This is a genomic window from Paractinoplanes maris (assembly GCF_023544465.1).
Lineage (GTDB): Bacteria > Actinomycetota > Actinomycetes > Mycobacteriales > Micromonosporaceae > Actinoplanes > Actinoplanes maris.
This window is the reverse complement of the sequence record NZ_JALPVL010000003.1, coordinates 277,788-329,519: the sequence shown is the minus strand read 5'-3', so window position 1 is coordinate 329,519 and position 51,732 is coordinate 277,788. Positions and strand designations below refer to the sequence as shown.

The window sequence follows — 51,732 nt, the reverse complement described above, 5'->3', positions numbered from 1 at the left end:
ACCAAGTTCGACGCACTGTGGAACGAGTCTGTTGCTGGCGACGACGCCCGGGAGATCATTGCTCGTGCGCTCGCAGCACTTCCTACGGCTTAGCCAACCGTCACTGGGGGCCATGATGCGTAAAGAGATCGACCTGCAGGGGTACCGGCGCCTGCTGGCCAACTATCGACGGTCGGCCTGGCGGTTCGAGCAGCAAACCTCCTACTGGCTTGGCTACGAACGCGCTCAGTTCGAAAGGTTCTTGGCTGGCGAGCCTGAATCCCCAGCGGACAACCCTGACCTCGAGAGCTGGTTCGACAGGGTCCGCAGTTGGGTTGCCCAAGGCCGGACGATCGGCAGGGTACGCGTCGTTGATGAACCTCCCACCGACTACCAGCGGTGGATGCTGTGGATGGACCGTTGGAACCGCGACGCGGGTGAGACGATCCAGTATCTGAGCCGGTCGGCCGCCGTGGAGGCAGGGATCATCCCTCAGGCGGGCGCGGAAGACTGGTGGCTGTTCGACGACCAGCAACTGGTGCTGACCCACTTCGACGAGCAGGGACGGCCGGCCCGGTACGAGCTCGTAGAGGACGAACCTGCCGCGATTGAGCAAGCTATCCGGTGGCGTGCTTGGGCTGTCGCTGCAGCAAACCGAGAGTCGGCGGCGGTGGGATAGCAAGACCCAAAGCAAAGCGGCCCAAGACCTCAACGCAGAGGTCTTGGGCCGCTTTGCGTTCCGGTCAGACTTTGACGGTCCAGTAACCGTACGCGTCGTTGCCGAACAGGTTCATGATTTTCAGCTGCACCTTCGACCCGGCGATCGCCGACTTGGGCACGTCGAACACGACCCAGCCGTCCGAGTGCTGACCCGCAGCTACTTGCGTGGCGTTGAAGTCCGGCCGGCCCTGCAAGCCTCCAGTGCCCCACTCGTTGACCTTGCCGTCCTTCTGGACCAGCGAGATATCGCAGGGGCAGGTGAACGCCTCACCCTCGGACACATCCACCCGAAGGAAGACCAGCAGCCAAGCCCCGTTCTGTGGGGCGTACCCGTACTTGTCCTTGGTGCGGATCTCAGCCTTCGACACTGTCCAGGTGCCCTTCAGCCCTGCAGCGTTGACGGCAAGCTTCTGGCCCATCTGCACAGTCTTCGGGCCTGACGGCTTCTTGGCCGGTGCGGCATCCGCGGCACCGCCGGCGTCAGTGACCTCAGGGGCCGAGCCGCAGGCCAAGGCGATGGCGGCTGACACGGCAAGGGTGGCGATCAACAGCTTGTTGCGCATGGAGGGGTCTCCCGCGGACTGTTCACGGACTGTGCGACGGGGCCCAGTCCGTTAAGCCCCGCCGCAGTCCGCCCAACGAGTCCGTCAGCAGTGGGGGAGTGGTCCAATCGGAGTGACCAGCGTGGATGATCGGCTATTCGCCCGCGTCCCGTAGCGCCTGCTCCGCTTCGGCAACCAGCCGGTCCGCGAGCTCACTGATTCGCTGCTCGTACTCCTGCTGCTCGGCAATCAAAGTGGGAGTCAGGAGTCTGACTTGGTGAGATCAGCTTTCACCTTAAAGAGGGACCAGTTGGCGGGCTTCACCGATCAGTCCTCGATCGCGATGACTAGGTTGCCGGGGTCAACGCTGGCATACAAGTCCGGCTGGCGGGTCAACAGCCCGGCGCCGGCATCCAGCGCCAGTAGCGCCGCTACTGCAGCGTCCTGCCGCCCGACCAAGCCATAGGCCGCCGCGATGGCCCGCCATTGCTTCGGCTCCGGGGGCGCCACGAACACCGACTCAAGAGCGATTAGAACGTCCAGCCGGGCACGGTCGGCCGCCCACTGGTAGGCCTCGACCAGGCACGGCAGCGGCAGCAGAGCGATCGCGTTGTCGTCGGCGACCAACGACAGGACCTCGCCGACGTGGATGGACTCGCGGGTGAACTCGACGACCGCGGACGTATCCAGGACCAGCTGGATGTCGACGGGAGTGGTCACGCCGGATTCGGGCCGAGCCGTAGCCGCTCGCGCAGCGCCTCATAGTCGGCCGCGTGCTCGGCGCGTGCAGCCCGGGCGGCGGTCAGCTTCTCCCGCCAGCGCGCCATGCCGGAGCGGGACAGCATCATCTGCGTGCCCTCGTCCCAGAACAGGTCGTCCTGCGGTTCGGTATGGGTCTGCGGCTCCATGACTTCAGGGTAACGCCGATGGCGGGTAACGACGCCATACGAACGGCAGGTCAGCGCTCGTCGCTGAATCGCAGGCATTCGACGGTGTGCGCTTCTTCGTCGATCAGGAAGGTGCAGGTCACCGGCTGGCCGTGACAGATGACCGGGCGGCGGTAGATGTCCAGAACGACGGCGCGGTATTCGGCTCCCTCGTCGTCAGTCATGGTCGGCCAAGCGTCGCCCTTTGGGTTGTCCTGACGCGAGTCGATCCATCCCTTCACCTTGACGTATACGTCTTCGGGCGGGTCCACTCCCCGGCTCCACGCCTCGAGTTGGTCGTAGAACCGAGGGGTGTCCCACTTGTCATAGGCCATGCGCTACCTCTTCGGGATTCAGGCCCGGCCTGTCGCCATAATCTCGCCGATACCGGCGACGGCGATTCGGCCTTCGTGACTGAGCTCGTCGGGCCGGCTGAACCATTCGGTCAGCCATGCCTGTTCGATGCGGTTGTCCGATCCGCTGCAGGCTCGCTGCCAGGCCGTGGACACCGTCACCAGGGAGCGAAGGTCGACCGGGAAGACTTCGCCGTAGCGGTGCATCATCCAGCCGACTAGGGCGAGCGCCTTCTTGGATAGCTTGCTGTCGTCGTCGGGGTGGAGCGCGATGAGGGTGGCGCCGGCGGGGGTGGCGTGCAGCGGTTCGGTGAACATTGGGACGCCGTAGGTGGCGAGGTGGTGGCCTTGGCAGAAGAACAGCAGGTTGTGCTTGTACGTGTCGGGCAGGTTGGGCTTGCGCTCGTCGATGGCGTCGAGCACGGCGGTCACGGTGGTCATTGCCGCAACGTAGGGGCGGCGCTGGGGTCGAGGCGCTGGGGTATTCGGCCCACCTCGGGTCAAGCCATTCAGGGGATGGACGGGGATGGACGTCTTCGGTGGCGTCATTCGCGTTTGGGGCGGCTCGGCTGACCTGTCGCCATCACGCAAGGTATCGATGTGCAGACTCTGAGTGTGTCGGATCGAGGACTGATCGGTCATGGTCGTCATCCCTTCATCTGAAGACGAGCGGGGTTGCGATCTCGGGGATGCCTGACAGTTGCGGGACGGTCATCGTGGTAACCCTTTCGTTCAGGCGGGACGGATCTAGGGGCGGGGTCAGAGGGGCAGAGCGTTTTCCAGATTTGGCTGTACCTGTACGCACACCTCTTGATCTACTTCTGTTGTTCCTCTTGTTTGCATGCAGCCAAATCTGGAAAACGCCAGCAGCTTGAGCGCCTGAGGCTCAATCACGTCGGCGAGCGAGTACGTCCAACCCGTGCCAGGAGCCTCGGCCTGGACAAGAAGACCGAGCACGTGCAGGGCCTGAAGTTCCCGGTCAACCGTGTTGTGCGGACGCTGGAGCCGCTTACGGACGTCCGTTGTGCGCGACCCGGGGAACTCGGCGATGTCTTGCAGGATCAAAAGGCGCAGCGGGGGCATGGAGTCGCCGGCCACCCGGACAGCTACCGCAAGCGCGTGGTTGCGCTCCATGCCGATCGCCAGGCCGCCGCGGATGATCTGACCGAGCATCTTCGCGAACCGGGTCGGCATTTCCGGGGCGTGCGCTTCGATCACGTCGCCGCGGTAGTCCCGCTCAACAGCCGTGCGGGCCAGCGTCACCAGATCGGCGACCTGGAGCAACGTGTCCATGTCTTCGTCGGTGAGGTTTGCCCGCTCCGGATCCATCTGCTCCATCAGCACGATCACGGCGCCGGAGAGCTCAAGCCGCATGTTCTGCTCGAGGTTGACGTTGGCCAGGGCCTGACGTCCCGCGGCGAGACGGCTGGACCCGGCGCCAGAGTCGACCCGGACGAGCGCGAACCGGTCACCCATCGATGCGATTACGGCGTGGGCCGAGTCGTAGGCGGTGGTGACCGCGCCGACCATGACGATGCGGCCCTCCCAGGTGAGGGTGCGCCCGCCGTCGGTGCCGACGTTGCGTTCCCACTTGCCGTCGTAGACCTCCCGCAGGGCCGCCAACACTGAGGCTCTGGCGTCTCGGCTCATCGAGATGATGGACGTGAAGTCCTTGACCACGAGTAGCCCGCGGTCGCCGATGCGGCGCAGGAGCCCGCCGGTGGCGTCCTTGGCCTGTTCCTTCTTCGACGAGGCCGACAGCAGAGCACCTTCGCTCGCGATCGTGCTGGTGATGTAGGCGCCGATCCCGCCGAGTGAGGCAACTGTCTCGGTCTTCGCATTACCCGACCCAGACACGACGAGAAGCCACGGTGGGTCGCCGCCGAGCCGCTCTGTCGCGGCGACTGCTAAAACCGCATCGAGGGCGTCGAGGTCGTAGGCCTGGCCGAGCCAGTGACGGAAGACGTCGTGGCAGGCGCTGAGGGCATCGTTCACCGATTGCCGCCGGCCAGAGCGTAGGTGCGCTGCTTTCGTAGCCAGGCGCATCCGGAGCGCTGGGGGAGTCCGGTGTGCCAGTCGACCGCCCCGCCGCGGTAGTCGTAGCCGTCGGGATAGTTGTAGGCGGCGTAGCGGGCAGCGGACCGTTCTTTCATGGCGCGGGCGTCGGTGATCTGGCGTGCGGCGCGGAAGCGGTCTGCCGCATCTGACTGCCAGAAGTCGCGGCCGGCCTGCGTGGCCGCATCGGTCAGTCCGCGTTCGTAGGCGGCGAGCACCATCTCGAGAAGCTCGGCTGCGGTGAACAGCTTCTCCCCGGGTGGGTCGTCAGTTACCGTCAAGGGGTCAGCTCCCGTAGGTCTGTACGTGGGCAAGACGAACGAGCCGTGGCGATTCCAGCGCCGCGGCTTTCGTCATTTCTGGCTCTGCTCCGACTCGGCGACAAGCGCGCGCAGTTCGTCGAGCAACTGGCGATAGGTGATGGCCCTGGCTGGGCGGGGGTCGAATCCGCCGTCGGCCTTCTCCTTCTCCCACCACTGCACTGCTGTGCCGGAGACCCGGTGGCCCTTCAGCCTGAGCTCGCGGGCGATGTCCTCGCGGGAGAGTTTCGCTGCCTCTCGGATCGCTCGCCGTTCCGCAGGTGGCGGCAGGCGGCTGGCCCGTAGCCGCTGAATGAGAGGCATTTTCGCGGCTTGGTCGACGGTCATGGTCATGCCACGACTGTAGAGCAACAAAGCGCTTGTTGCTAGCAACCTATGAGGTTGCGTGTTACGGTTGCGACATGCCCACAGCGACCTACACCCTGTCCGACACCCCCGATCCGACCGGAACCAACACCCCGGCCGTGTCGTGGATGGATGGCGCGTGGGCGCAGATCTACAACAAGGGTTCGTGGGCAGACATCCCAAAGCAGCCCGCCAACGAGCAGGCCGAGCGCCGCAACCGATCCGCGTGGATGACCTATGGCATTCGGCCCAGCAACATCGTTATGCCGCACGCCGACCCGCTCGACATCCGGCTGCGCCTCAACAGCTTCGACAACAAGGTGGCCTACCGTCGGGCCAACGTTCGCCTACTCGTCCGCGACATTGCTGCCGCCGACCCGCGCCGTGCCGGCATCCGCGCCTCGCGCGCCCGAGAGCGGATCAGCGAGAACGCCAAGGCGCGGCCGGCGGATCTCGCCGAGGCGCACCAGGTGGTTGCACACTTCGACGCGCTGCATTACCAGCTCGGCAAGCGCATCGCCGCTCACAGGCTGACCACCAACGGGCCCGCCGTTCTGGCGATCGGCTACATGATCTCCCTTTATGCGATGGCGCTCGCGCCGGAAGGTCCGCACTTCCGGCTCTGGCAGGTGGCTCTGGCCGCACTGGTCGGAATGGCCTGCACATTCCAGATCGGCCGGGAGCGCGGCTGGATATACGGCTACAACCAAGCCGTTTGGCACTGCGCCGAGGTGCGGGTCGATCAATCTGACGCTGTTGCTGAAGCTCAGCGAGCAGAGGCAGACCTGGCGCAGGCGAAGCGTGCAGAACAAGCCGAACATGAGCGGCATCTTGCAACGCGACGAGTGGCGTTCAAGCTCGCTCGTCAGCCCCGCAACGAGGGCTACCTGTACGTCCTCGAGTTTTCCACCGGCAGCATCAAGGTCGGCCTGACCGAGGACCCGAAACGGCGGCTCGGCCAGCACCTCGGCGAAGCACGCGCATTCGGTGTCTACATCACCAACTACTGGATCTCGCCGTCCTGCCACAACTTCGTGAGCAACGAGACCCGCCTGATCAACGCCTGTGGACGGGTCAGCAAGCAGCGCAGCCGTAAGGAGTACTTCCACGACGTGCCGTACGCAACGGCGGTCGGGTTCGCCAACGAGCTCACCTACTTCTCCAAGAACACCGAGCAGGCCAGCGTCGAGGGGGTGTGGGCATGAACAGCCGCGAGCACCTCTCCACGGACATCGACCGCATCGACCGCGTCACCAAGCGCGTCGGGGCAGGCGTCTGGGGCGTCGCCGCCTTCGTCATGATCTACGGCGTCTTCGTTTCCATCGACGCCCTCACCGACCACGGCGTCCCCGGCGCCGTCGCCTGGATGCCTTCACTCGCCGCCGACGTCGCCATGAGCGTCGCAATCGGAGCCGGGCCCATCCTGGCCCGGTACGACATCTCCGCCGGCTGGATCGGCTTCCTGCGCTGGTTCGCGGCCTTCGCCACCTGGGCGCTACAGACCGCCAGCTCCTGGCTGCACCCCGGCGGTATCGACTGGGCCGGCGTCGGACTGCACTCCATCCCACCCGCACTGCTCTTCGCCGTCGGTGAAGGCGCCGCCTACTTCGTGCGGAAGATGAGCGGAGTGCTCGAGGACAAGCGTCGCGCACTCGCCGCCGCGGAGCAGAAGGACGCCGACGTCCGGGCTCACCGCGCGGAGACCGACGCGAAGCTGCGGGCAGTCACTGCGGAGCTCTCCGCGGCGCGGGCCAAGAACGAAACCCTCACCGAGCGGATCACCGCACACGACGCCGCGATCGACGCGGAGAGGTCCACGGCGACCCTCACCGTTGAGCGCCTCGAAGCGGAGATCGGCTCGCTCCGCACCGCCCTCACCGCCCAAGCGGAGAAGTTCACCGCCGACCGCGATGAGGAGATCCGCAACCTCAAGGCCAAGCATGCGGAGAGCCTCGCGAAGACCCGCGCGGAGAAGAAGACGGTGAGCCTCACCGACTACCGCAACAAGCACGCGGAGAAGCCCTCACCGCAGCCCTCACCGCAGCGCTCCAACAAGCCTGCAATGAGCGACGAAGACGCAGTTCAAGCCATGTTCACCGCGCACTCCAACCCGGACTACGACTGGCCGCAGAACGAGGTGCGCACGCTCACCGGTGTGGGCTTCAACGCCCGCATGGACCGCCTCATCGCAACCTGGCGGGAGCGCGCTCACCGCGAGGCCGGCGGAGACGCCGCGGTGAACCAGTGACCACCAAGATCGGAGACCCCGCCATGACCACCCTCGACCACCGTCCCGCACCCTCCCGCACGATCAACGGTGAGGTCGTCGACTCCACCGTCCACCCCATCCCGGCTAACCCGCACCGGTTCGGCACGAACGCGTCCGGCCTGATCGTCATGGTCGTCGCGGTCGGGCTCGCCAGCCACATCGACGGCAGCGTCCTCGAGGCCGGCGTGGCCGGTGGGGCGCTGGCCACCGCGATCGCCCTGTTCCTGACCAAGCTGACCCGGTTCAACGCGTTCGCCGAGGCCAACGACCCGTTCCACAACCGCTGATGGCCCGCCGGAACCCGCGGCGCCTGCGAAGGTTCCGAACCCTGCTGATCGTGATGGGCGCAGCCGCCGGACTGTTCCTGCTCGGTGCCGCCGCCGCATATCTGTGACCTGCACAAACAAGGAGTCCGATCTTGTCCCGCCTGCCCGTGCGCCGCGCCGAACGCAGACTGGCCCTCTACCGGGGCCGGCTGGCCGCAGCGAACACCGAGAAGTCGATGTTAAACGCGGCCGTCGGGTGGGTCATGGGCGAGTACCACGCCGCGAAACCCGAGACCCGAACCCGATGGAAGCAGCGCCTGATCGACCTGGCGCGAGAGATGAACGAGGAGGCCCGAAAGTGACTGTCCGTGCCATGGCAGTGGGCGATGGCAGTGCCGGAACGGTCACTGCACAGCCCGTCGGTGTTAACACGCACGCGCGCACGCGCGAGACGCAACGAAGTGTAACCGCCCGTGATCGTGTGCGCGAGCCCAAGACCCACCCGATCCGCCGTGTCGCCCGGGTGATGTACCTCGACGCCGCCGATTCCTGGCCCGTCCAGGAGCGGTCGCCGTCAGCGAGGACGGTGTTCCGCACCGACTACACCGCCCACCTGGGCACGGTGTGGAAGCCCTACCGGATGTGGACGGTCGCGTACCGGCCCGCCGCAGCCACCCTCGCGTTGCTGTTCGACGCACTCAAGTGGCTGTTCATCCACCCACTGCGCGGACCGCTCACCACGAGCGCCGCGTTCCTGCTCTACCTCATCGCCACTCACTGACGGCAGCCGCCGCCACCCGGAAGGAGAACCACCATGCTCGACATGCTGTCCAGCCTGCTCGCTGCCGTCGGAGGCCTCATCGTCTTCGCCGCCGCCTGGTACGTCCACCAGAAAGTCCGTATGACCCGCACCGCCTGCATCGCCGCGATGGTCGGCGGGTTCATCACCTACGCCGGCATCATCGGCTCCTGGGCCAACGAGTACGCGAAGCAGGTCGGCATCGTCTGCGCCGCCGGCGTCTTCGTGCTGGTCTGCATCATCATCGCCGACATCAAGGGCAAGAAGAAGGGCGCGGACAAGCCCGCCCTGATCGCGTTCTTCCTCGTCCCGATCTTCTTCGTGTCCGGCCTGGTCGCCCTGTCGACCGTCATCGCGCCGAGTCTGCGTAACGGGGTCGACAAGACCACGTCCAACATGCAGCGGATCGGTTAGGCGATGGAGTTCCTGGTCTGCATGTTGCTGGCGTCGATCCTGACCGGTGGTCGGATCGGGGCGGACATCATCCACGCGGTGAAGGGCACGACCCCGCCGCACGTCGAGAAGGCGAAGCTGAAGGCGCAGCAGCAGCCGAAGGCGGGCAAGCCGCGCTCGCCTTATGCAGACGGCAAGCCCCGACTGAAGGACGTGGCCGCCGTGTACTGCGGCGACGCCATGGCCGATGCGATCGACCTGCACAACAAGCGCCGCGAGGACAAGAAGGCGAAGAAGGCGGCCAAGGCGGCAGGGCAGGAGCCGGTCAAGACCGGCAAGTCGGGGTTCTGGCAGCAGTTCAAGGAAGCCCTGGTGGCCCCGGTCGGCGAGAAGCCGGCCAACCCGCCGACCGAAGCCCCCGCACCGGTTGCCGAACCCGCGCAGGCACCGGAAGGCCCGGTGATCGCCTGCGACGAGTGCGGTGTGACCTTGGCCGACAACAGCGGCGCCTGGGACCACCCGGCCGGTTCCACCTGCCCGAAGGCGGCCAAGCGCCGACCCCAGCCCCGCCCCCGGCCGGCCCGTGTCACGCAACCCGCTGGCGTCACCGCTCCGGTCGCCGCGACTCGCCCCGACCGGTCCGCGAACCCGCCCGCCAAGTACGGCTGGAACTGCCCGCGGTGCGGGATGCGCCGCCCACCGTTCGGCACCAAAGAGGACGCGCAGGCCGGACTCAACATGCACAACGAAGGCGAATGCCAGCGAAGGCAAGCCGACAACACCACCCAAGGGTTGAGCCCGACCGGCCACAACAAGCAGGAAGAGGGCGACGTGACCTCACCGGCGATCAGCGCCGCGGAGACAGAGGCCTACCGGCACGAAATGTTCGGCGCCTGCAGCCAGGACCCCAAACGGTGCCCACACTGCGCCGACGAGGAACGGCAACGAGAACGAGACAAGACCGCCCGTGTCACCGACAACAAGGAGAACGACATGACTGACACTGCCACCGCGACCAGTTCCGCCACCGGTGACGCCCACGACGTCGAGTCCGCCATCAACGAGTGCGGCCTGCTCGACGATGACCTGACCCGTATCGACAGCGCCCTGGACGTCATCGACGAGGCCATCACGAACTCCGGCAGTGCCGCCGAGAAGATCGAAGCGTTCCTGGCCTCCAAGAACGTCGCCGACAGTGCCGTGGGCGGGATGGCCGCTGCCCGGGATCACCTGTCCCCGGAACGCATGAAGGTGCTGATCGACGCGGTTGCCGCCGCGAAGCAGGGCGTGCAGGCCGCAGCGGAGGAACTCCGCCGGCTGCAGGACCTCGAGCAGCAGCTGCAAGGCGCCGACGGTTCCGTGCTGAACGGCCGCTGATCCGGACTCCACCCGTGATCGCCAAACCTCGCGTTTGGCGGTTGCGGCACCAGCCCGGCCAAGCAATCCCGACCCGGAAGGAACCATCCTGATGTTCAAGACCGAGCACCGTCCGGTGCCCCTGCCCAATCAGGGCGCCGAGGGGTCGCCGGTCCGCGGTAAGCCCCGCGTGCCCTCACGTGACGAGAACGGCGAGATGATCCCGCCGAACGGGGCGACGATGATGGCGTGGCGTTACATCGACAAGGAAGGCCGCACGTTCAAGGCGAAGTCCCCGGTCCCGGTCAACGACGCCGGCCTGCTCACCCACCGAGAGTGGCACTGCCCGGCCTGCCCCGGCTCGGAGCAGTGGTTCTCAGCCAGCATCAAAGTCACCCCGTCGTGCCCGACGCACCGCAAGGACCTGAAGCTGGTCAAGCAGCGCCGCCGGAACACCGCCACGGCCAGCACGACCGGGTTCGCCTGGGGCGACCTGCTCGGCTCGCAGAAGGAACGCCTGCACATCGCCGCCGCCACCGCGGGCGTTGGCGTGGCCGGTCTGGTCGCGGACACCGCCGACCTGCCCGGGTGGGGTGAGACTGCGCAGTTCGCTGCGATCCCCGCGTGCGTGGCCGGGTCGTGGTGGCTGACCCGGGCCTGGCTGACCCGCCGCGAGCAGCTCGACCCCGATGACGAGGTGGCCGGCCGGCGAGCCCGGAACCGGATCGGCCGCCGGGCCCGCGCCGCCGCCTACGTCACCGCGGCGTCCGGGGTGTGGCTGGAACTCGCCGACGCCATCAACGTCACCGACGGCGGACGGGATGGGGCGCTGGCCCTGGCCACCCTGCTCGGCATCGGCATCGTCGGTTCCCGCTCCTACCGGGCCTGGGTGGACGACCGGCGCCGTCGGCCCGCCCCCGCCCCGAAACCGGCCGACGACGGTGAGCTGGCCGATGACACCCCGCAGCCCACCGATGAGGAACTGCTGCGCCAGTACGTCCTCGAGCGCTGGCTGAAGGTGTCCGCCCGCGGCCGGGTACTGCACGGCACCCGGCTGGAGGCGATCCACCCGTCGGTGGGCGGCTGGTCGGCGACGATCGTGGCGGACGACGACTCCGACCTGGACCCGGAGAAGTTCGACATGCCCGAACCGGTCCGGAAGATCGCCCGCGCCTACTCGGTCGGCACCTCCATGGTGTCGATCATCGCGGACCCGTTGGACGCGAACCGGGCCATGATCCTGGTGCAGCGCACCAGCCCCCTGTCCGCCGGGCGCAACTGGGACGGCGCAGGGATCAACCTTGACGACGGCACCGCCGAGACGATGACGCTCGAGGACGGCACCCGCGGCCGGCACCAGTTCTGGCGGGCCGGATGGGGGGCCGTCATGGAACTCATCGCCGGGTGCACCGGATCTGGTAAGAGCGAGTACGTCAACCTGCTCCTCGCCCTCGAGCGTAAGTCGGGCCGGGTGGTGTCGTGGGTGGGTGACCCGCAGATGGGCCAGTCCCTCGGTGACGTCCGTGACGGGGTGGACTGGTTCGCGCCCACCAACGAGGAAATCCTGGTCATGCTGCGCTGCGCCGTCGCGGTGATGCTGGCCCGTAACCTGCTCACCACCCGGATGCGGGTCAAGGAGACCCGGCCCAACGGGCAGGTGGTGGAACGCCGGGTCAAGTACGTGGAGGTGACGCCGGACTTCCCCCTGCTGTCGATCACCATCGACGAGGCTCACCTGCCGATGAACGACCCTGCGATCGGTAAGGAGATCGTCAAGCTGCTGGCGCTGCTGTCGAAGTCCGGGCGTAAGGCCAACGTGAAGGTGCGCCTGCTCGTCCAGTCGCCGCTGCTGAGCGAGCTGAAGGACTCGGTGCTGCGCGCCCAGCTGGCCTCGGGCATCGTCACCGTGTTCCGCACCGCTGACCGGCTCACCGGACCTGCGGCGTGGCCGGGCGGGAAAATGCCCGGCGACCCGTCGTCGCTTCCCGCGAAGTGGGAGGACGACACCACCGCGGCCGGGGTCGGTTACTCGTCGAACACCGCCCGGATGCGGATGCGGTCGGACTACGCCGGTGACCTGTGGGATGTCATGACCGAAGGCGACACCCTGTCGCTCGAGGCCGCCGTCCTGGGTACCGCCGGGCCGCTGTACGCCGACCGGTGGAAGCGACTCGATGCGTTCGACTCGATGGACCCGGCCGAGATCCTCGGCGCCGGCATCCCGTCGAACCTGCTCGACTCGGCGCCGGGGGAGACCACCCCGCCGGCCGGTGGCCGCGAAGCGGTGCTGCGTTACTTCGCCGACCGGTGGCTGGACGGAGACCGGGACCCGGTGCCGTTCGGTGAGCTCGCCAACGCGGTCCGCACCACGATCAAGACGCGGGCGTGTACAAACGCGTGCAACAAGCTGGTCACCGAGCAGATCCTGGCCACCGCCGAAGGCAGCTACTGGCTGACCGAGGCGGGCGCTGAGATGGTCGGCGTGCTCGAGGAAGTGACGGTGTGATGCGGTTAGCGGGCGCTGCGGCCGAGATCCTGCAGCGTCTGGGAGATGACCGTGACCCCGTTGTTAATCACTTCGGTCAAGTCGCGGATGGCCCGGACGGTTTCCCGGTGCTGGTCGTCCGCGATCCGGTCCCGCTTCTCGCGGTAGCTGACGAAGTTGCGGAACTCCCGGAGCATCTGGTCATCCATTCGCTCATGGTGACGGAACGATCGCGGATGGTCCAGTCATGACCGCCGTCTACCCGCGACGTACCGACACCCGCTACCGGGGAGTGATCTACGGCTTCAACCTGATCGATCACGAGACGGGCATGAAGGTCTACGACGACTACGTCGGCAAGACTCGGCAGCGGGGACGTAAGCGCGAACTGCAGCACCGCAGCGACAAGCCGTGGGAAGACTTGATCGTCGGCCAGTCGCATGTGCTGTGGGAAGGCATCTGTGACGAAGACGAGCTCGACGACCGGGAACGGCAGTTTATCCGCGAGCGCCGACCGCGAATGAACGACAGGGACAACCGCTGGAACCCGGACCGGATCGACTACGACGAGCAGGTCCGGCAGCGGCACGAGCGTGACGACCGTGAGGGGCGCCCGCTCTGGGTTCCACTCGAGCAGCGCCAACGTGACAGCCTGCTCGAGTGGGATGAGACCCCTCCGGTCCCGCGAGCGGCTGTCCCGGTCCGCCGCGAGTGGAAGCCGTGGCAGAAGCATCTGCTGGGCTGGCCGATCGGGTGGTTGGTGTCGACGGTGGCCGGCTGGATCGGGCTGGTGGTCAAGCTGGACTTCGCCGTGTGGTGGTATCCGCTCGCGACAGCGGCAGCAGCCCTGCCCACCTTGATCGTCATCGCGCTGCTGGCCTGGCTGATGTTGCGGTCTCTCCGGTCGAAGCCGAAACGCCGTAAACCGAAACGGAAACGCCGATGACCGCTCAGCGGGGGCTCGACGAACCGTCCTGGTGCGTCGGGGAGCACAACGGTTCCCACCCGCCGCTGCACAAATCCCGGATCATCACCGTCGGCCCGCAACCGCGGCACCTCGGCCGCGGGCAGGTGTCAGCGTGGCTGGAATCCTGCGGCAACGGCCCCACCTGGCTGGCGGTGCAGGCCGCACACATGGCCTCGGTGACCGTGGAGCTCAACGTCGCCGACGCGGGCCTGCTGCTGTCCCTGGCGGCGATGCTCCTCGAGGAAACCGGGCCGGGCTGACCGGCTGAAACTGAAAACGGCGCCGCCCCCAGTGAAGGGGGCGGCGCTTCTGTGCTTGTTGGGGCAGGACGGTCAGGCCGTGAACCGGGTCCGGCGGCGACGCACCGCGACCAGCAGGATGACCCCACCGGCGAGCAGGGCCACCGCACCACCGGCAATGACCATCCCATCCGGCCCGGTCACCGGCAGACCACCACCGGCGGATCCGCTGCCACCGCCCGCACCGGGCGCTGTGGTGACGACCGGCGCCGAGCTCGACGTGACGGTGGCACTCGGGCTGACACTGGTGCTCGAGGACGCCGACGGGGACACCGAAGTAGAAGTGCTGGCACTGGCGGACGGGCTGGCCGAGGTGCTGGTCGACACCGACGGCGACGGGGTGGGGCTGGACGAGCTCGTGGTCGGCTCCGGTTTCGGCTGGCACGTCAGGTCGTACGTGAACCCGCGGAAGCTCACCGACGACACCACCGTGGTCACCGTCCCGGGCGGGCTGTTCGTGTAGCCCACCCCGAATGACACCACCTGGTGCGACTTCTTGACCGGCGGCAGGTCGACCAGCTTGTCCGGGTCGGCGTCGGTGTAGAACTGCCCGCCGGTGGTCATCTCCCACTTGGCCGTGGTCGCATTCCAGCGCAGGGTGGCGTACGTGCCCGGCCCCGAGTTGACCTCCACGGAGAAGAACGACTCCTGGTCCGGCATGGGGGAGGCCACGAACGTGCCCGGCTTCAAATCCTTTGTGCTCAGCCCGGTGGTCTCCCGGTGGATCAGCTGGTTGCCCTTGAACTCCAGCCCATCCTTGGTCGGGGTGGGCTTACGGTGCGCCTCGTCCGGCTCGTTCACATACCAGCCGCGGGGGCAGTCACCGAGGACCGGCACGGTGGGTGTGGTGGCGTAAGCGGCCGGCGCGGTCAGTGCAGCGCAGGCCAGAACGCCGACCACGATCAGTGTCTTTCGCACGTTCCAGAACTCCCTAATGGTTTGCATCGCGCCGAACTGTGCCGCATTCATCGGTGGCAGTCAGTCGCGGAGAAGAGTGGTAAACGCAGGAACCCGCCCCACCCCGGAGGCCTGGCGGGGCCGCACGGGATGAGGCGGGGGCGCCGGTCGGCGACACGTTCGGGGCACCACCGACCGGCGGGATCAGGACGTTGCTTCGCTATGCTGGGCAGCGTCTCGGCAAGCCAGGGCTAGCCGTGGCGGGGCAGGGCGAGCCGGTGCAAGGCACGGCATGGTGAGGTTCGGTATGGCAGGGGAAGGCCCGTTGACCAATCAGGTCCGGGCCTTCTTTGCTGCCCAGGTCAGACGCTGCCGTCGATCGGCCGCGGGCTCGCCGCCGGAGTGACCTGGGCGCGGGTGAGCAGCATCAGCATGCTCAACACCAAACCGTTGATGGAACCCACCATTTCCTGCCCCACGTCGAGGCCGTACGCGGCGGCGAGAGCGGCCACGGCACCGACGAGGTAGGTGAACGCGGCCGGCGCGATCGGGCGCACCGCGATCGCGTTGACGACACCCAGGACAGCGTTGAGTACGACCACGAACAGGGCGGCCTGTTCCGCGGTCAGCCAGTTGAAGCCGAACCCGACGAGCAGGGACAGCGCCGACGCGACCACGCTGATCACCAGGGACGGTTCTCGCCCGAACAGTTTCATTGATCTCTCCTTGCAGGGTGGGGGACCGCCGCAAGGGCGGAAGGATCTATAGGAAACGGCGGCTTGCTATAGATCGGCCGCCGGGAAGTAAGGGAAATTGTCAGACCCGGCCCGCACAATGCGGGCATGTATCGCATTGGCTTGGCGGAGCTCGACCACACCGTGGACCGGCGGTGGGAGAACGGGCACGGCGCCACCATCGAGATCGGCACGGCTGGGGAGAAGTGGTTCGCCTGGCATTCACGCAAAGGTGACGCGTGGGTGTTCATCCACGAACGCGCCCAAGCGGATCTGGCTGATCAGTGGCTGGCCCGGGGTGTGTGGCGTGAAACCACCGATGCGCTCGTGGGACAATCAGCGAGGCGGGATGCCGAACCCCAGGGTGAGGAGTCGACCTTCCCGCCGACGTCATACCGGTAGCTCAGTTGGAAGAGCGCCGCCGCAGGATCTGGCCGGAAGGTTGCGACCCGGTCACCCTGCCCAGCGCGGAGGTCGCCGGACACCACGCCGGCCCGGCAGACACAGCAACGGCCGCTCAAGCAAAGGGCGGCCGTTGCCCTGCTGTTCTCGCCTGGCTGAGCTATCCCGCCACGACCCGGCGTGGACCTTCAAGCGATCAGGAATCGAATTTCACCGGCGGGGGATCAGGGAAGTCGTGCTGCGTCTGCCGTAGCGCGGCAGTCGCCCGATCATCCCATTCGCTGTGACGGCGGAAGGCCCCCTCGATCCCCGCCATGCGTTCGGTCATCGCCCTCATGTCGGACTGATGCTGTATCCGAACCGATTCGATCTGAGCCGACGACTTCTCCTGCATTGCCTGGATCTGACCCTCGTACGTCTCTCGCTGGTCCACCATCATCGCCCGGATTTCAGCCACCAACCCGCGCGCCGTGGTCACCTGCGTGGACTCCGTCTCCGCCCGCGCCTTGTCGGACTCCGAATGAGTCTTCACGGTTGTCGCGTCGTCGAGACGGCGGTTCATGCGTTTGACAATGATGGTTCCCACGACACCCAGTACGGCTGTCAGGACCCCAACGATGAACGTCGGCAGCCACGTCTGCCAAAACGGGGGAGTGGGCGGGGCATCCCCGGCCCACCACATCACCGGCTGGCCTTGCGGCGAGCTCGCCGGATCCGCAGGAGGGTGTTCTGGTGCACCAGAAGGATCACTAGTACGTGCGAATACACCGCGGCCGGATAAAAACTGGGTCGCGCACCGGCCGGGCTGCCCGCGGCGAGCCACACGAACACCGCCCCGGCGAACGACGCGGCGATGATCGAGTACCAAGCCATCAGGATCCACAGACCCACGATTTCCCACTTCACGATCCGATACCACGTAGCAACGGCCAGGATCACACCGCCGAGGAAGAGAATGGCAGCGAGCGTGTAGGGCGCCCCGGGGATGAGCCGGGCCACCGTCCACGTGGGGCCGGCCATTCCCTTGTGTCCGAGGGCTGCGAACAGGGGGGCGATCAGGCAGCCGAACAGGGCGTGGACGTGGAGAAGACTGAGCCGGTTTTTCTCGCTGCGCCGGATTGTTGCGTCCGACGTGCGGATTTTGTCGTCGAGTTGGTCGAGCAGATGCGCCAGGTCGGTGACAGCCTCGTGGTCGCCGTTCATTCCCGGCCTCCACGGCGACGACCTTGTGCCTCCTTCAGCATGCGACGGAAGCCGAGGATGAATCCCCACGTGCAGACCGCCTGGGCGAGATGCCACCCCGTCCAGAACCAGTTGCCGTCACCCATGAAGGCCATCCATAGATGACTGCCACTGCATCCGAGGAAAAAGCCGCTGGCCAGGAGCTTCACTGATCGGGTCAGCGGCAGGTAGGGCAGGACGAGGAACGGGACGGCGATGTACCCGCACACGATGACAATGTTGGCGGCGGAGAACAGGGCTACGAGGGCCCCGCTGTCGTGGTGCATGGCAGGCCCCCGTGGCGCTGGAAGGTGCAGGGCGAAGCTAGGAGACCAGGTCGTGGACCGCGGCCAGGATCGCCGTCTTGAGTTCGTCGGCGGTGACGTCGTCCCGGTCCTCCGGCAGCCGGGCCAGGAGCGCGTCGGTCAGGGCTGGGACGAGCGCACCAACCAGTGCCCCTTGGTCGAGCCGCTGGCCGGCCAGCTGCCCGAGAGCGACAGCGAGTTTCGGCAGCTGGTCATTCGCAGCCGACCCGGCCCGCAGATTGGCCGTCACCAGTGCGCTCTGCGCGGTCAGGCTTGGCGTGCCGGTGGCCTTGCCGATGTTGTGCTCCCAGACCTTCTGCGGCGTCGCACCGATCAGGGTCTCGAGCTTCTTCCAGTCGTCGGCGCTGATCGCCACGTCTTCCTCCTCAGGACTTGATGCTCGAGCGATCCAGGCAGCCTTCGACTCGCCCTTGAAAATCGAAACGACGGCTTGGGCGGCTTGCGGGTCCCGCACGTATCGGCGGTGCACCTCGAGATGCACATGCCATCTGTGGTCGGGGGAGGCGTACTTCGAGGTGCCGACGTCGAAGTCGTAGCGGACAGCGTCCCCTGTGCCGTCCCAGCCGTTGATCGCGTTGACGTACTTACGCCGCGGGTCCGAGCGGTCAGCCCACACAGCGCGGATCCGGCCATGCGAACGGATCATGTCGGCCGCGCTCATGCTGATGTCGGCCGCGGCGCCGAACTCGACGTGGAAGTTCCGGTCGTTGCTGCGGCTGTTCGAGTAGTCGTTGCCGTTACCGTGCGCGCGTAGGTCGAGTACCGAGCAGTGGAAACCACCGCTGCCCAGGTGCCGGCTGTCAGGCTTGAGCCCGGACAGCACCGCAGACGGGTAACCGCACTCGTTGACGATCTGCTTGGCAACCCACTTCAGCTCATCGGAGATCACGGTGGCCATCAGCGGCCCACCGCGATGACGTCGAGCTCGGAACCCTCCGCCGCCTGCCACGCCCGGTCCTCGTCGAAGCGCCGCTCACCGGTCCGGGCGCCCTGCGGGTACAGCAGCGAGTCGTCATGATCGGTGCATACCGCGTAGGTGCCGTCCTGCTGTCGCTGATACATCCAGGCCTTGCTCTCGGCCTTGTCGACGGCGAGGAACCCGGCCGGCGTGCGCACCGTGATCCGCTGCCCGTCGAGCGGTCCGCCGACGCACAAGCCTGTGGTCTCAGCCATGCCGTGCCTCCGTCTCGAGGTACGGGCGAGGCGTGCTCGGGTCGTAAGCACCCTGCAGCGTGTTCAGCCGTTCGATCTCGGCGGCCTGGTCCTCAATGAGGGTTTGCTGCATGTCCACGATGAGCGACAGGTTCGCCAGCTGATATTCGGTGGGGTAGTCCCTCTTGATCCTCGCGAGGAGGTCGTCCGCATCAAGGTTCACTCTGTCCTCCTCGAAGGTTGGAGGGTGTTCCGGGCTGCTCGAGGATCGTGACAACGCACGAGCCAGCCGGCGCGGGCCGCCGCTCACCGGCACTGCCCGGAACACCCCGTTCATGGGCCGGTCACGGCCGGATGTACTCGATCCGCACACTCGAGCCGAACGAGCCGGTACCACCGGTGGTCGCCGACGCTGACGCCCCGTTGGTCTGGGTGACGAGGATTCTCACGTAGTCGCTGGTGCCGTTGAAGTAGGCGTCAACGTCGTTCATCGCCGACGCGGAACCGCTGGTCTGCGCAGCCGCCTCCCGGGTACGTGACGACAACGGTGACGACCCGTTCTGCTCGGCCACCACGTCGAGGCGCAGATAGTCGGCCCGCGACGCCATCACCACCGTCGACCGCACCGAATACCAGCCCGCCTTGTTCGGGGTGAACCGGTCCGTGTTGCTGGACGTGGAGTGGATGCCGTGGGTGTCCACATCCTCGGTGTCCCAGAGGATCGCCGTCGCCGAGTTGTGGTTGACGGTCTGCCCGCCGGTGGCCTGCCTCGCCACGCACAACGGTTTCCCGGTGGTGCCGGCGACGATGTCGTTGATGTCGGAGGCGTAGATCCTGCCGCCTGCTGCGACCACGTGAGCCTCCTAAAGCGCGTAGAAGCCCGGGTTGGCGATGTGGATTTCCGCGCCCAGGCTGTGAGTTTTGACGATGCCGTTGACGGCCCGGGTGCAGGTGAACGTCTGGTTCCAGTAGCCGCCCGAGAACGACGCGGCCGTGCAGGCGGTGACCGTGCAGACTTCGCCGTCCACCACCACGTCGTACGGTGTCTCGGTGGTCGACCACACATCACCGGCGTTGACGGTGCGGACATCCCACAACGTCTCGGCGGTGGTCAGATCCTCGGCCAGGGTGGTGGTGGCGGAGTCGTAGCGGGCGTCCGGGTCGTCGTAGACCGGCACATCCCACACGTCCGCCGGTGACGTGTCCACGGTGACTGTCCAGCCGGCACCGGCCGACGACTGCCGGGCGGTGAACGTCTCGGTGATCCCATCAATGACTTGGTCGATGACTTGGGTGCCGGCGATGGTGGGCTGGTTGGTGCGTTGCACCCGCGACCCGAGGTTGCAGGCCAGCCACCCGTCGATCAGGTCCGGGTTGGCGTGCAACTCGATGCTCATGCCCGGGTAGTTGGGGCCGGTCCCGTCCACGTTGGTGTGGACCCGCCACTGCGCGTGTGACGGCAGGTCGGTGTCGTACAGCAAATCCAGGGTGGCTTTGTCGGACACGGTGCCCCGGCGGTCCCGCAATGCTTTCGGGGCGGCAGCGACCGCTTGGGAGCCGTTGCGGCGTTCCACCGTCCACAGGTTCGGGCCCCGGTTACCGAACTTCGGGACCAGCACATCCGCCGGGTCCGTGCTGCCGGACCGGCGGTAGGTGGCCATGTCCACGGTCAGCTTCACCGGCTGGTTGTAGCGGGCACTCCTGGGCAGGAATTCGTAGCCGAACGCCGACTCGTACAAGATTGCGCCGCTGTCCGCCTCGGCCGTGTCGGTGCACAGCTCGACGAACCCTCCCTCTTGCTGGGCGTTCATCAACGTGCGGGCTGATGTGTCCACGTCGGCGGCCAGCCGGAACGGAATGCCTTCCTCGACCCGGGCCAGCCGGTCCAGGCGCAAGTGCACGGGTTCCCGCGCCCACGCCAGGGTGCCGATCAACGCCTGAGGGCCGTCGAAGTAATACGGCAATGTCACGGTGGCGGTGTTCCGGACGGTGACATGCCCGACGGTGAACCGCAGACCGGCGACCGTGGTTGCCAGGGTGGTGTTCGCCATCCCCGGGTTCACGATCACCCGGGTTGGCTGGGTGCACGTCCCCGCGATACTGCCGGTGCCCTCAACGTTGCCGTTGATCACCAGTTGCACGAAGATGTTGCCGCCGGACTGCGACGCCCACACCTCGAGCGGCAGCAGGGCCACGTAGTTGTTGGAGAAGTTGACGACGTCGGTGACCGTGCCGTCCGCCGCATAGGCGCGCACGGCGTGCCCGGTGGTGGTGCACACCAAAGCCCACCGGGTGATGAACGAGCTCGGGGTCTGCCACTCCATGATGCGGATCTCAGTGACGCCGGGCACCTGCCGGGCGAACACGTCGCATTGGATGCCCACACCCCACGGCCCTGCCGCACCCGCCAACGACGTCGACGCGGTCAGTTTCGCCCCCGCCGCCACACTGCACAGGGCGGTGGAACCGAACCGGGACAGGAACTGGTCCTCCGGCACTCCCACCTCAGCGGCGAACACCACCGGGCCGGACGCCACCATCGGCGGCCCACCCGGGTACGCGTGCGCGGCTGAGGTCGCGGCCCGCTGGTCCTCCAACGGCCAGTAATCGGCCGGCGGGGTCCGGAACTTCTCAATCGACCGGCGCAACGGGGACACCGGGTCCGCGGTGCGCCGTTCGAGGCGGGAGTTCACCCCACCGATGTCGATCTCCACCACGCCGTGGGTGGTGCCGTCGCCGAGGGGCCGGAACTTTGGCCGCACATCCGCGATGAAGCCTTCAAGCCTCGGGTATTTCGGCTGGGACAGGTTCAGGTCGTCGACGGTGACAATGTTCGGCAACGTGTTGGTGTTGCTGCCCAGCACCCACGCGGCGATCCCGAAATGGGTGTTCGCGGCGAACCCGGTGAACAGGGCGTCCACCGTCCACGTGGCCGGTTCGGTGTTCGCGGCCAGCCACGCCCGGCACTGCAACCGGTCCCCGACCCACCGGATCCGCACCCGAATGAGGGTGCCCGCCCCGTACGTCAGGCCAGCAATGCTGACCACCGTGCTGGGCTGGTACACCCCACCGACCAACGGGAAGATCGCAAACCGCATGGTGCCGCCCGGGTCGAACGACAACATCGGCCACAACAAGTTCTGCGCCGACGAATCAGCGCGCAACGTCGGGCCGATCCGGATCGGGTCGCCGAGGGCCACCGCGGTCAGACTGGTCGTGAACGTCAGGTCGACGTCGCGGTGGGCCAAGGGGTGCCGGGCGGTGCGGATCGTGTTCGCCGCCGAATGGGAGAACCGGCCGACACCGCTGGCCACCGACATCCCGGCCGTGTTACCCCACGCCGGCCCGATGTCGGGGGTGCCCCAACCTGAGGCGACCGTCCGGGTGAACGAGTCCGACAGGTACGGGACAGTCTGGGTGCGGATCGACAAGTCGATCGGGGTGCCCAGGTCGACATACGGCCAGAACGGGCTGGTCACCAACTCCGGAGTGAGTGCCCCGTCGTCGTTGAGCAGGGTGATCGTGCACCCGCTCGTCCGGCGCGGCCCCGACCCGACGATGACACCCCGGCTGATCGTGATCGGCTGCTCGGTGACCAGCCGCGACGACAAGTCCGTCATCGCCCACGAGGAAGGGGCCGCGGTCAGGTCCGCACCGAAACCCGCGCGCACCGTCACCTCGAGGTCGTCGCTGTCAGGAAACGGCAAGACGGCTCACCTCCGACGGCTCGTCGTGGCAGCAGCAGGCGCACAGTTCGTCGTCGCAGCCGTCCAGGCCGTCGAAGCAGGCCGCCGAAACCCGGCCGGGCTGGGCGTCACCGTCGTGCATGACTCACCCCGCCCGGCCTACGTCCTGCTGAGCGCCGCCTGCACGTCACCGCGGTATCGGGCGTCGATATGCTCGGCAATCGCATCCAGGATCCGGTCACCGGTACTGCCCGACCGCCAGCCCAGCTGCAACTGCTTCGAGTCCGCCACCGCCAGGCTCGACGCGACCCGGCCCACATCCATCGCCGCGTCCAAACCGGGCATCGACGTGCCGGCCACCAGGGCGGTCACGTCGGCGAGCTCGGAGGCGAGCGCGTCCTTCCGTGATGCGATCCCCGAGATGAGGCCGGACATGATGGCCCGGCCTTCGTCGACCAGCAGCACCCGGTCCTTCTCGATCGGGCCCTTGTTGTCCTTCACGAACCCGGCGATCGAGTTGAGGTAACTGCCCAAGGTGCCGATCATCTGCGAAATGCCGTTGATCAAGCCCTGGATGATGGCCCGCCCTGCACCCACCAGCAGGTTCCCGGCACCGTTGAGCGCCGACACCACGTAGCCGCGCGCCTGCGACACCCGCGCACGCAGATTGTTGAACATCTGCGCCACGCCGTTGCCGAGGCCGACGATGGCGTTTCTCCCGGCGGTGACCAAAAGATTCCCGGCGCCGTTCAGCGCGGTGACGATGTACGTCTTCGCCTGGCTGGCCCGGGAGCGCAGCGCGTTGTACGACTGCGACAGCCCATTCATCAGGCCGACCACAGCCGATCTCCCTGCCGACACCAACCACTGGCTGACACCGTTGGTGGCCTTCACGACCACACCGCGGATCTCGCCAGCCTTCGCGCGCAGCTTGCCGAACCCCGCACCGATGCCGACGACAAGACCAGCAATCAGGTTTTGCCCGACCTCGGCGTACACCGTCGATGGGCTGTTGATGCCGAGGAAGTTCTTGACCGACTCGAGCTGACCCTTGAAGTAGCCGAGCAGCACATCACCGATCAGCGAACCCTGGAACTTCAAGCCCGCCAGCACGCCGGTGATGATCCCGGCGCCGATGTCCTGGCCCAGGGTGCTGGTGTCCCCGCCACCACCGAGCGCCGACTTCACATCGTCGTAGATGCTCTTGACCTGTTTGGCCAGGACGAACGCCTTGGTGATGGACTCCTGGACTTTGGCGATGAACCCGCGGATCTTTTCCTGGTTGGCCGGGTTGTCCAGGTAGTCGGCGACACTCTTGAGCCCGTCACGGAACTGCTGCAACGGGTTCGCACCGGACTTCGGGCTTGACCCGGTGATGATCTCGAAGATGTTCCCGATGATCCGGAACACTTCGTAGCCCACCGAGCCGATGTCCTCGAGCGCTTGCGAGGCCCGGTCGAAGAAGTCAGCCAGCGCCCCCGACCTGCGGCCGTCTTCCACCCACTGGGAGAACTTCTCGACGATGCGGGCCAACCCGTCGCCCAGCTTCTCGATGAACGGTCCGGCCGCCCTCGACAGGGTCCCGAACGCGGGTACCAGGTCGCTGGTGATGGCCCCGCCGACCCGCTCGAGCAGTTTGCGGAACGACTCCGCCCCGGCTTGCATGTCGTCCATGAACCTCGGCGCGGTGATCGCGGTACCAAGGTTCTTGAAGAACGAGTTGAACGTGTCCGCGTAGCTGCCGAGCGTCACCTTGAGGCGGGGGATCCACTCCCGGCCCACGTTGGTGACCGTCTTGTCCAGCCCGGCGAACAGCCGCTGCTGCACGTCCAGCCGCAAATCCTCGAACGCCGGCTTCAACGCCTTGATGGCGTCCACGAACCTTTGCGCGGCCGGCGCCAGCTTGGTGACCTCCTTGGCCACCGCGCCGCCGCCCGCAGCGACCTTCTGCTGCGCCGCCGCCAACGAGTCCTGGGCCGACTTCAGCCCTTCCGCCGCCGCTTTCTGCCCGTCCATAGCCGACGCCACGCCGTCCTGCGCCGACTTGAGTGCGTCGGTGGCGTCGATGACCCCGTTCTGGGCGTCGATCACACCCTGCTGCGCGTCAGCGACCGCCCGGTTCGCGTCGATCACACCCTGCTGGGCGTCCTCGACCGCGTTCCACGCCTCGGCCTGATCCCGCAACGCGTCCTGCACCAGATCAGAGTTCTCGACGCCCTTCTTGTTCGCGTCGTCCGCCTCTTCGGCCAGGTCACCGGTCGCGTCAGCGGTTTCCTCGATCGCCAACTGAGCGCGCTCGTACGCGAGCTGCGCCTTCTGGATCTCCCGCAGATCACCGGACTGGCGGGCCACATCCAACGCCAGCAGCGCCTCGTCGAGGGCGACCGCGGCTTCCCGCTCCGACAGGACCGCCCCGCGCAGGGAGCGACCCAAGTCCTCGATGTTCTCCTTGGCTTGCCGACGGGCCTGGTTGACCGCCTCCTGGGAGCGCTTGGCCCGGTCCAGCGCCTTGACGACGGATTCCTGCGCCTCAGCTTCACGGCGCAGAGCGTCAGCGACACCGGTGGTGGCGTCCTTCACGGCCCGCTGGGCTGCGACCAAACCTCGCTCGGCTGCGGCCACCGACCGCAGGCTGGCCTCGTAGGCCCGGTTCGCGGCGGCGATACCCCGGCGGGCGGACTCGATCCCCCGGGACGCGGCGGCGACCTGGCGGGCCTGGTTCGCGGCCTGACCTGCCGCGCCCCCACCGCCGCCACCGCCGCCCCCGGACGGCTTGAACGCTTCCGCGATCCCCTTGAACCCCAGCGCCAGGGTGCCGATGCCCGCACCGATACCGGTCAGCAAACCGGGCAGCGACGCGATCGCACCGGCCAGCGCAGAAACCGCAGGGATGGCGATCGTGAACGCTCCGACCAGGGCGGTACCGACCAAGCCCGCCGCACCCGCCACCGCGATCAGGGAACCGACCAGCGCGCCAACCGTCCCGGTGGCCTGCGTAGCCGACCCGGCCAAACTCCCGCCGAGCTGGGTTGCCGTACCCGCGGCCTGCTGAGCCAGCTGCCCGATACTGCCCAGCGCCGACGACACCGCGCCCAGACCGGGCACCGACTTCGTGATGTTCGACAGGCCCCTGAACAGGCCGCCGATGCCGCTGCCCGAACCGGTGAGGCCCTTCTTGTCAACCTCGACATCAACCTTGACGGTCTGCTTCACCCGGGCCGCGACCGCCGCCAGGTCGGCGCGCAGCTTCGCCTCGTACTCGCCCTTCGCGCCCGGCTCCGTCGGGATCTTCACCCGCGACGACTGGGCAACCGCCTGCAACTGCGCGGCCAGCTCAGCCCGGAACTTCGCCGTGTCCGCCGTGACGGGCACGTTCGCGTTGACCTGACGCGACAGGGAAGCAACCTGGCGGCGCAACTGCTGCTGGAACTGGCTGAGCAGTGGGTCCACTTCGACGGGGACCTTCGGCGCCTTCGCCGTCTTGACCTTCGCGGTGATGGCCTCGGTGTCCACGTCAGGCGTGACCGGAACTTCGATCTTCTTGTTGCCGATCGAGTCCTTGATCTTCTTGCCCATGTCGAGGCCCTTGAGGGAGTCCTCGACGTCCTTGCGGACCTTCTTGGCCAGGCCGCGGGCCTCGCCCAGGATCTCGATCGACACGGATCCGACACTGTTCGGAGAGGTCACAGGGGATGCACCCCCGACCATCAGTCCGTAGCGCCGGCCGGGATCAACCCGAGGTTCTTCAACCGCTGCGCGATGTCCGCACCCGACGGTTTCCCCTTGGCCGGCTGGTCACCGCGGCCCTTGCCGTCCGGCAACGGGATCGGTTTCGGCTTCTGACCCTTGCCACCCGAACGCTGCCAGTTCGCGCCCTGCAACGTCAGCAAGATCTGCCGCGACAGCAGCGACTGCATATCCCACTGCGCCATCGGACCGCGCAACTTGCGGTGCAGCAGACTGTCCTCGTAGCCGGTCAGGCCACGGATGCGGACGAGGAGCTCACGCGCGGAGTAGCGGCCTTCCGGGGAGCCCGAGAGGGCTTGCGAGAGGCGGATGCCGTAGAACCTTTCGAGGTCCGCTTCGATGGCCTCCCCGTGCTCTTCGAGGAGTCGTCGGAGGCCGGAGCTTCCCCCAACTGCGCCCCCGAATGCTCAGTCCAAGCCGCGAGCAGGTCCATCAGCATGGGCAAGGGGCGGACCTGCTGACGCCACTCGGCGCCCTGCTCCGCACCCATGATGTCGTCGAACAGGGAGTTGAACGTCTCCACCGTGCTCGACCCGGGGTCCAGGTTCTCGATGCGGTCCTGTACCTCGATGTCCAGCATCAGCAGGTTCGGAAGCGTCCACACCCGGTCCGCCCAGGTGAACTCGAACGGCTTGCCCGCCCGCTCCGCGTACACCCGCTGCAGGTCGTAGGGCTCGCTCATGCCAGCCGCCCCATGGTGCGAAGCGACACCATGTTGCGGACCGAGTCGACCAGGCGGTCACCGAGTCCCGGCTCCATCACCAGGCGCGGGTCGACAGTTCGCTCGTCTGGTTCCGGCTGCCAGCCCGGGATGCTCTCGCGCGGGTCCGGCTTGCCCGAGGCTCCCCACACTGACGGGGCGGGCTGCTCCGGGGCGGCCGGGCGCACCTGCGGGGATCGCGCGCCCAGCGACGGGTCGCCGATGGTCAGGGATTCGACAGGTAGGACCAGGTTCAGGGTGGCGTTGCCGTCGTCGTCGGTCTGCAACGCCAAGTCGAGCAGCTTGAAGGCATCGCCTCCGTCGACACGGGCCTGCCAATGTTTGCCGAGCGCGTTCGGTTTGAACAGTTCGACGTGCATGGTTACTCCTCAGCGGGCTAGCGGGCATGAGAAGACGACGCCGGCCGCCCGCTTAGGGACCGGCGTCGTCGACTGTTAGTGCAGGTCAGAGCGCCAAGGCATCGTCAACGATGAATCTGTAGGCGACGACCCCCTGCTCGTCGACATACCCGGACAAGGTCCACTCGCGGACCGTGATCTCACCGGAGGACCACACCACGTCGCCCCGCTCAGTGATCTCACCCTTGGGGATGTAGATCCGCTCCTTGTTCACACCGTCCAAGCCCTCGATAACCCACTGCCGGATATCGGTGGTCGGCGGCTTCTCGGCGATCGACAGGCCCTCGACCGTCTGCGTGATCGTGGAGCCGGGAAAATGGGCGGACACGGTCACCGCGTTGACCTCAGCCACGGCCACGGTCCACGTTTTCGAGAACTGGCCCGGGATGCGGCGCACCAGGGTCGCGCCCTGCCAAATGAACACATCGGTTCGATCTTGGCTGCTGGACTCGGTGACGCCGTCCTCAGAGATCGCCCCGACCGCCTTGAACCCGGCATTCAAGGCGGAACCGGCGTCAGTCGGTGCGGTGACCGTCACGCCGTAGTCGGTCACATAGACGCCACCGTCGGTGTACGCCCTGATCTGATCAATGTCGACCGCCATGGGTCAGCCCTCCTCAGGCAAAAAGAAACCCGGCGGCCGGCCGGGTAAGGGGTAGAAGCGCAGGTCTGTGGGGGTGGCTCAGGACAGCCGGAAAGCGGTGATCTTCAGCTCGGCGTTGTCGACATCAACGGCGACGCTGCTGCCGTACCTGCTCGTGTCGAACGGGCCGATGTATCGGGATTGGCCAGCCGGGATGCTGTAGGTCTTCGGCGTGATCGCCTGCCCATCGACGGACCCCTGAAGGCGCACGGTCAGGGTGCGAGCGGTCGAAGCCCCGTTGGAATTACGGGCGAGCAGGAACGTCTTCGCCCCGTCGTTGGGCAGGCTGTGCCCGTTCACCGTGTCGCCGTTGGTTTCAGTCGGGACGGCAATGCCTGCCTTGGTGATGTTGTTGACAGTCAGAGTTGCGCGGGGCATGGGCTTCCTCCGGGCATGGCTAATGGCCCGGCGGCTGCCGGGTTGTGGTCAGTCGGGATCAGATGAGGCCGTGCAGAACTACGCGGTAACTCGCCGAGCGCCGGTACTGCGGATCGGGGGCCCAGAACGGGGCTGGCTCGGCCTTGACGCGCGTGACGAAAAGGCCGTTGGCGAAGGTGTGCCGGGGCAACGTCAGCGTCATCGCCGCCCACACTCGCTGCCCCAGATCGCGGGCATGGTCGGCTTCAGCGGCGTACGCATTGCAATCGAGCAGGACGTCATCCAACGTCAGTGGCATGTCGAAGCCGGATGGGGCACGCTGCACCCACAGCCACGGAGCGGTGGTCCACGCGTTGGCTGGCGGTTTCGGATCGACCCAGACCTTGGCGTCGAGGGTGTCCCGCAGCCACTCGCCAACGACGATTTCCGGGTCGGCGTATCCGGCCATCAGCGCCCGGCTCCGCGCAGTGCCCGCCTCAGGATGTGCAGGGCCGGCGTGCCCGGGTGGTTGACCCGGGCGACGGGGTGCCTGCCTCCGGGCCAGGCGAGGGCCTTCTTGTCCTTCGGCTCGATCACGTGCGGCCGGGTGCCGTGCTCGAGGATCGCCGATTTCCAGTCGGTGGCGACGACCTGCACCGCGGCTTTCCCGCCGATACGGGTACGGATCTTCTTGAGTCCGCGCCCGTAGTCACCGGTTTTGCGGTGCGGTTCGTAGATGGCCAGGGCCAGGTCGATGACCCGGTCAGCGCGCCGGTCGAGCTCCCGGAAAGCGCCTTCGGAGTTGCCTGCGCGTTGGATGCCGCGCTTGTTCTCGCGGAAGGTGACCTTGACGTTGGCCATGCCGGCCTCCTGTCACCAGTAGCGGGCGTCGTCGTATCGCAGGTCGGGAACGGGGAACGACCACACGGGCAGCACGTCGAGGGCGTACTCGCCTTCGCCTTCCTCTTCGTCCCAGGCCCGGTTGTTGGCGGTGATGAGCGCGGCGAGCATGGTGTTGAGTTGTTTCTCCATGTCGTTGGCCCGCTGCAAGCTCTGGTCGTCGTTGGGCCAGGCCCGCTCCAAACTGATCGCTGCCCACAGCGCCGCGACCAGGGAAGCTAGCGGCTGGCTCGTCACGTGTAGCGGTGTGACCAGGGCGCTGACCCAGGCCACTCCGTCGGCGATCAAACTCAGGACCGATGACGCCGGAGGGGTTGTTGTCTGGTCGAAGGTGAAGCGGTACTCATCCTGCGACCCGGTGATACTGAGCACCGACTTGGCGAGAGTGCGGTGCGGCACGTAGATAGCTACCCGACCGAGCGTTGGCGCCCACTCGGGCAGGTCGCCGGGTATCGGCTCGTCGCCGCCAGCAGGAATCGTCATCGGCCCTCCACTTCACCCAGGGGTTAGACGGTCGTCCCGGTGGCGTCGCGCCAGGCGGTGCCGTCGGACCAGATCGGTTTGTCCAGCGTCGTGTCGAACCACATGGCCCCGGCCCCGGCCGAACTGGCCGACGGGCGGGACCCGGTCACACCCGAACCTGGTTGGACAGTGCCCAGCGCCGCGTTGAGCCGCCACGTGCGGGTACCCGACGCGGTCGCGGTGCGCCCTTCGACGGTGGCGCCGTTCTGGTACGAGTAGGCGCCCGCGGTGCCGCTGTTGTCCCAGGCCAGATCAACCCGGCCGGTCTCGTTGCGGATCTGCTGGTACGCGGTCGCCGACGTGTTGGGGCGCAGCACCTGCGGGCCGACGTTGAACGAGGTCGGTGACAGCCACTGGTGGGTCAGCGACGCGCTCTGCAGGTAGTTGACCAGGCCACCGGCTATCGGGTTGTCCACGTCGTACAGCTCGACAGTGTTCTGCCCGACGGTGCCGGCGATCGAGAACACGACCGAGCCGGCCGCGTATGTGCCGGTGCCGCCGCTCACCCCGGTCAGGGTGTTCCCGGCGGTCCCGGTGTAGCTGACACTGGTCACGATGTTGGTGCCGTCGGAGATGTACAGGTTGCCGCTGGCCGGGAACGACGACGCGTCGTCGAGGGCGAGGGTGGTCACCGGGAACGAGTTCGACCCGGCGGTGACCGATTTCCCGGCGACGAAGTAGCGGGTGTTGCCGCCCATGTTCGCGAACAGGCGGAACCAGTTCGCTTTCTGGGTGGGCTGATCAGGCCAGAACCGCAGCAGACCGGAGCCTTTCGCGTAGTTGAACACGCGGGTGGTGATGTTGTTGCTGGTGATCGTGCGGGTGGTGCCGTCGCCGATCGTGACAGCGACCTCGCCGGGCACGTTGGTGCCGTAAATGGACCCGCCCATCCACTGCCCGCCGCTGGTCAGCACCTGGATACCGCCGGGCCCGTCGGACACACAGTTGGTGAACGTGGCGTTCGCGGTGCCGATCACCCACTGGTAGGTGTGCGAACCCCACACGTGGATGTTGGCGAACATTTCCCCGCCGACGTAACCGGTCGGGCCCAGTTTGATCCCGATGTGGCCGTCGTTGCGGGCGACCAGCCCATTCATGAACTGCGAGTCGTGGGGGCCGTGCCAGTCCAAGCCGGTGCCGTCGCAGTCGGTGATGGTGAAGTTCGACCAGCGGGCTTCCATCTCGTACCCGCCGGCACCCCACTCCGAGTAGGCGCCCCCGGCTGCACCGTTCTGGATGGTGATGTGGTCGATCTCGTAAGTACGACCGAAGATCCGCAGTGGCAGGCCGGTGGTGTTCTGGCCTTTGTTGCCGTCCAGAACCATGGCGTGCAAGCCGAACCGGGACGGTGTCAGGTAGGCGCTGGGGTTGGCCTGCCCGGTGAGGGTGTCGAAGTTGTGGGTGCGGATCAGGTCAACGTTCGCACCCGACACCAGTTTCAGCACGGTGCCTTTGTGCGGCAGCTGGGCGTCGACGTTGGAGAAGATGTCCCCGGCGGCACCGGACCCGCGCAGGTGCACCCCGCTGTAGATGACCAGCCCTTTGGCGGCGTAGGTGCGGGCCGCGAACCGGACGGTCCCGCCGGTGGCCTTGACCGCTTCGATGGCGGCCTGAATGGCTGCGGAGTCATCGGTGGTGCCGTTGCCGACCGCACCGTAGTCCCCGACGAACACGTCACTGGGGATGACGCTGGCCTTCGCTGCCAGGCCCGCTGTTACCGCTGTCAGGTCCGCTTTGGTGGACAGGGCAGTCGTCACAGTGGCCTGGTCGGCTTTGGCTGCGAGCCCCGTTGTCAGCGCTGATTGATCAGCTTTGGCGGCCAGGGCGGTAGTGACCGCGGACTGGTCAGCCTTGCCCGCGAGACCGGTGGTCAGGGCACTCTGGTCGGCCTTGCCCGCGAGGGCGGCTGCTACCGCCGACGTGTCCGCCTTGGCCGACAAGGCGGACGTGACTGCGGACTGGTCGGCTTTCGCGGCGAGCCCGGCCGCCACTGCCGTCACAGCGGACACGTCGGCCTTGGCTGCCGTCAGGTCGTCGAAGCGCTGATCGGTGCTGACCTCAAGCGCGGAAAGCCCGCCAGCCAGGTCGTCGATGAGCTGACCTGCCGCTCCGGCGTCCGCCGCGAGCGCGTCCAGCCGGTTGTCGGTGCCCGCCGTCAACGGGACCAGGGGGCCACCGTTGACCCGCACGTACACGGTGTCGGCGCCGTCGGGGAACTGGAACAACGGCAGCTTCGAGTAGTCGTCCACGGTCAGCCGCGAGTTGGCGATGGCCGCACCGTTGAGGGCCAGGATGTCCGCGAGCTGGGTGCCGCCCGGGTCGGCGTACACGACGCCGTACATGCCCTGGGCTCGCGCGGTGCCGTCAGTCCGGTAGACCGAGCGTTCCGACTCGTCAGGGCCGATGAGGCGTGCCACCTGGCCTCCTCCCTTACTGGGGTGAGGGCGGAGCGACGGCTGAACGCTTACGGCAGCATGAAGCCCTGAATGAGTCGTCCTGTGGGCGACTGCGCCGCATTCGTGATACTCGCCGGAAGGCTGGCTTGACCGCTGACTTCGGCCGCCAATTTCGGGGCGAGGTCGCTGTAATGCCCATTCGCGGAAACCGCAGCGAAATTCGGCATGGTTGAAGCGGCGACCAGATGCGCGAAGGCGTATCGCTGCCCCCGGACTTTCTGGAACGGGGTTATGACGTTCCGGGTCCATTTCTGGAAGGTGGCGCCGAACAGGGTGGTGTCGCTGGCGGTTTGCCCCACGAGGGTCGCCGCGCCGGCCGAGTCGATGGAGTAGACGCCCAAAGCCGCGAAGGTGACGCTTACTCCGGCGGTGCCGTTGGTCAGCGTCATGAGCCGGGAGATCGTCTCGGTTTTGCGGGCGTAGAAGTAGGACAGCACGAGCAGGCCGCTGACGGGTTGGTTGCTGCCGCCGGTCAGGTAGCGGGGGAAGACCTCTTCGCCTTCGTCGACCAGGCTGAACGAGTTGAGCGGCTGTTCGGGCAGGAACGTGTATCCCATTACCGCCCCGTCACCATGATCGTGGGGGTGCCCGCTGAGCGGAGCCGGACGATGCTGTTCGCCCCGGCGGTTTCGTCCTCGACTTCGACGGAGGCGAGGGTGGCGGGGATGACCCAGTTGCCGTCCTGGTTGGAGGCGACGGCGGGGACGGCGACGTTGCGCGTGTTGAAGTAGATCACTGCGGGATTCGCCACCACAACGATCTGGATGGTGCCGCTGTTCTGAGACAAGGGAAGCACGAGCTCGGTGTCCGCGACCATTGTGCGGTGAATCGGCGACGCAGGCATTTGATCAACCTCCGGGCAGCGTGAATGGGCCGCCCGAAGCGGCATGAAAGATTGGTCAGCCGGTACGGAATGCGACGACCTGAAGGACCGCACCTGAGGCCACGGCCAGCAGCGGTGCCCTGACGAGCACGGTGACTGACGTTTCGGCCTTCGACACGATCCCGGCCACGCTGAGGTTGCCCAGCAGCGAGGTGGACGCACTGTGCAGCACGGGGATGGCAACGTACGCGGCACCGGGAATCGGCGGTGACAGCTGGACGACCACCTGGGCTGAAGCACCCAACGCCAGTGCGGGCACCGCAGCCGTGCCCACAGACGGTGTAACCGCCGCCACCTTGGCCGGTACACCAGCGACCGCCTCCACCGCCTGAGCGGCCATCTGGCGGGCGACAACGTCCTGCTGGTCCGGACGCCACGGCATCGTCATGGCACCCCCAGGAAGGGTGGGTGGGCGCCGGCCGTCCGCACCGGCGCCCACGATCACCGGGGGAAGAGGCACACGGGATGAAGCCGTGCGCCCGACCTCCCCCGGAGCTACTTCGCCTGCTGCTTGGCGAGCTTCTGAAGCTCGGCCTTGTCGGCGTCCTTCACGTCGTCGTAGTTTGAGCCCCGAGCGACCAGATACTCCACCCACACCGCCTGCGAGGCCCGGCCGTCCGGCTCCTCGTTGTTCGCGGGCAGCTTCGCCTTCGCCGCCGCACGCTTCTCCGCCAGATCGGCGGCGGCACGGAAGTTGGCCTCCGCCTCCCGCTCCGCCTGCAGCTGCTCCTCGGTCTTCGCGACCGGTGTCGAGGTGACGCCCTCCGGCACCTCCACCTCGTACGCACCCGACGGGATACCGGCGGCGTCCACACCACCGGTGGCCTCACCGCCCACCTTCGCCGCGTAGCCGTTGTCGAGCAGGTGCTGCAGGTTCGGGGTGTCACCCGAGAACACAGCGCCCTTCTCGTACAGCCGCCACGACACACCGGCCATGTCCGACGTCTTCACGTACGCGCACTCGGCGATCACCTGATAGCGGTCACTCATCAGCCGAGGCTCCCCGTGCCGGTGATCTCGATACCGGCGGCCGGCTCGGTCACCATCGGCGCGGTGATCCGGCGGCACATGATGTCCCACGAGTCACGGGCGTCGATCCGGACGACCTTGAACTGCAGGCCGTTGTCCATGGTGGCGTAGCCGGGGTCGACCTCGTCCTCCGAGGCGAGGCCGCCGAGCTCCTGGTCGTCGAAGACCCACACCGAGTCCCGGGGCAGGTTGCCGACGCTGGTCGCGACGATGCGGTACTTGCCGATGTACTCGATCTTCCCGCCGTAGATCGGGTTGGCGGAGTCCTCCCGGCGGCGCAGCGCCGCGATGGCCGGGTCGGTGACCAGCATCGCGTACTTCGTCGTCGACATCAGGATCGTCTGCGGGTTGTAGCCCTGGTTCAGGTCGACAACCTTCGCCGCGGCCTTCTCCACGTCACGGAACAGCAGCGCCGACGCGTTGTCCCACGTGGTGGTGGCAGCACTGGTGTTGGTGACCAGCGAACCCATCGCCGACGTGGTCAGCTTGTCGACCTTGCTGATGATCGTGTTCGCGGACTTGCGCAGGGTCCGGTTGACCTCGTCGCCGGCGAACACCGAACGCTTGATCTTCTCGTCGGTCAGCGGGGTCGCCTCACCCCACTTGCTGACCTTGACCAGCATCGCGGTGCCGTCAGCCGGGCTGTCCCGCGGGTACTCGGCGCCCGGGGCGATGGACTCGATGGCCCGGGAGTTGACGAGCGCCTCACCGGTCTCCGCCATCGCCGCGCCACCCGTCGAGCGGATCTTGCGGGTGAGGATCTGGTCCGAGACGAACCGCAGGTCCGGGATACCCCGGAGCCGGCGGGTGAGGAAGGTGGGGTTCTTCAGGAGACGGTCGATCGCGACCAGGTTGTTGGTCAGCGTGGGACCGCTGGCAGGGTATGCGCCCGGCATTCGGGATCACCTTTCAGATGGCCCGTTTGCCGGGCACACGAAAAAGGCCCGGCACGCAGCGCGTGGGGCCTGAAGGAGGGGTTGAGCGGGTGGAGTTAGATCTCCATCCACTCCACGAGCGCCGTGTCGGCGGCCGTGGTGAGGGCGATACCGATGTTCGTCACCGCCGCCGAAGCGGACGCGACAGTGCCCGCAGCGCCGGCGTCGACCCGGGCGGCAGCCGTGATCGCACCCGCGGCGGTGGAGACGTGAACCTTGCCGCGCGGGAAGTACGACACCCGCTCACCGCTCGCGGCGTCGAACGCGGCGACACCGACCACGGCGGGACCAGCAGCACCGGCCGGGCCGACCGTGCCGTTGCCGGACACGATCAGGACCTGACCGCCGGTGATGGTCGCCGAGGCGGTGCCGGTGACGACATCGTTGTACAGGAACTTCGGTTCGTAGGCACCCATGGTCAGACCGCCTTCGCGTTCGAGCCGTCGAGCAGGGCCGTCAGCGCGTCCCACTCGTCGTCGCTGCCACCGGTCGGCTCAGCCGAACCGACGGTGCCGGACGCCATCACCGGGACAGCGGTGCCGGGGGCGATGGACGCCAGCACGCGGGTGATCGCAGTCGGGGCGGCGTCGTAGTCCGCTTCCCACTGCTCACGCTCGGCAGGCTTGAACTTGCCCTCCTTGGCGGCAGCGTCGAGAACGGACGCCTTGACGGTGTCGTTTTCCCGCTTCTTCGTCTCGGCGAGCTCGGTGCTGATCGCATCGAGACGCTCAGAGAGCTTGGTGACCGTCGTCTGCAGTTCGTCGCGCTCGGCGACAGCGGCAGCGGAGGCGGCAACCATCTCAGGGGTGGGCGCTGCGGGGGTCTCGGCCTTCGTCTTCAGCGCCTCGACAGCCGCCGTAATGGCGTCCACGTCGGCGGTGTCGTCGAGGCCGAGCCGCGAGCGCAGAGCGCTCAGATCGGTGGACACAAGGTCCTCCTTCGGATCGGTGTTTACTGGCTCCGGCTCGGCGGCCGGGAGTTCAGGGGTGGGGTCACTCGGGACGGTCTCGAGGAGCGCCTCCGGCTTGGCGGGGGAAGGCTCGTCAGGCGCCGGCTCGGGTTCGGGTCGGGATTCGGCGCGGGAGGCGAACACCAGCGGCCGGTCCAGTTCCGGGTCGTACGCCTGTGGCGTCCCGAACACCGGCTCGTCGCCGTTCCAGGTGACCGGGAACAGGCGGTAAGTGCGGTCCGTGTCGTCGACCACCACCGCGCCGTCGGGGCGGGCTTCCTGCACCCACTGTGACAGCGGCGGATCGGAAGCGTTCCAGGCGTCACGGATCAGTTGGGCGTGGGACACGACGACAACCTCCTCGCCGTCAGACGCTTTGACACGCTGATTCGGCATGTGACCGAAGTGGTCGCGGTACCAGTCGGAGGCGATCCGCTTGGCCTTGTCCGGGTTCTTGACCTTCTCGAGGATCAGCCGGTACAGGGTTCTCCATGGGTGCGCCGAGTTCGCCCAGCGCTGGAGGCCTTCACCGAGCCAGTACCTCTTCAGCTGGTTCTCGTCCTCGGCCGCGTGGATGGTGACCTCGACGTGCTCGCCGTTGTTCGGGTCGACCTCAGCCGCGGCGACACCGAGCATTTCCGGCAGGTCCTGCACCGACTTCAGCGCCGATACAGCGGGCGGGGTGACACCGAGCAGGGCGACGGCGGTGATGACGAAGGGATGCTGGTGGCCGAGCCCGCAGCGCATCTTGTACGTGCCCTCGATACTGCGATCCGGGTACGCGGCGGCCTGCACCTGGTTCAGCCACGGCAACGCCACCTGGTCACCGACGAGGGTGTTCCCGCCGTCGGTGGCGCGCAGGTTCTCGAACCAGCCCAGCGCTGGCTCACCGTCCCCAGCGCCGTCGTTGAAGCGGGGGTCAAAATGACCCAGCTTCAGCCGGGGGCGGCGGACGGCGGGGCATTCAGTGGCCTTGACCGCGGAAAGGATGTCCTCCCGAGTGGGCTGCCACGAGCCTGACGCGGCGGACCATGATCCGGTTCGGACGAGTTCAACGCCTTCGCGGCGGGCCAGCTCAATGTCGGGCACCGCTGGCCTCCTTTCGGAAGTCAGCGGGGGAAGATCAGAAAGTCGGCTGTATGAAGCCCCTGCAGCGCGCCCGGCCCTCACATGACCTGTGCGACCCCGAGAGCGGATACACGGCCAGAGCGGCGCGGAGGGTTCGGAATTCCTTGCCGTCGGTCTCCCGGCATGGGGGACACGTGTTCAGGTCGAGCGTTTCGCTCGCGCGGTAGGACTTCGCCGGGTTCTCCTCAAGCACCGCCAGGCGGCCAGCGAATTGGGCGGCCGAGAGCAGCGAGCCGATGTTGTCGGCGACCATGCCTTTCTCGGAGGTGCCCAGTTCGGTCAGGTGCCGCTCAACCTCGTCGCGTACGTCTTGGGGTCCGGCGCCGGCCAACTGCAGCGCTGTCCGTGCCGCACCGGCCGCGTACCCGTTGGCGATGATCCGGGCGACCGCGTCGGCGTGCTGCCGAACCCGCTCCGCGCCCGGCTGGTCCGGGGCGGTGATGGATACGTCTTGGGCTGCGGCTTCCTCCACGACACCCGCAGCAGCTTCTTTGGCCAGGTCCGTGCCCGACTTGCGTAGCGGTACGGCAACCGCGGCGACCACGGCGGCGGACGCTTCGAGCTCGCCCAGCGCGGCCAGGTCACCGGCTTCGATCGCCGCCTCAGCCTGTGCGGCCAGTTCCTCGACCATCGGGCCGGCCAGTTTCGGCCAGCGGCGCAGCAGGCGGGCTTTCGCCGCATCCCACTGCGCTTGCAGACGTTGGGCGTCGGAGTCACCGGCGGCGGCGCGGACATCCGGCTCGGCCCGCTCCGCGTTCGCTTTAATCGTGGCGGCGCGTGCCTCCAGCTCAGCGATCAACGCCTTCGCGTCACTGGGCAGCGCCTCGAACGTCGACACCTGCTCGGCGGCGGACACCAGCAGTTCACGTTCCTCCGTCGACGCCGCGGCGTCCATGAACAAGGAAGCAAGACGGCGGGACAACGCGGCATCCATGCGTTAAGCCTCCACCATCACCGCGGACCGGTTCAGCACCACGTACTGGTCGGCCTGCCGCTGCCCAACCTTGTAATTCGTGGCCCCATCATCACGGCGGCTGACCCTGATCACGTCGTAGCCGCGGGCGGCAGCGAACCTGCCCTCATCGTTCGCGAGGACTTTCAGGAGGGCGTCGGCGTCCGTTGTCGGCAACATCAGCAGCTGGTTAATGGTCGACTGACCTCGGTTCGGCAAGGTTCGCTTCCACGCCTTGAATTCCTTCATCAGGTCGGCGTGGTCGACAATCCTTGCGCCCGGGTCCACAGCCAGGCGCACCACGGCGCCGCCGATGCCGTATTCCTCGGCGGTCTCCAACCGGGTCGAGGTGTACATGCCGTTGCCGTAGATGCCTTTGCCGGGCCGGAACTCGCCGGTTCGGAACTCGTCCAGCTGCTGCCCGGCGGTCGCTGTGGGTGAGTCGACGACACCGCGCCACACCTCGACCCAGCCGTCTGAGATCTTCGCGTCCAGGTCTTCTGGGTCGCCCACGAGCGGTGGGGCGTCGAAGCCCTGCTCGTTGACGATCTTCTGCAGCGATTCGTCCCACGGGCCGCTCGGTCTGGCAACGAAGTAGCTGAGCGCGCCGGCAGTGACGGCATCCACCCGGTCGCTTCCGGTTACCCGCCCGGCGGCCGACGAATCAGCGGTGCCCTTGGCTTGCCTGTCGCCAGTCTCGTCAGCGACCAGCGCGTCGACCATCTGGCTCTTACGCATGCGGCCCGGCTTCAGGCCGCGCTCACGCATCCGCTCCCGCAGCTCGGGAGCCTTCAGCTTCATCAGGTCGGCCCGGCCAGCGTCGTCGCCAGGCATGTCCGTCTTGTTGTTGTTGTCTGCAACGCCCGGCGCCTGGATGTCCGCCTTCTTGCCGTTGTCGGCAACGCGCGGTTTCGCGCCTTGCTTCGGCAGGACGGTCAGCCACATGTCGTGGCCACCGGCCTCGTTCTTCGCGACCTTGGCCACGACCATCTCGGTGTCGCGGTCCAGGACCACTTCTCCGGTGTCCGGGTTGACCGCGGCTTTCGTGCCGGCCGGGGCGGCGATGTGCATGCGCACCTGACCGCCCGCGGGGCGCACGGCGCCGAACTGGGTGGGGGCGAAACCGGCGTCACGGACTTTCATGCCGGCCAGCGATGCCGGGTCGGTGTTGCCGAACGCTGAGAGCGGGACCGCCCGGGACAGCAGGACATCGTCGGGGAGCTCGGTCATGGCGGCGTCGACCCGCTTGGCGGCGTCCGAGTCTCGGCCGGACCGCAGCGCCCGGTTCGCCTCGAGCACGTCCGCGAACGCACCCTCCGGCTGCCGGGAGGCGATCTGCTGCAGGTAGGTGCCGCGTTCCTGCCGGCTCAGCTGCTTCGGGGCGAACTGCTCGGCCACCTCACGGGCGGCCTTGCGGTCGGTCGCGCTCGCCTTGACCGTCCTGCTCTTGGTGAACCGGCCGAACCGATCCCGGGGGTGTTGCGCCGGGTTGAAGGTGCGCGCCACACCCGCCCCCAACTACGCCGGGGCGAAACCCGTCAGGTCCACACTCTCGTCGTCGAACAAGGACGGCTGCACCGGCTCGGCGCCAGGGGCGTTACCGAACAAACCCCAGTCCAGGTCGGCTTGGCGGGCTGCAATGCCGTTGGCGAGGCCCTTTACGACCGACTCGGCCAAGGTGGCGTCCGCTGGCACTTCTGCGCCGTCCGGCTCGAGGTCCACACCGGGGGCGATCGCCTTCGGCGGCGTCATGCCGTCGCGTTCAGGCAGCCGGTACTCGCGGCGCACCCAGGCTTCGAGGCCCGGGTCGGCGGCGAGAGCGCCGGAGGAGAGCAGCAGCTGTAGTGACTCCGCCGTCACCTCGCGGCGGGAGCCGACGCCAGACACGACAACGCGGGGGACAGGTTCGTCCTCGCCGTAGTTCCAGTCGACGATCCGGGCGGCGATCTGCCGGGTGGCGACATCCGCTACCAGTTCGGCTTCAGACTCCAACGCCAGCAGCAACGCGTCCATGAACACGGTTCCCAACGCGCGGGAGCCGTTGGGGGTTTCGCCGAGGTCGAACGCGTTCATCAGGGCACTTGCGGCGCACTGCTGATCCAGCCAGCGCAAAAACTCCTGCGAATTGGGCAGGGACCCTGTCATGCCCATGATTTTCATGACAAACCCGGGAGGGGTGGCCGCGCCCGACGCGATACCCGAGCGGGCAGCGGCGGCCATCTGCATGGCCTCGGCCATCTGCGCCGGGTTCGGGTTCGTACCGGGGAGGGCTTCCATCACCGGGATGCCGGCCGCCCAGCGGACGTTCGCGGCGCCGTAGTGGCGGCGAACCTCCTCCTTGATCAGCCACGAGGCGTATGAGGGTCGCAGCAGAGACGTGCCCGCCCAGTTCGAACCCTCACGTTCCCGGACATACCAAGCCAGGTTCTTCGCCGACATCTGCGGCGACTTCATGTCGGCGCCCTGGTCCTGGGTGGCGCCCTCGAGCAGGCCGGTCTTGCCGTTGACATGGATGTGGGAAATGGTCCACTGCGGGCGTTCCCACAACCCGGTCAACTGGGCGGTGTCACCGACCTCAGCCTCGAGCTCGAATGCGGAGAAGCCGAACGGCACCATCCGCAGGGCGGCCCCGAGGTGGTCCCCCCACGACACGCCGCGCAGGCGAGCCGCACCGGGCTTGTCGGTGCCCTTGAGCGCCAAACCCATGCCATCAGCGACCAGTTGCACAACCTCAGGGCGGCACCCGGCCGGGTCGAGCTGCCACTGCGCGCGGCGCAGGTTCAGCATCCAGCCCTGGAGAATGCTGGACAGTTTCGGATCGCGCCTCATTCTCGAGTACACCGGGATCGACATGGGGAACGTCAGGTCCGGGACGTGCTCGAGCAGGTCGGTGTACATCGAACCCCAGGCGCTGTTACCCAGCACGTACGGGTCAACGTAGCCCTTCACAGACGACGGGGCGGTCACAGGTGCCCACCGCCCGCCGTCACATTGCCGCGCTGGTCAGATCCACGTAGTCCGACGGCATCCGGATCGGCCTCGTCATCGGAGGTGTCGGCCGGCGCCACGAGCCCTCACTGGTCACGACCGCATACCGGCCGGCGTCCGCACTGTGGTCATCGACCTTGATCGGCGCGTCGATGCCACGCAGGGCTTTCGCCGGATCCCACGAGTAACCGGGGATCTCGTCGATAAGGCCCTGGCAGGAACGGTGCACCTTGAGCCGGTTCGCGGACAGCAACGACGAGAACAGCCGGATGCCGTCGAGCACCGAGTTATCAGCAGGAGTGGGCGACCAGCCGTCGCGGAAGAGTTGCTGCATGAACGACGCCGCGGACGGGTCGACCGCCACCATCTCCGGCGTCACGCCCACCTGGGCGGAGCCGGGAGGCTGATAACTGGTCAGCCAACCTTTCAGCCGGGCCGAGTATTCGACGTCGGTGAGGCTTCGGCGCTCCTTGCGGGAGTCGTAACGCCACTCCGACGCCAAGTACAGCTGGTCACCGGCTACACCGAGCAGCAGCGCGGCGAACGGGTTGGTGGTGCCGTAGTCGACGCCGGCTGACACCCAGCGCCACATCTGCGGCAGGGTATCGACGACGTGGACATCGGGGTTCCACATGTCGTAGATGGCGCCCTCGGCCAGGATCCACAGGCCATCCACGAACCGCTTGTAGAACAGCGACCCGGCCCCGTACTCCGCCTTCAATGCGTCCTTGTACGCCTGCGGCAGGTGCGGGTTGTCGTCAAGCTTGAAGTGCCACTGCCGCAGATCGATGTCGCCGTTGAGCAGGAACTCCTTGCGGAGCCAGTGTCCTGACGAATCAGCGTTCGTCGTGGCGATCATGGTGGCGTCCGGTACCGACATCCGGGCGAGCATCTGGTGGAAGAACTCGCGGGGCAGCAGCGTCGCCTCGTCCATCAGGCACGCCGCAACCGTCATGCCCCGGATCTTTGACTCTGACCGGGCGTCGTTCGCGCCGATCACATGCACCCGGCGGCCCAGGATCGTCGCTGTCGGGGCGCCCATCGTGTAGTGCACGTGCTGGGCGAGCTCGCCGAACAGTTCAGGGCTGGTCAGCGGGGCGAACAGGTTCCGCGCTGCCGTCTGAGCGGTCTTGGCCGCGACGACGAGTTCGCCGCCGGGTGGCGGGTCCGCGCAGATCATCAGCCACTTCAGCAGAGACCCGATCGTCTTCCCGCTCCGCACAGCCCCACTGGCGACGTTGATCCGTGCGTTGGAGTTCGCCACAAAGTCGAGCTGCTTCGGTGACATCGGCAGCGAGTGCATCACCGCTGCGGGCCGTCCCCGCTCGAGTCGCCGGCCGCCACGCGCAGCGCCTTCGCCAGGTCGCCGAGCATGCTCTTCGCCTGCTCTTCGCCACGGTCCGCGTCGAGCTTCTCCAGCTCGGCGTGCCGCTGCAGCGAGATGCCGATGGCGACGTACGCCTCTTTGGCTTCCTTCAACGGCGGCAGGTCGAGGGTGACCAGCTCGGGGCCTTCCATGCCGCGCTCGTAGTACGTGTACGGCGACCAGGCGCGCTGACGGAACCGGGCCACGTCGTCGAGGAGCTCGGACGCGATCCGGGCACGACGGGAGCGGTTGTCCGCTACTACCGCGTGCGTGGCTTCTTTGGTCGATGACCGGTCAAAGGCGTCAGCGGAGCCCGCGTCTTTGGCGATGTTCGTGACGGAGCCGACGGAGACATTGTGGTCGCGGGCGATTTGGTTGCGGCCTTTGGTGCCGGCTTGGATGTCGGCGAGGATCGCGGCACGCGTTTCGGCGGAGATGCGGGGAGGCACACATTCCCCCCGATTCTCTACGGACGGTTACGAATCCGGTCTCAGGACGGGTTTGAAGATCACTACCGACTACTCAAGGTTGAAGTCGAGCCGCGCAGGGAGTCGAACCCCACGCGGCTCACGCTCCAGGTCAGCGACGGCGCGCGGTGTTGCCCTGCTCGGTGGTCTCTTCGGCCGGCGGCACGTCGGTGCCGGGCTCGACGGGCTGGTCGACGGGCGAGGTGTCCCCACCGGGAACCTCGACGGGCTCCTCGGCCGGGGTTTCCTCGACAGGCTCGAAGCCGTTGTCGGCGGTGTCGGCGGCCTTCTTCATGTCGTCGAGGGCCTGGGAGATCTCGACGACCTTGGCCTGCATGCCTTCGGGGACGCTGTCGCCGTTGGCGACGGCGGTTTCGAGCTGGGACTGCAGGTCACCGATGGCGGTGGTCTGCCGGGTGATCGCGTTCTGCAGGTTGGTGAACGAGGTGGCCTGGGCGGCGCTCGCGGCGGTGGTCTGCTCGACGAGGCCGTTCAGAACTGTGGTCCAGGTGGCCATGGCTTGCTCCATTCGGGGGAGGGTGTCGGTGCCGAGGTAGGCGCGGATGCGGCTTCGCAGGCTCACGGGCGCCTCCTCGAGCTCGTTGTCGAGTTGGCCGAGGGCAGGCCATGCGGCGACCCAGGCGAGCGCGAACAGCAGGACGAGGCCGTAGGTGACTGCGGTGGTCACTGGTCGTCGGGTTGCACGATCGCTGCGATGGCGTCACGGCCGGCGAGGTGCCCGGCGATGGTGCGGTGGCGGCCGTCGACGATGCGGTAGTAGTCGCCTTCGGGGCGGACGGTGATGGGCGGGTCGATCGGTGAGCTGGTTTTGCGCTGGTGGGTGACCCACAGCCCGATGACGGCCCAGTCGCACCCTGCTGGCACGGGGCGGGGGAACAGCAGGCGGTCGAGGCGGATCTCGATGGGGTCAGTCATCGGGGTCGTGTTCGACCCAGCGGCACACGAGGTGCTGGAGGTCGGCCAGGGCGATCGGCTGCCAGTGGGTGCGACCGGCGACGACCAGGTGGCCTGCGGGGCAGGTGTCGAGCGGCCGGGTGTCTTGGCCGGCGCTCAGGATGGTCTCGAGCGGGAAGCGGATGGTGTCGGCGTCAGCCATCGTCGCCCTTCCGCTCGAGGAGTGCTTCGATGCGGTCGAGCCGGTTGCTCAGCTCCCGATCATCGGATGCTTCGGCGCTGGACCACGAGGTGTAAGCCTGGGTCGACAGCGACAAGAGGATCACGAAGAGGATCGAGTTCTTCCACCACAGGACGCCGGGGATGGCGAGCAGGATGCAGGCGATGGTGGCAGCCCGGTGGATCCAGACACGGCGGCAGGCGTTCATGTCGCGCCGCCTGCCTGATCACTTCCGGACAAGCAAAAAGCCCGCCGAGCAGTTGGGCTCAAGGCGGGCGTGGGCGCAATGCGCCACGGGCAAAGTATCACCCTCAGGGCACGTAGTCATCAGCGCCACGCGGTTTAGCGATAGCCGTTTGGCTGGCTAGGTGTTAGTCACTTTCGCGACTGTCCGGAACTGTGGCATCCGTCAAGTTCGATGATTTCTCTATGACCAGCAGCGGCAAGGCCACATTCATCGACGTTGCCCAACAACACCTGCATGAAGCCAGCCAGGCTCCCGACCCTGAACAACGCGACCGTCACCGGCACGCAGCCACCACGACCGCCATTCTGGCGGTCGCCGAGCAAGTGTCGGGACTCCGCAGCGAGGTTGCCGCTCTCTTGAACGGCCTGGTTGACACCAGCGGCAGGGCAACCGCAGATCACATGTCTCAGGTTGTTGAGGCGCTGGAACAGATCGCGGCGCGGTTGCCCTCGTAGAAGGTTCACTCTCGAAGGCTGGAGCGCTGGCGCATCCATGCCGCCGCGGCAAGGACATGGCCCGCGAGGTAGGTGCGCTCCCGGCCGCGCATCTTGAAGCGGGGCAGAAGAGGCTCGTCCGGCTTGTCAGGGTGGAGCTGGCACGCCCACTCACGGATGCGCTTCGGTGTGGTCTTGACGAGCTCAGCGGCTTCGGCTGTGGTGACTTCCCGGTCCGGGTCGACGATGTCGGGCTTGTCGAGCATCCACGTCTCCCCGAACGCGGCCACGGTGTCGTCGAGCCGGTTGCAGGCGTCGAGGTCGAGCATGCGTAGGTGGGCGCGGTACATGCCGGCGACCCGGCGGGCCCGGTCGAGGGCGGTGTCGACAGGGTTGGGCCAGGCGCTGCGGCGGGGCTGCTCGTTGAGGTCCGGGTTCACGCGATGTGGCCCACCTGTTCGGCTCGGCGAAGGTCACGCTGGGCCCGCTTGAGGTCGTCGATGCTCTCCTGCACCTCGGCCTGCGCCTGCCCCACAGGGCCATGGTCAGCCCATGCGCCTGGCTCACTGCCGAGGACGACAGCGATGTCCTGGTAGGCGTACTGGGCGCGGAAGAAGCGGTCACGGGCGTGGTCTTCCTCGCGCCGGAGCCGCCGGATTTCACGTCGTCGGCGCAGCCATGCCTTCACGCGGCCACCTCGAGCTCGGGCCACAGCAGCGTCGCCATGTACGTCTCGTAGTCGGGGTACGCCCGGTAGGCGGAGCACTTGTCGCAGTTGACCTGCATGGGGTCGCCTTCGAACCGGGGTTCGGAGCGGTACAGCGGCCCGTCCACACCACGGACGGGGTGGGCTTGGCACGCCCAGCATTCGCCGGGGATCCAGAACCGGCGGGTAGTGCGCCCGAGCATGGCCCGGGCCCGGCCGTGGAGGTCGGTGAGTTGCTGGACGGCCTGCCACCCGCACATGTCGACAGGCTGGTCCTCGATGCCGGCGGGGCAGACCGCGGTGGCCGGTAGGGCGGCGAGCCGGTCGAGGCGGGGGGCGATGACCCCGATGGCGCGTTGAACGGCGGCACCGGGGCGGACCTTGGCCAGGGGGACGGGTTTGGTGAGGGTGGTGTGCCAGTCGGCGATGGGGGCGGAGTTGTGCGGGTCGGACAGGTGGCAGGCCACCCGGAGTTCGTACTCCCAGGTGGTGGCGACGTGGATGATTTCGGCTTGCAGCGCTTCGACGTGCTGGGAGATCGGGATGGGGCGCTCTTTGGACCCGGAGGCCCGTTCGGCGATGGCCTGCGACATGGACGGCTCGTGCAGCTGCGCCAGGTCCAGGTAGTCGAACACCAAGCCGCGGATGGCCGGCTGGGCGTGCTCGAGGCAGGCCCGGCACAAAGGGTCGGTGGTCGGGTAGGCGTGTTTGGCGACCGGGTCGAACGCGCGGCACTGCTCGCCGCTGTTGCAGACGTGCTCTTGTCCACCCACTAGGTGACCCCTTTGCGACGTTTGAGCCGGTACTGTGGCGTCGCTGATCACGTGTGGGACGGGTGGTTGAGGCGGCGTCGGATCTGCGGTCCGGCGCCGTTTCGCTCTCTAGGTACTGGTGATCCGGAAAATGCTTCGAGCGTCGGTGTCCGGCAGCGTCGGGAACCAGTTCAGCAGCGACCAGCGCACCGCGGCAGAGTCGACGGGCTGAAAGACTCCGTCGCTGTTGTCGAGCTGAATGGTCAGCGACTCGCCCGCTCTGGCGGCCTGCCGAGCAGCGCCGAGTACATAGTCATCAATGATCTCCTCGTACTGGCGCATGATGTCCGCCCACGGATCCTCTGCGTGCGCCCACGGGTCAGGGTCGAGCCGGCGCCGGTCGCTCAGTTCGCGTTCGAGGCGCGCCCACGCATGGGCCATGCGGCTCTCATGGTCGGCGTCGAGGGTGTCGCTGATGTTGTGCAGGTCGAGTCCGACGTAGCGGTTGCCGTCGTCGAGGCGCAAATGCCAGACAAGGTGGTTAGGCCGTTCGGGGATGCCGCGCTGGTAGAGCCGGGCGTTGAAACGGCCGTCGTACCAGGTGACTGATCCGAGGTTGAGGAGGTCGCTGTCGTCGACCTCGGTGACCAGGTCGGGCCGCCACCGCATTTGGGTGCCGTCGGTGTCGCTGGTGGTGTCCTCGGCCCGATGGTTCGGGACACAGTCCTCGGAGCAGTACGCGGATCCGTCGTGGGGTGGGGCGCCGCACGGGCACAGCCCATCAAGGTCACGCTGGATGCGGTCGAGGATGTTCACCAGTGCCGGGTTCCTTCGAGGTCGGGGGTCAGGCGGGCTTGAGCCACGGGTCGGGGTCACCGTCGGCGGCCCTGCGGGTCAGTTCCTCGGTGGACTGCCGGGTGAGGTAACCCCACGGGTCGTCCGGGTCGGCGACGTACTCGGGTTCGTCCGGTGCCGGCTGCTCTGCGCCCGGGCTGGTGCCGCCTGCGTCTCGGTGAATCCCCACCTGCTCGTTGTAGCAGGCCGGGGCAGGTTTTCCCACGACGCGACGCCCGTTCGGATTAGCCGGGTTGTTGCTCGGCGAGCAGGTCGAGCAGGTCCGGCCCTTCGTGGCCGATGTCGAGGGTGCTGCCCGTTAGGCCACGCTCAGCCGCGCACACAGGCCCGTAGCCCGAAATCATGGCCGAGGGTAGGCAGAGCCTTTGGCAGGCACGACACGGCCGCCTGGGAGGCGCTGAGGGGGCTTTCTGCACACGTCCAGTGTGAGCCCGGGGTGCCCGCCAAGGGGTGAGTAATGACCTTCAGTGACTCATGGCTTCCGCATGACAGGCAGCCCCGGCAACATCCACGATCGCGCTGTCGCAGGTCAGAGGGAAGATGATCGCGCGAAGAACAGGGATGTAGTTCATCGACCAGCGCCCGATTCATGCCCGGTGGGGTCAGTTGGCCGGTTCACTAGGCGCTTGCCACGCCATATCCAAGTGGGTCACCCGCGCTCGCCACGCTCAAACCGAGCCGACCGGGCAGCACGATAGGCGGCTCCAACCTTCGGCTCGACTGGCCACTCCTTTGGCATCGTGCCGCCGCCGATGAAGCCGCTGTACGACTTCTCGAGCTTGCCGAGCGTCGGGACTGCGAACGGGTCGAGGGACTGCCGGTCGGTGCAGGGCAGCCCAATCTCCTTCGCCGGGATCGGATCCTCCCCAGCGATCATGTCAAACAAGGCCACGTGCCAACACAGCAGAAGATCGCCAGACTGTGACTCCTCGGCAACCAGAACCAGATGCGTCGGAACCCTCTTGCTCGCGTCGGGCACCGGGCCGAGGATGATCAGGCCATCGCCGGGTAGGGACCTCGAGTGAATTGCTTCCGCGTAACGCGGTGCGTCGAGCGCGAAGTCAGCCTCTCGACCTTTCACCTCGACATGCAGGCCCAGACCAGGGAGCCAGAAGTCGGGCAGGTAGTTGGCACCAGATGGCAGTGTGTAGCCCTGCGGTTCGTACTCCCATCGGATGTCGAGGTGGTCCAAGAAGACCGCCCAGCGCGCTTCGAGGCGCGACCGGAACCGGCAGCCGGCGTAGTGCGTCTCGATCGGTTTGAACGTCAAGATCGCCTCCTCGTAAAGAGTGGTGCAGGATGGGGGCGCGGGGACCTGAGTGCTGAGATCATTCAGGTCCCCGCCCTTCGTTTAGGTCAGACGACTCGGAGGGGCTTCACGCGAGGCGCGGAGGCAACGAGCGCGTCCCAATTCGTCGCGGCGAACCACGTCTTCCTCTCCAAGTGCCTGGTCCACTCGACAATGTCAGCATCATCGCGGAGCTTCCGCAGGTCGATCCAGTACGCACCGATGCACTCGCCCGCGCAGGTGTCGCATTCGACCTTCCACAAGGCGAGGTTCGGCTGAGCTACCGCGTCCGCCACGGTCAGCCGGGTGGCGTCCAGGGTCTTGAGGATGTCGTTGGCGCGGTGGATCTCGTCGTAGGCGATGGAGATGGCACCCTTGCCTTCCGTCTTGCCGTGACAGGTGTCGCAGGTCCAGTCGATCAGTTCCATGGGGGTCCTTTCGGTCAGGCCGGGATCGCGAACGACGCGAACCGGTTGAGGTGGAGCTGGGCGGCTACCGGGATGTCCGGGGTGTCGCTGTTGCGGGATTTACGGACGCACAGATCCGCTTCACCTGGGCGTTTGTCTTTCTCGAACATCGACGGCTGATGCACGAAGATGACGACGTCGGCGTGGGCGGCGATACCGCCGGACTCCTTCAAGTCGGTCAGCTGGGGGCTCTTGTCGCCCCGCTGCACGCTGTTCTGGTTCGTCTGAGCCAGCAGCACCACGGCGATGTCGAGCTCGCCGGCCAGATCCTTGAACTGCTTCACCAACTCGTCGATCTGCTGATGCCGGGGTGCGTTCGACGCGATCCTGATCAACGCCAGGTAGTCGACAACCAGCAGATGAATGCCCTTCTCCTGCTGGAGACGGCGCACCCGAACCCGGATGTCAGCGAACGTCTGACCCTTGACATCGGAGATGTACAGCGGCGCCTCGCCGGTGCGTTCAGCCATCTTCGACAACTTCGTCCAGTCGCCCGGACTCAGCTCCCCCTTGACCGCGGCGGTGGCCGACACCCCAGCCTCGGCGCAGGCCAGCCTGTTGAACATTTCCTTGACCGGCATCTCCATCGAGATCACCGCTGTCGGGACCTTGTGGGTGAAGGCCGCCGAGCGGGGAAAGTTCCCGGCGCCGAGCGTCGACTTACCCGAACCCGGCGGCCCGGCGACGACGATGAGCCGGCCCGGCTGAAGACCGTGGATAGCGTCATCGAGCTCAGGGATGCCAGTGGGGATACCGGGCGGCTCGTCGCTGTCGGCAGCATGCTCAAAAGCGTCGAAGCCCGGCTCTAGCAGGTCCGGCCAGTACGCCCACGTGTGCCCAGTGGCACCGACCCGCTGCGACAGGTCCGACACCGCCGTACGCGCCTGTTCGACCAGATCAGCGGTGGACCGCTCGCCGCCCGCCCGGATCGAAGCCCGCACCGAGGACAGCCGCAGGTCGAGGTCGCGCAGCACCGCCCGGTCGGCGACGATCCGGGCGAAGTGCCGGACGTCCCCGCCGACCGATGCCGCTTCGATGAGGGTGTGGACGTACATGCCGTTGTCCGGCACCTTCGCGGTCATGCCACGTTCGGCAAGGTGGGCGACTACCGAGTACGGATCCGTTGCCGCACCCTCCTGACGCAGGTCGGTGAGGACACCGAACAGCAGGTGGTGGACGGGGTGGTGGAACGCGGCCTGATCGGCGATCTGCTCCACGTCGCCGATCAGCGCGCCGTCAAGCAGCATCATGCCGAGCGCCACCTTTTCGGCGCCGTGGTCGTGGAACACCGTTGAACCGGGGAGGTCGTCGTGTTCGGTCACGGCTGGATCCGGCGGTGGTCGACGTCCTCGAGCGGGACCTGGGTTGAGTGCAGCAGGCGGGACACGACCCGGTCGTTGAGGACGTTGCGCATCTCCGGGGCGGTCAGGTTGGTGGTGACAATCATCGGTCGCTGTTCGGCCCAGCGCTCGTCGACCAGCCGGTGCAGGGTGTCGGTGGACCAGTCGGTCATCTGGCCGGCGCCGAGGTCATCGAACAGGAGCAGGTCGACCTCTTGGAATTCGGCGAGGGTGTCGAGGTGGGAGCCGTCCGGGGCGGGCCGCATGGCCTGGTTGAAATCGGCATGTGTGGTCTTCGCGAACGTGAACCGGTGGCCCTTGCGGGCGTGATGCAGGGTGATCCCCCACAAGGCGGCGTAGCCGTTGTGGGTCTTCCCGGAGCCGGTCGGCCCTTGCAGCAAGAGGTTCGGGCAGGTGGCCCGGTCGGCGACGAAGGCGCGCATCCACTCGACGACTGCGGGCTCGGTCGGCTTCTTGTCGCGAAACATCGCCTTGGTCAGCGACTCCAGTTTGGCCCGGTACGCCTCGGTCAGGTGGTCAGCGATCGTGTACTCCGCGGTGGGCTGAGTGTCCGGGTCGACACCTTGGCGGGCGAGGACCTGTCTGGCGTAGGCGCCGATGTCGTCGGCCTGAATGTTGAACTGGCTGGTCAAAGCCTCTCCTTGTAGTTGCGGCCGGGGGCCCGGGTGTCAGGGATGTGGTGGTACGTCGAGCCTTGGCGGTTATGGGCGCCGGTGCCGTTGCTGGCGTAGCCGCTGCCGTTGGCGGCCTGGGCTCGCTCGGCGTGACGCTGCTGGTCGCTGAGTAGCCAGTTGCGCCATGTCAGGTCCCAGTCCTTCTTGCGCTTACCCCCATCACCGAAATACGTGATGAACCTTTCGGTAGCGATTCGGCTAATGACGTCGGGGGCCTTCTCTTTCGCCCACGCCTCCATGTCGGCGGATACGGACCAGCCGACGGGGAGAGTCTCGGGATTCTTGGTTACCTCTCGGCTCAGACGCTTTCGTTTCGCCGGCGCCTTTTTCTTCGGCTCGTCGGTGATGCTCTTGTCCTCGGTCGCTGCGCCGAGCTGACCCGGCACGGAGAAGAGGGCGCCGGGGTCGTCGCTCGCGTCGCGCGGGACCACCTCCGGAGGAGGTGGTGGTACATCTAGGTACACATGGTTCAGTTCTTTGTGTCCCGCTGTGGCACTAGCCCAGTCCCGCTCTGGCACTAGCCCTAGTCCCGCTGTGGCACTAGTCCCGCTCTGGGACCAACCCTCAAGTTGGTCCCGCTCTGGGACTAGTCCCGCTGTGGCACTAGCCCGCTCAGGCTCCTCGGGCTCGTCGGCAGGGGCGCCGGCCGGGATCGCGAGAAGGTACGAGGTTCGTTCCTTGTTCTTTTGTGACTCGTGCTTTGACGGCACCGTCCGCTTAACCCATCCGCCATTTTCGGCGGCATTTAAAGCGCGAACAACGGTCGAGCGACCCAGCCCCGTAAATCCCGCAAGGTCCGTGAGGCTCGGCATAAAGCGCTCCGGGATGAGTCCGGTCGCCGGATCGATCAGGGTCGCCAGCGTCAGGAGGGTGTGCCTCT

Annotated in this window: 70 protein-coding genes (1 of these 70 cut by a window edge); 14 read left to right on the top strand and 56 right to left on the bottom strand. The window is 67.1% G+C overall.

Going from position 1 to position 51,732, the window contains the following annotated elements; all coding sequences use genetic code 11:
• Both NAG42_RS10515 and NAG42_RS10510 read left to right on the top strand, forming a co-directional pair.
• A protein-coding gene (locus NAG42_RS10515) for a Scr1 family TA system antitoxin-like transcriptional regulator (protein WP_250029875.1) crosses the window boundary here: on the top strand, nucleotides 1-93 show its final stretch. It extends 762 nt beyond the left edge of the window; the window shows 93 of its 855 coding nt (coding positions 763-855); its start codon lies beyond the left edge, outside the window; the stop codon is at nucleotides 91-93.
• A 22-nt stretch (nucleotides 94-115) separates the two neighbouring features.
• Nucleotides 116-658 (top strand): DUF6879 family protein, encoded by a 543-nt coding sequence (locus NAG42_RS10510; protein ID WP_250029873.1) that lies wholly within the window; start codon nucleotides 116-118, stop codon nucleotides 656-658.
• Nucleotides 659-722: 64 nt separating this feature from the next.
• Here the strand turns inward: NAG42_RS10510 and NAG42_RS10505 are convergent, their stop codons facing one another.
• The 8 genes from NAG42_RS10505 to NAG42_RS10470 all read right to left on the bottom strand — a co-directional run bounded on the left by NAG42_RS10505 (nucleotide 723) and on the right by NAG42_RS10470 (nucleotide 5,228).
• Nucleotides 723-1,262, bottom strand: a complete 540-nt coding sequence (locus tag NAG42_RS10505; RefSeq protein WP_250029872.1) for a DUF4352 domain-containing protein — start codon at nucleotides 1,260-1,262, stop codon at nucleotides 723-725.
• Nucleotides 1,263-1,568: 306 nt separating this feature from the next.
• Nucleotides 1,569-1,961: a hypothetical protein gene (locus tag NAG42_RS10500; protein WP_250029870.1), complete on the bottom strand. Its 393-nt coding sequence runs from the start codon at nucleotides 1,959-1,961 to the stop codon at nucleotides 1,569-1,571.
• On the bottom strand, nucleotides 1,958-2,149 hold the full coding sequence (locus NAG42_RS10495) for a hypothetical protein (protein ID WP_250029868.1): 192 nt from the start codon (nucleotides 2,147-2,149) through the stop codon (nucleotides 1,958-1,960). Before NAG42_RS10495 ends, NAG42_RS10500 begins: the two co-directional genes overlap by 4 nt.
• A gap of 50 nt (nucleotides 2,150-2,199) precedes the next feature.
• Nucleotides 2,200-2,502, bottom strand: coding sequence for a hypothetical protein (locus tag NAG42_RS10490; RefSeq protein WP_250029866.1), 303 nt, complete (start codon nucleotides 2,500-2,502; stop codon nucleotides 2,200-2,202).
• A gap of 18 nt (nucleotides 2,503-2,520) precedes the next feature.
• Nucleotides 2,521-2,961 (bottom strand): Panacea domain-containing protein, encoded by a 441-nt coding sequence (locus NAG42_RS10485; protein ID WP_250029864.1) that lies wholly within the window; start codon nucleotides 2,959-2,961, stop codon nucleotides 2,521-2,523.
• Between the two features lie 318 nt (nucleotides 2,962-3,279).
• Nucleotides 3,280-4,515 (bottom strand): hypothetical protein, encoded by a 1,236-nt coding sequence (locus tag NAG42_RS10480; RefSeq protein WP_250029862.1) that lies wholly within the window; start codon nucleotides 4,513-4,515, stop codon nucleotides 3,280-3,282.
• Nucleotides 4,512-4,856, bottom strand: a complete 345-nt coding sequence (locus NAG42_RS10475) for a hypothetical protein (RefSeq protein WP_250029861.1) — start codon at nucleotides 4,854-4,856, stop codon at nucleotides 4,512-4,514. The genes NAG42_RS10480 and NAG42_RS10475 overlap by 4 nt, the downstream gene beginning before the upstream one ends.
• 72 nt (nucleotides 4,857-4,928) lie before the next feature.
• Complete coding sequence (locus tag NAG42_RS10470; protein ID WP_250029859.1) at nucleotides 4,929-5,228, bottom strand: hypothetical protein; 300 nt, start codon at nucleotides 5,226-5,228, stop codon at nucleotides 4,929-4,931.
• Nucleotides 5,229-5,296: 68 nt separating this feature from the next.
• Between NAG42_RS10470 and NAG42_RS10465 the strand changes: the two genes are divergently transcribed.
• The 8 genes from NAG42_RS10465 (at nucleotide 5,297) to NAG42_RS10430 (ending at nucleotide 12,829) form a co-directional block, all read left to right on the top strand.
• The gene (locus NAG42_RS10465) at nucleotides 5,297-6,445 is read left to right on the top strand and encodes a GIY-YIG nuclease family protein (protein ID WP_250029857.1); all 1,149 of its coding nucleotides are present in this window, start codon (nucleotides 5,297-5,299) and stop codon (nucleotides 6,443-6,445) included.
• Nucleotides 6,442-7,488: a hypothetical protein gene (locus NAG42_RS10460; RefSeq protein ID WP_250029855.1), complete on the top strand. Its 1,047-nt coding sequence runs from the start codon at nucleotides 6,442-6,444 to the stop codon at nucleotides 7,486-7,488. The genes NAG42_RS10465 and NAG42_RS10460 overlap by 4 nt, the downstream gene beginning before the upstream one ends.
• Nucleotides 7,485-7,796: a hypothetical protein gene (locus NAG42_RS10455; RefSeq protein ID WP_250029853.1), complete on the top strand. Its 312-nt coding sequence runs from the start codon at nucleotides 7,485-7,487 to the stop codon at nucleotides 7,794-7,796. Before NAG42_RS10460 ends, NAG42_RS10455 begins: the two co-directional genes overlap by 4 nt.
• Before the next feature lie 131 nt (nucleotides 7,797-7,927).
• On the top strand, nucleotides 7,928-8,137 hold the full coding sequence (locus NAG42_RS10450) for a hypothetical protein (RefSeq protein ID WP_250029851.1): 210 nt from the start codon (nucleotides 7,928-7,930) through the stop codon (nucleotides 8,135-8,137).
• A 119-nt stretch (nucleotides 8,138-8,256) separates the two neighbouring features.
• The gene (locus tag NAG42_RS10445) at nucleotides 8,257-8,556 is read left to right on the top strand and encodes a hypothetical protein (protein WP_250029849.1); all 300 of its coding nucleotides are present in this window, start codon (nucleotides 8,257-8,259) and stop codon (nucleotides 8,554-8,556) included.
• 33 nt (nucleotides 8,557-8,589) lie between these two features.
• The gene (locus NAG42_RS10440) at nucleotides 8,590-8,988 is read left to right on the top strand and encodes a hypothetical protein (RefSeq protein WP_250029847.1); all 399 of its coding nucleotides are present in this window, start codon (nucleotides 8,590-8,592) and stop codon (nucleotides 8,986-8,988) included.
• 3 nt (nucleotides 8,989-8,991) lie between these two features.
• The gene (locus NAG42_RS10435; protein ID WP_250029845.1) at nucleotides 8,992-10,344 is read left to right on the top strand and encodes a hypothetical protein; all 1,353 of its coding nucleotides are present in this window, start codon (nucleotides 8,992-8,994) and stop codon (nucleotides 10,342-10,344) included.
• 91 nt (nucleotides 10,345-10,435) lie between these two features.
• Nucleotides 10,436-12,829, top strand: coding sequence for a P-loop NTPase family protein (locus NAG42_RS10430; protein WP_250029843.1), 2,394 nt, complete (start codon nucleotides 10,436-10,438; stop codon nucleotides 12,827-12,829).
• Nucleotides 12,830-12,834: 5 nt separating this feature from the next.
• Here NAG42_RS10430 and NAG42_RS10425 read toward each other — a convergent pair whose 3' ends face one another.
• Complete coding sequence (locus NAG42_RS10425; protein ID WP_250029841.1) at nucleotides 12,835-13,017, bottom strand: hypothetical protein; 183 nt, start codon at nucleotides 13,015-13,017, stop codon at nucleotides 12,835-12,837.
• A gap of 83 nt (nucleotides 13,018-13,100) precedes the next feature.
• Between NAG42_RS10425 and NAG42_RS10420 the strand changes: the two genes are divergently transcribed.
• Complete coding sequence (locus NAG42_RS10420; protein WP_250029839.1) at nucleotides 13,101-13,754, top strand: GIY-YIG nuclease family protein; 654 nt, start codon at nucleotides 13,101-13,103, stop codon at nucleotides 13,752-13,754.
• Nucleotides 13,751-14,035, top strand: coding sequence for a hypothetical protein (locus NAG42_RS10415; protein WP_250029837.1), 285 nt, complete (start codon nucleotides 13,751-13,753; stop codon nucleotides 14,033-14,035). The genes NAG42_RS10420 and NAG42_RS10415 overlap by 4 nt, the downstream gene beginning before the upstream one ends.
• A 72-nt stretch (nucleotides 14,036-14,107) precedes the next feature.
• On the opposite strand, the gene NAG42_RS10410 is transcribed toward NAG42_RS10415, so the two are convergent.
• The gene (locus NAG42_RS10410; RefSeq protein WP_250029835.1) at nucleotides 14,108-14,992 is read right to left on the bottom strand and encodes a hypothetical protein; all 885 of its coding nucleotides are present in this window, start codon (nucleotides 14,990-14,992) and stop codon (nucleotides 14,108-14,110) included.
• 341 nt (nucleotides 14,993-15,333) lie between these two features.
• Nucleotides 15,334-15,687, bottom strand: a complete 354-nt coding sequence (locus NAG42_RS10405; protein WP_250029834.1) for a hypothetical protein — start codon at nucleotides 15,685-15,687, stop codon at nucleotides 15,334-15,336.
• 141 nt (nucleotides 15,688-15,828) lie between these two features.
• Between NAG42_RS10405 and NAG42_RS10400 the strand changes: the two genes are divergently transcribed.
• Entirely contained in the window at nucleotides 15,829-16,107 is a 279-nt protein-coding gene (locus NAG42_RS10400) for a hypothetical protein (RefSeq protein WP_250029832.1), read from the top strand.
• Nucleotides 16,108-16,303: 196 nt separating this feature from the next.
• Here NAG42_RS10400 and NAG42_RS10395 read toward each other — a convergent pair whose 3' ends face one another.
• The 35 genes from NAG42_RS10395 to NAG42_RS10230 all read right to left on the bottom strand — a co-directional run bounded on the left by NAG42_RS10395 (nucleotide 16,304) and on the right by NAG42_RS10230 (nucleotide 44,276).
• A complete protein-coding gene (locus NAG42_RS10395) occupies nucleotides 16,304-16,669 on the bottom strand; it encodes a hypothetical protein (RefSeq protein WP_250029830.1) in 366 nt (121 codons plus the stop codon).
• 119 nt (nucleotides 16,670-16,788) lie between these two features.
• On the bottom strand, nucleotides 16,789-17,310 hold the full coding sequence (locus tag NAG42_RS10390; protein WP_250029828.1) for a hypothetical protein: 522 nt from the start codon (nucleotides 17,308-17,310) through the stop codon (nucleotides 16,789-16,791).
• Nucleotides 17,307-17,615 (bottom strand): hypothetical protein, encoded by a 309-nt coding sequence (locus NAG42_RS10385; RefSeq protein WP_250029826.1) that lies wholly within the window; start codon nucleotides 17,613-17,615, stop codon nucleotides 17,307-17,309. Before NAG42_RS10385 ends, NAG42_RS10390 begins: the two co-directional genes overlap by 4 nt.
• Before the next feature lie 37 nt (nucleotides 17,616-17,652).
• Nucleotides 17,653-18,552 (bottom strand): hypothetical protein, encoded by a 900-nt coding sequence (locus NAG42_RS10380; RefSeq protein ID WP_250029824.1) that lies wholly within the window; start codon nucleotides 18,550-18,552, stop codon nucleotides 17,653-17,655.
• The gene (locus NAG42_RS10375; protein WP_250029822.1) at nucleotides 18,552-18,827 is read right to left on the bottom strand and encodes a hypothetical protein; all 276 of its coding nucleotides are present in this window, start codon (nucleotides 18,825-18,827) and stop codon (nucleotides 18,552-18,554) included. Before NAG42_RS10375 ends, NAG42_RS10380 begins: the two co-directional genes overlap by 1 nt.
• Nucleotides 18,820-19,029 (bottom strand): hypothetical protein, encoded by a 210-nt coding sequence (locus NAG42_RS10370; protein WP_250029821.1) that lies wholly within the window; start codon nucleotides 19,027-19,029, stop codon nucleotides 18,820-18,822. Before NAG42_RS10370 ends, NAG42_RS10375 begins: the two co-directional genes overlap by 8 nt.
• Nucleotides 19,030-19,150: 121 nt before the next feature.
• Nucleotides 19,151-19,660 (bottom strand): hypothetical protein, encoded by a 510-nt coding sequence (locus tag NAG42_RS10365; protein ID WP_250029819.1) that lies wholly within the window; start codon nucleotides 19,658-19,660, stop codon nucleotides 19,151-19,153.
• 9 nt (nucleotides 19,661-19,669) lie between these two features.
• Nucleotides 19,670-22,513, bottom strand: coding sequence for a hypothetical protein (locus tag NAG42_RS10360; RefSeq protein WP_250029817.1), 2,844 nt, complete (start codon nucleotides 22,511-22,513; stop codon nucleotides 19,670-19,672).
• Nucleotides 22,500-22,634 carry a hypothetical protein gene (locus NAG42_RS44020; RefSeq protein WP_284045139.1) on the bottom strand — a complete coding sequence of 45 codons (135 nt, stop codon included), beginning with the start codon at nucleotides 22,632-22,634 and terminating at the stop codon, nucleotides 22,500-22,502. Before NAG42_RS44020 ends, NAG42_RS10360 begins: the two co-directional genes overlap by 14 nt.
• 17 nt (nucleotides 22,635-22,651) lie before the next feature.
• On the bottom strand, nucleotides 22,652-26,152 hold the full coding sequence (locus NAG42_RS10355; protein WP_250029815.1) for a hypothetical protein: 3,501 nt from the start codon (nucleotides 26,150-26,152) through the stop codon (nucleotides 22,652-22,654).
• Nucleotides 26,153-26,199: 47 nt separating this feature from the next.
• Entirely contained in the window at nucleotides 26,200-26,424 is a 225-nt protein-coding gene (locus NAG42_RS10350) for a hypothetical protein (RefSeq protein ID WP_250029813.1), read from the bottom strand.
• Between the two features lie 44 nt (nucleotides 26,425-26,468).
• A complete protein-coding gene (locus tag NAG42_RS10345) occupies nucleotides 26,469-26,921 on the bottom strand; it encodes a hypothetical protein (protein ID WP_250029812.1) in 453 nt (150 codons plus the stop codon).
• Nucleotides 26,918-27,319: a hypothetical protein gene (locus NAG42_RS10340; protein WP_250029810.1), complete on the bottom strand. Its 402-nt coding sequence runs from the start codon at nucleotides 27,317-27,319 to the stop codon at nucleotides 26,918-26,920. Before NAG42_RS10340 ends, NAG42_RS10345 begins: the two co-directional genes overlap by 4 nt.
• An 85-nt stretch (nucleotides 27,320-27,404) precedes the next feature.
• On the bottom strand, nucleotides 27,405-27,962 hold the full coding sequence (locus NAG42_RS10335; RefSeq protein ID WP_250029808.1) for a phage tail tube protein: 558 nt from the start codon (nucleotides 27,960-27,962) through the stop codon (nucleotides 27,405-27,407).
• Nucleotides 27,963-28,040: 78 nt separating this feature from the next.
• Nucleotides 28,041-28,379, bottom strand: coding sequence for a hypothetical protein (locus NAG42_RS10330; protein WP_250029805.1), 339 nt, complete (start codon nucleotides 28,377-28,379; stop codon nucleotides 28,041-28,043).
• A gap of 58 nt (nucleotides 28,380-28,437) precedes the next feature.
• The gene (locus tag NAG42_RS10325) at nucleotides 28,438-28,827 is read right to left on the bottom strand and encodes a hypothetical protein (protein ID WP_250029803.1); all 390 of its coding nucleotides are present in this window, start codon (nucleotides 28,825-28,827) and stop codon (nucleotides 28,438-28,440) included.
• On the bottom strand, nucleotides 28,827-29,219 hold the full coding sequence (locus NAG42_RS10320) for a hypothetical protein (protein WP_250029802.1): 393 nt from the start codon (nucleotides 29,217-29,219) through the stop codon (nucleotides 28,827-28,829). The genes NAG42_RS10325 and NAG42_RS10320 overlap by 1 nt, the downstream gene beginning before the upstream one ends.
• A 12-nt stretch (nucleotides 29,220-29,231) precedes the next feature.
• Nucleotides 29,232-29,741, bottom strand: a complete 510-nt coding sequence (locus tag NAG42_RS10315; protein ID WP_250029800.1) for a hypothetical protein — start codon at nucleotides 29,739-29,741, stop codon at nucleotides 29,232-29,234.
• A 23-nt stretch (nucleotides 29,742-29,764) separates the two neighbouring features.
• The gene (locus tag NAG42_RS10310) at nucleotides 29,765-32,197 is read right to left on the bottom strand and encodes a glycosyl hydrolase family 28-related protein (protein ID WP_250029798.1); all 2,433 of its coding nucleotides are present in this window, start codon (nucleotides 32,195-32,197) and stop codon (nucleotides 29,765-29,767) included.
• A 47-nt stretch (nucleotides 32,198-32,244) separates the two neighbouring features.
• The gene (locus NAG42_RS10305; RefSeq protein ID WP_250029796.1) at nucleotides 32,245-32,793 is read right to left on the bottom strand and encodes a hypothetical protein; all 549 of its coding nucleotides are present in this window, start codon (nucleotides 32,791-32,793) and stop codon (nucleotides 32,245-32,247) included.
• On the bottom strand, nucleotides 32,793-33,053 hold the full coding sequence (locus tag NAG42_RS10300) for a hypothetical protein (RefSeq protein ID WP_250029794.1): 261 nt from the start codon (nucleotides 33,051-33,053) through the stop codon (nucleotides 32,793-32,795). Before NAG42_RS10300 ends, NAG42_RS10305 begins: the two co-directional genes overlap by 1 nt.
• A gap of 82 nt (nucleotides 33,054-33,135) precedes the next feature.
• Complete coding sequence (locus tag NAG42_RS10295) at nucleotides 33,136-33,507, bottom strand: hypothetical protein (RefSeq protein WP_250029792.1); 372 nt, start codon at nucleotides 33,505-33,507, stop codon at nucleotides 33,136-33,138.
• 107 nt (nucleotides 33,508-33,614) lie between these two features.
• Complete coding sequence (locus NAG42_RS10290; protein WP_250029790.1) at nucleotides 33,615-34,109, bottom strand: hypothetical protein; 495 nt, start codon at nucleotides 34,107-34,109, stop codon at nucleotides 33,615-33,617.
• Nucleotides 34,109-35,044 carry a phage major capsid protein gene (locus NAG42_RS10285; protein WP_250029789.1) on the bottom strand — a complete coding sequence of 312 codons (936 nt, stop codon included), beginning with the start codon at nucleotides 35,042-35,044 and terminating at the stop codon, nucleotides 34,109-34,111. The genes NAG42_RS10290 and NAG42_RS10285 overlap by 1 nt, the downstream gene beginning before the upstream one ends.
• Before the next feature lie 95 nt (nucleotides 35,045-35,139).
• Complete coding sequence (locus NAG42_RS10280; RefSeq protein WP_250029787.1) at nucleotides 35,140-35,499, bottom strand: capsid cement protein; 360 nt, start codon at nucleotides 35,497-35,499, stop codon at nucleotides 35,140-35,142.
• Nucleotides 35,500-35,501: 2 nt separating this feature from the next.
• The gene (locus NAG42_RS44845) at nucleotides 35,502-37,121 is read right to left on the bottom strand and encodes a phage protease (protein ID WP_250029785.1); all 1,620 of its coding nucleotides are present in this window, start codon (nucleotides 37,119-37,121) and stop codon (nucleotides 35,502-35,504) included.
• A gap of 34 nt (nucleotides 37,122-37,155) precedes the next feature.
• On the bottom strand, nucleotides 37,156-38,094 hold the full coding sequence (locus NAG42_RS10270) for a hypothetical protein (protein WP_250029784.1): 939 nt from the start codon (nucleotides 38,092-38,094) through the stop codon (nucleotides 37,156-37,158).
• Between the two features lie 3 nt (nucleotides 38,095-38,097).
• On the bottom strand, nucleotides 38,098-39,618 hold the full coding sequence (locus NAG42_RS10265) for a hypothetical protein (RefSeq protein ID WP_250029782.1): 1,521 nt from the start codon (nucleotides 39,616-39,618) through the stop codon (nucleotides 38,098-38,100).
• Between the two features lie 12 nt (nucleotides 39,619-39,630).
• Nucleotides 39,631-41,079, bottom strand: coding sequence for a phage portal protein family protein (locus NAG42_RS10260; protein ID WP_250029780.1), 1,449 nt, complete (start codon nucleotides 41,077-41,079; stop codon nucleotides 39,631-39,633).
• 19 nt (nucleotides 41,080-41,098) lie between these two features.
• A complete protein-coding gene (locus NAG42_RS10255) occupies nucleotides 41,099-42,388 on the bottom strand; it encodes a PBSX family phage terminase large subunit (protein ID WP_250029778.1) in 1,290 nt (429 codons plus the stop codon).
• 14 nt (nucleotides 42,389-42,402) lie between these two features.
• Complete coding sequence (locus NAG42_RS10250; RefSeq protein WP_250029777.1) at nucleotides 42,403-42,915, bottom strand: hypothetical protein; 513 nt, start codon at nucleotides 42,913-42,915, stop codon at nucleotides 42,403-42,405.
• Nucleotides 42,916-43,045: 130 nt separating this feature from the next.
• Complete coding sequence (locus NAG42_RS10245) at nucleotides 43,046-43,621, bottom strand: hypothetical protein (RefSeq protein ID WP_250029775.1); 576 nt, start codon at nucleotides 43,619-43,621, stop codon at nucleotides 43,046-43,048.
• Nucleotides 43,618-43,869: a ParB/RepB/Spo0J family partition protein gene (locus NAG42_RS10240; protein WP_250029774.1), complete on the bottom strand. Its 252-nt coding sequence runs from the start codon at nucleotides 43,867-43,869 to the stop codon at nucleotides 43,618-43,620. Before NAG42_RS10240 ends, NAG42_RS10245 begins: the two co-directional genes overlap by 4 nt.
• Nucleotides 43,862-44,050: a hypothetical protein gene (locus NAG42_RS10235; RefSeq protein WP_250029772.1), complete on the bottom strand. Its 189-nt coding sequence runs from the start codon at nucleotides 44,048-44,050 to the stop codon at nucleotides 43,862-43,864. Before NAG42_RS10235 ends, NAG42_RS10240 begins: the two co-directional genes overlap by 8 nt.
• Complete coding sequence (locus NAG42_RS10230; RefSeq protein ID WP_250029770.1) at nucleotides 44,043-44,276, bottom strand: hypothetical protein; 234 nt, start codon at nucleotides 44,274-44,276, stop codon at nucleotides 44,043-44,045. Before NAG42_RS10230 ends, NAG42_RS10235 begins: the two co-directional genes overlap by 8 nt.
• A gap of 191 nt (nucleotides 44,277-44,467) precedes the next feature.
• Here NAG42_RS10230 and NAG42_RS10225 point away from each other — a divergent pair, with 191 nt between their 5' ends.
• Nucleotides 44,468-44,770: a hypothetical protein gene (locus NAG42_RS10225; RefSeq protein WP_250029768.1), complete on the top strand. Its 303-nt coding sequence runs from the start codon at nucleotides 44,468-44,470 to the stop codon at nucleotides 44,768-44,770.
• Between the two features lie 5 nt (nucleotides 44,771-44,775).
• On the opposite strand, the gene NAG42_RS10220 is transcribed toward NAG42_RS10225, so the two are convergent.
• The 10 genes from NAG42_RS10220 to NAG42_RS10175 all read right to left on the bottom strand — a co-directional run bounded on the left by NAG42_RS10220 (nucleotide 44,776) and on the right by NAG42_RS10175 (nucleotide 51,283).
• Nucleotides 44,776-45,189: a hypothetical protein gene (locus tag NAG42_RS10220; RefSeq protein WP_250029767.1), complete on the bottom strand. Its 414-nt coding sequence runs from the start codon at nucleotides 45,187-45,189 to the stop codon at nucleotides 44,776-44,778.
• Nucleotides 45,186-45,437, bottom strand: coding sequence for a hypothetical protein (locus NAG42_RS10215; protein WP_250029765.1), 252 nt, complete (start codon nucleotides 45,435-45,437; stop codon nucleotides 45,186-45,188). Before NAG42_RS10215 ends, NAG42_RS10220 begins: the two co-directional genes overlap by 4 nt.
• Nucleotides 45,434-46,228, bottom strand: coding sequence for a hypothetical protein (locus NAG42_RS10210; RefSeq protein WP_250029763.1), 795 nt, complete (start codon nucleotides 46,226-46,228; stop codon nucleotides 45,434-45,436). Before NAG42_RS10210 ends, NAG42_RS10215 begins: the two co-directional genes overlap by 4 nt.
• Nucleotides 46,229-46,336: 108 nt before the next feature.
• A complete protein-coding gene (locus NAG42_RS10205) occupies nucleotides 46,337-47,023 on the bottom strand; it encodes a hypothetical protein (protein WP_250029762.1) in 687 nt (228 codons plus the stop codon).
• A 28-nt stretch (nucleotides 47,024-47,051) separates the two neighbouring features.
• On the bottom strand, nucleotides 47,052-47,231 hold the full coding sequence (locus NAG42_RS10200) for a hypothetical protein (protein WP_250029760.1): 180 nt from the start codon (nucleotides 47,229-47,231) through the stop codon (nucleotides 47,052-47,054).
• Between the two features lie 480 nt (nucleotides 47,232-47,711).
• Nucleotides 47,712-48,332, bottom strand: coding sequence for a PDDEXK family nuclease (locus NAG42_RS10195; protein ID WP_250029758.1), 621 nt, complete (start codon nucleotides 48,330-48,332; stop codon nucleotides 47,712-47,714).
• Nucleotides 48,333-48,418: 86 nt separating this feature from the next.
• Nucleotides 48,419-48,778: a hypothetical protein gene (locus NAG42_RS10190; RefSeq protein WP_250029757.1), complete on the bottom strand. Its 360-nt coding sequence runs from the start codon at nucleotides 48,776-48,778 to the stop codon at nucleotides 48,419-48,421.
• A gap of 14 nt (nucleotides 48,779-48,792) precedes the next feature.
• Complete coding sequence (locus tag NAG42_RS44840; protein ID WP_250029755.1) at nucleotides 48,793-50,139, bottom strand: replicative DNA helicase; 1,347 nt, start codon at nucleotides 50,137-50,139, stop codon at nucleotides 48,793-48,795.
• On the bottom strand, nucleotides 50,136-50,810 hold the full coding sequence (locus tag NAG42_RS10180; protein WP_250029754.1) for an ATP-binding protein: 675 nt from the start codon (nucleotides 50,808-50,810) through the stop codon (nucleotides 50,136-50,138). Before NAG42_RS10180 ends, NAG42_RS44840 begins: the two co-directional genes overlap by 4 nt.
• Nucleotides 50,807-51,283 carry a hypothetical protein gene (locus tag NAG42_RS10175; protein ID WP_250029752.1) on the bottom strand — a complete coding sequence of 159 codons (477 nt, stop codon included), beginning with the start codon at nucleotides 51,281-51,283 and terminating at the stop codon, nucleotides 50,807-50,809. Before NAG42_RS10175 ends, NAG42_RS10180 begins: the two co-directional genes overlap by 4 nt.
• Nucleotides 51,284-51,732: the final 449 nt, after the last annotated feature.

Excerpts from the sequence above, each read along its gene's own strand:
- NAG42_RS10230 (WP_250029770.1), bottom strand. The coding sequence starts at position 44,276 with ATGAACGCCTGCCGCCGTGTCTGGATCCACCGGGCTGCCACCATCGCC.
- NAG42_RS10315 (WP_250029800.1), bottom strand. The coding sequence starts at position 29,741 with ATGACGATTCCTGCTGGCGGCGACGAGCCGATACCCGGCGACCTGCCC.
- NAG42_RS10405 (WP_250029834.1), bottom strand. The coding sequence starts at position 15,687 with ATGAAACTGTTCGGGCGAGAACCGTCCCTGGTGATCAGCGTGGTCGCG.
- NAG42_RS10330 (WP_250029805.1), bottom strand. The coding sequence starts at position 28,379 with ATGCCCCGCGCAACTCTGACTGTCAACAACATCACCAAGGCAGGCATT.
- NAG42_RS10505 (WP_250029872.1), bottom strand. The coding sequence starts at position 1,262 with ATGCGCAACAAGCTGTTGATCGCCACCCTTGCCGTGTCAGCCGCCATC.
- NAG42_RS10440 (WP_250029847.1), top strand. The coding sequence starts at position 8,590 with ATGCTCGACATGCTGTCCAGCCTGCTCGCTGCCGTCGGAGGCCTCATC.
- NAG42_RS10320 (WP_250029802.1), bottom strand. The coding sequence starts at position 29,219 with ATGGCCAACGTCAAGGTCACCTTCCGCGAGAACAAGCGCGGCATCCAA.
- NAG42_RS10495 (WP_250029868.1), bottom strand. The coding sequence starts at position 2,149 with ATGGAGCCGCAGACCCATACCGAACCGCAGGACGACCTGTTCTGGGAC.
- NAG42_RS10340 (WP_250029810.1), bottom strand. The coding sequence starts at position 27,319 with ATGCACGTCGAACTGTTCAAACCGAACGCGCTCGGCAAACATTGGCAG.
- NAG42_RS10345 (WP_250029812.1), bottom strand. The coding sequence starts at position 26,921 with ATGAGCGAGCCCTACGACCTGCAGCGGGTGTACGCGGAGCGGGCGGGC.
- NAG42_RS10470 (WP_250029859.1), bottom strand. The coding sequence starts at position 5,228 with ATGACCATGACCGTCGACCAAGCCGCGAAAATGCCTCTCATTCAGCGG.
- NAG42_RS10285 (WP_250029789.1), bottom strand. The coding sequence starts at position 35,044 with ATGCCGGGCGCATACCCTGCCAGCGGTCCCACGCTGACCAACAACCTG.
- NAG42_RS10395 (WP_250029830.1), bottom strand. The coding sequence starts at position 16,669 with ATGAACCGCCGTCTCGACGACGCGACAACCGTGAAGACTCATTCGGAG.
- NAG42_RS10415 (WP_250029837.1), top strand. The coding sequence starts at position 13,751 with ATGACCGCTCAGCGGGGGCTCGACGAACCGTCCTGGTGCGTCGGGGAG.
- NAG42_RS10385 (WP_250029826.1), bottom strand. The coding sequence starts at position 17,615 with ATGCACCACGACAGCGGGGCCCTCGTAGCCCTGTTCTCCGCCGCCAAC.
- NAG42_RS10390 (WP_250029828.1), bottom strand. The coding sequence starts at position 17,310 with ATGAACGGCGACCACGAGGCTGTCACCGACCTGGCGCATCTGCTCGAC.
- NAG42_RS10425 (WP_250029841.1), bottom strand. The coding sequence starts at position 13,017 with ATGGATGACCAGATGCTCCGGGAGTTCCGCAACTTCGTCAGCTACCGC.
- NAG42_RS10380 (WP_250029824.1), bottom strand. The coding sequence starts at position 18,552 with ATGGCCACCGTGATCTCCGATGAGCTGAAGTGGGTTGCCAAGCAGATC.
- NAG42_RS10255 (WP_250029778.1), bottom strand. The coding sequence starts at position 42,388 with ATGTCACCGAAGCAGCTCGACTTTGTGGCGAACTCCAACGCACGGATC.
- NAG42_RS10240 (WP_250029774.1), bottom strand. The coding sequence starts at position 43,869 with ATGACTGACCCCATCGAGATCCGCCTCGACCGCCTGCTGTTCCCCCGC.
- NAG42_RS10295 (WP_250029792.1), bottom strand. The coding sequence starts at position 33,507 with ATGACGATGCCGTGGCGTCCGGACCAGCAGGACGTTGTCGCCCGCCAG.
- NAG42_RS10305 (WP_250029796.1), bottom strand. The coding sequence starts at position 32,793 with ATGGGATACACGTTCCTGCCCGAACAGCCGCTCAACTCGTTCAGCCTG.
- NAG42_RS10300 (WP_250029794.1), bottom strand. The coding sequence starts at position 33,053 with ATGGTCGCGGACACCGAGCTCGTGCTTCCCTTGTCTCAGAACAGCGGC.
- NAG42_RS10510 (WP_250029873.1), top strand. The coding sequence starts at position 116 with ATGCGTAAAGAGATCGACCTGCAGGGGTACCGGCGCCTGCTGGCCAAC.
- NAG42_RS10460 (WP_250029855.1), top strand. The coding sequence starts at position 6,442 with ATGAACAGCCGCGAGCACCTCTCCACGGACATCGACCGCATCGACCGC.
- NAG42_RS10435 (WP_250029845.1), top strand. The coding sequence starts at position 8,992 with ATGGAGTTCCTGGTCTGCATGTTGCTGGCGTCGATCCTGACCGGTGGT.
- NAG42_RS10350 (WP_250029813.1), bottom strand. The coding sequence starts at position 26,424 with ATGGCGCAGTGGGATATGCAGTCGCTGCTGTCGCGGCAGATCTTGCTG.
- NAG42_RS10430 (WP_250029843.1), top strand. The coding sequence starts at position 10,436 with ATGTTCAAGACCGAGCACCGTCCGGTGCCCCTGCCCAATCAGGGCGCC.
- NAG42_RS44020 (WP_284045139.1), bottom strand. The coding sequence starts at position 22,634 with ATGCACGACGGTGACGCCCAGCCCGGCCGGGTTTCGGCGGCCTGCTTC.
- NAG42_RS10335 (WP_250029808.1), bottom strand. The coding sequence starts at position 27,962 with ATGGCGGTCGACATTGATCAGATCAGGGCGTACACCGACGGTGGCGTC.
- NAG42_RS10490 (WP_250029866.1), bottom strand. The coding sequence starts at position 2,502 with ATGGCCTATGACAAGTGGGACACCCCTCGGTTCTACGACCAACTCGAG.
- NAG42_RS10465 (WP_250029857.1), top strand. The coding sequence starts at position 5,297 with ATGCCCACAGCGACCTACACCCTGTCCGACACCCCCGATCCGACCGGA.
- NAG42_RS10280 (WP_250029787.1), bottom strand. The coding sequence starts at position 35,499 with ATGGGTGCCTACGAACCGAAGTTCCTGTACAACGATGTCGTCACCGGC.
- NAG42_RS10325 (WP_250029803.1), bottom strand. The coding sequence starts at position 28,827 with ATGGCCGGATACGCCGACCCGGAAATCGTCGTTGGCGAGTGGCTGCGG.
- NAG42_RS10235 (WP_250029772.1), bottom strand. The coding sequence starts at position 44,050 with ATGGCTGACGCCGACACCATCCGCTTCCCGCTCGAGACCATCCTGAGC.
- NAG42_RS10270 (WP_250029784.1), bottom strand. The coding sequence starts at position 38,094 with ATGGATGCCGCGTTGTCCCGCCGTCTTGCTTCCTTGTTCATGGACGCC.
- NAG42_RS10375 (WP_250029822.1), bottom strand. The coding sequence starts at position 18,827 with ATGGCTGAGACCACAGGCTTGTGCGTCGGCGGACCGCTCGACGGGCAG.
- NAG42_RS10190 (WP_250029757.1), bottom strand. The coding sequence starts at position 48,778 with ATGGAACTGATCGACTGGACCTGCGACACCTGTCACGGCAAGACGGAA.
- NAG42_RS10290 (WP_250029790.1), bottom strand. The coding sequence starts at position 34,109 with ATGAGTGACCGCTATCAGGTGATCGCCGAGTGCGCGTACGTGAAGACG.
- NAG42_RS10485 (WP_250029864.1), bottom strand. The coding sequence starts at position 2,961 with ATGACCACCGTGACCGCCGTGCTCGACGCCATCGACGAGCGCAAGCCC.